This is a genomic window from Streptomyces sp. NPDC058052 (genome assembly GCF_042885515.1).
GTDB lineage: Bacteria > Actinomycetota > Actinomycetes > Streptomycetales > Streptomycetaceae > Streptomyces.
Map to the genome: position 1 here is coordinate 11,604 of NZ_JBHVRX010000044.1, position 42,973 is coordinate 54,576.

Below are 42,973 nucleotides of genomic sequence, written 5' to 3' on the forward strand. Positions count from 1 at the left end.
AGGTCGAAGAGGTCCTCGTCCGGTGTGAGGTCGTCGAGTTCCAGCACCTCGCGCCAGATGGCCAGCACGGCGGCGCCGATCGGATCGAGCGCCTCCTCGCGCAGGGCACGGACGACGTCGGCGACGTCGCGTGCGGTGGGTGTGTCGAAGAAGACGTCCAGCGGGACGACGGCGCCGAGGCGCTCGTGGATCCGGGCGGCGATGGCCGTGATGATCAGCGAGTGGCCGCCCAGGTCGAAGAGGTCCTCGTCCGGTGTGAGGTCGTCGAGTTCCAGCACCTCGCGCCAGATGGCCAGCACGGCGGCGCCGATCGGATCGAGCGCCTCGTCCGCCGGTGGTGCGGCGACCGGCTCGGGGCGGACGGTCTCCGGCTCCGGCAGGGCGGCGCGGTCCAGCTTGCCGTTGGGCGTCAGCGGGAAGGCGTCGAGGACGACGTACGCCGCCGGGAGCACGGCCGCGGGGAGGGAGCCGGCGAGGAAGGCACGCAGCGCGTCGGCGTGCGGTACGGCGCCGGACGGGACGACGTAGGCGGTCAGGCGGCGGTCGGTCTCCGGGCCGTGCAGGACCGCGGCCGCCTGGGCGACCGCGGGATGCCGGGCCAGCCGGGCCTCGATCTCGCCCAGCTCGATCCGGTGGCCCCGCAGCTTCACCTGGCTGTCCGAGCGGCCGAGGAACTCCAGGGCTCCGCCGGCGCCGCGCCGGACCAGATCGCCGGTGCGGTACATGCGGCTGCCGGGAGGTCCGTACGGGTCGGGCAGGAAGCGGGTGGCGGTGAGGCCCGGCCGCCCCCGGTAGCCGTGCGCGACCCCGGCACCGCCCAGGTACAGCTCGCCGACGACCCCGTAGGGCACCGGCCTGGCGCCGGAGTCGAGCACCTGCACACGGGTGTTGGCGAGCGGGGAGCCGAGGGAGACGGATCCCTCCGGGGTGAGGGCGGGCTCCGCGAGCGTGGACCAGATGGTGGTCTCGGTGGGGCCGTAGACGTTGACCAGCCGCTCGGCCGCGGCGGTCAGCCGGGCGGCGAGCGGCGCGGGCAGCGCCTCGCCGCCGGTGAGCGCGGTGCGGACGGGGAGGGTGCCGTCGAGACCGGCGTCGAGGAGCAGCCGCCAGCCGCTGGGCGTGGCCTGCACGTGGGTGACGCCCTCGCGGCGGATCAGATCGAGCAGCGCGGGCCCGTCGCGGTGGGCGTTCTCGGGGACGAGGACGACGCGTCCGCCGGTCGTCAGGGGCAGCAGCAGCTCGACGGCGGAGATGTCGAACGACAGTGAGGTCAGGCCCAGCCAGCGGTCCTCCGGCCGGGAGCCGAGGCGCTCGGCGAGGCTGCCGAGGACGTTGGCGAGGGCGGAGTGCGGCACCTCGACGCCCTTGGGCAGGCCGGTGGAGCCCGAGGTGTAGAGCACGTAAGCGGGAAGGGACGGATCGGGGAGCGGGAGGGACGGCACGGCGGCGCCGGCCGGCGGGGCGAGGTCCGCCGGGGTGAGGTCGCCGGCGTCCTCCGGGGCGTGGGTGACGCGGAGGGAGAGGGCGGCGTCCGCACGGACGAAGGCGAGCCGCTCCGCCGGGTAGGCGGGGTCGAGCGGCAGGTGGGCGGCCCCGGCGGCCAGCGTGCCGAGGACGGCGACGAGTTGGTCGAGGCCCCGCGGCAGCCCGATGCCCACGAGGGTGCCGGGTCCGGCGCCGTGCCGGGCGAGCGCGGCCGCCGCGTGTGCGACCCGGCGGGCCAGTTCGGCATACGTGACGTGCTCGCCGTCCGCGACGACGGCGACCTCGTCCGGCCGCTTCTCCGCCTGGGCGGCGAGCAGCGCCGGCACGGTGCGCGCGGCCAGATCCGGGCGTGGCGCGGCAGCGGCGAGCTGATCGCGCAGTTCGTCCTCGTCGAGCAGGGGCAGGTCCCCGAGCGGGGTGGTGAGGTCGGCGAGGGCCCCGTCGAGCAGCCGCGTCCAGTGGCCGACGATCCGGCGGACCACGTCGGCGGTCAGGCACCCGGCACGGCCCGCACCGGGGCCGGCCGCGGCGGTGCGGTCCGGGTCCGTGCCGCCCTCCCCGGGCGCGTGCCCGAACGGCGGCGCGGTCCGGTACTGCGCGCTGCCGTGGATCTCGTCGCCGCCGTCCACGAGCTGGAGGTGGAGGAGGTTGCGGACCGCGCCGGGGAAGCCGATCCAGCGCACCCCGGCGGTCACGGCCCCGAAGTCCGGAGCGGGCGCGGCGGGGCGGCGCCGGTAGCTGACCGACAGCGGGGTGAGCGCCGTCCGGGGGGCGAGGCCGCGGACGGTCTGCCCGAGGGGGACGGACCGGTGCGGGTACAGCGCGCGCAGCTCGGCCCGTACCGAGCGCACCCAGTCCTCGAACGGCAGACGGAGCGGATCCCGGCCCTCGACGGTGGCGACGCGCAGCGGGAGTTCGTTGACGGCGAGCCCGATGCCCACCGGCGCGCCCGGCATCCGCAGGGACAGCTCGACCGCCGTCGCGGGGGCGGGATCCCCGTACCGGACGAGGAGCGCGTGCCAGGCGGAGAGGAGGAGTTCGAAGCGGGTGACGCCGAGCTTCCGGGCGGCCTCCGCGAGCGCGGCGCAGCGCCCGGCGTCGAGCCGGAACGGCACCTCGGCGCCGGGCGCGGCCACCAGACCGCCGTCCGCCGGCGGCACGAGACCGGGCAGGACGGGCGTGCCCGGCGCGTACCCGCGTTCCTCCCAGTACACGCGGGCGGCGGCGAGCGCCTCCGGCGCGGGCGCGCCCGCCGGGGCCCCGGCCGTGGGCGGCAGGGGATCGCTTCGATAGGCGGCGGCGAGGTCGGCGACCAGCCGGTCCTTGGACTCCCCGTCGAGGACGAGGTGATGGGCGGTCACCAGGAGGACGTGGCGCTCGGGAGCCGTGCGGAACAGCGTGAAGCGGCACAGAGGGCCGTCCTCGGCGTCGAACGGCGCCGCGCGCTCCCGGGCCAGGACCGCGTCCAGTTCCTCGGGCGCGCAGTCGGCACGGCGCGGGGCCGGGACCTCGCAGGGGTGGACGGAGCCGTCCGGTCCGGGCCGGCTCGTGAGCGCCGGGTGGTGGGCCGTCACCGTCCGGCAGGCGCGGTCGAGGGCCTCGCCGTCGAGCGGGCCGGCGAGGTCGAGCGTGACGGCCAGGTGGTAGGCGCCGCCGGTGTCGAGCGTGCGCTCGGTGAGCCAGATGCCGTGCTGGGCCGGGCTGAGCTGGGTCATGGGGTGGCCTCGCGGGGGTCGTGGGTGAGGATCCGGCGCAGCTCCCGCTTGAGGACCTTGCCGCCCTCGTTGCGGGGGAGCGAGTCGAGGAAGAGGACGGTGGCGGGGAGCTCATGGACGGACAGCAGGTCGAGGAGGAAGCCCCGCAGGGCGGTGGCGTTCAGACCGTCGCGGTCTCCGCCGCTGCCCACCGGGTCCGTGCCGCGGGGGACGACGGCGGCGGCCACGACGCTTCCGAGGACGGGGTGCGGGACGCCGACGGCGGCGGCGTCCACGACGTCCGGGTGGGCGTGCAGGGCGTTCTCGACCTGAAGGGTGGAGACCTTGTGGGCGCCGGACTTGACGACGTCGCGTTCACGGTCGAGGAGGTGCAGGAAGCCGTCGCCGTCGATCCGGCCGAGGTCGCCCATCCGGGTCCAGCCGCCGTGGAACACGCCGTCGTCTCCGTCCCCCAGATAGGCGCGCGGGGCGGCGGGGGAGCGGAGCCACAGCTCGCCGGGCTCGCCGGCCGGCAGCGGGCGGCCCGCGCCGTCGGTGACGCGCAGGTCGGCCAGGGACGCCGGCCGGCCGGGCGACTGGGGTCGGGCCGGGTCGAACAGCAGCGTGACCTGGGCGGGGGCGGCCTCCGTCGACGTGTAGTAGTTGACGATCTGGGCCGGGGCGAAGGCCCGGCTCAGACCGAGCGCCACCTGCTGCGGCAGGGCCGCCGCCGTCGAGCCGACGAGACGGACGGTGCCGAGGCCGCCGGCCTCGGCGGCCGCCGTGAGGGCGGGCGACCCGAGGAGCTCGATCGCCATGGCGGGGACCACGAAGACGCTGCCGGCGCCGTGCTCGGTGATCGCCCGCAGGAAGCGTGCCGGAGTGAACTGCGGTGCGGTGACGCAGGCCGCGTGCGCGTTCAGCGCGTTGACGAGCATCGTCTGGCCCGCGTTGCTGCCGACGGGGAAGGCGTGCAGGAAGGTACGGGAGTGGCGGAGCGGCCGGCGCCGTTCGTCGCGCGTGCAGCCGTGCACCAGGTTCGCGTGCGCGGCCACGACGCCCTTGGGGGCCCCGGTCGTGCCGGAGGTGTACAGGATCTGTGCCGGGGCGTCCGGGTCGGGCTCGGGCAGGCCCGGGTCGGCAGGGTGTCCGGCCGCGTCCGCCTCGGTGAGTCCCCGCACGCCCGGCGGCGTACCCGGCGGCAGTCCGGGGCCCGCGTGGACGAGGAGGCGCGCCCCCGAGTCCGCCAGAGCGTGTCCCAGACCGGCCGGCGACGTCCGGTCGGAGAGTGGTACGGCGACGCCGCCGGCCCGCAGGACGGCGAGGAACGCCACCGCGTACTCCGTCCACCGCTCCGTGCCGAACCACAGTCCGACCCGGTCCCCGTCGGTGAGCCCGGCCGCGCGCAGGGCGGAGGCCAGGGCACCGCTGCGGTCCTGCCAGGCGGCGAAGCCGAGCCGGGCGGGCCCGTTGACGACGGCCGTACGGTCCCCGTGCGCGGCGGCCCGGTGGGCGAGAAGCGCCGGCAGGGTCGCGGGCGGGGCCGGGGGAGGGGCCACGGGGGAGCGGCCGGGCCCGGGACGGCGGCCGGTCACGGGGCACCCGCCTTCGCCCGTCGGCCGGCGGGGACGCGCTCTCCGGCATCGGTCCGCGCGCGGCGGTCCGCGGCGGCCCGGGCCCGCTCCCGCAGGCCCACCAGGTCGTCCGGCTCCGCGTCGGGGACGTCACGGTCGAAGCGGGCCAGCGAGGGGAGCCTGAGCCCGAGGGCGACCAGGCCCGCCATCGCCAGCCCGAACAGCACGTACATCAGGGCGATGCCGCGGCCGGGACCGGTGCCGATGAGCGGCCCGAAGACCGGGGCGAGGGCGCCGCCCGGCTCCATCAGCGGCCCGAAGAACGCGGAGCCGAGCGGGGCGACGACGCCGTGGCCCAGTGGCAGCGTGGACCAGGCGACCAGCGTGTTGAGAGCGAACACCCGCCCGTGGAACCGCTGCGCCACCTTGGTCTGGACGATCGTCGCGTAGATCCCGTTGACGAGGGCGAGGGCGAAGGACATGCCGAAGGCGCCGAGGGCGACCACCCACAGGTTCGCGCGCAGCCCCGTGACGGCGCCGGCCAGGGCCAGGAGCCCGGCGAGGGCGAGCATGCCGCGCAGCCGGTGGCGGCGCGGCCCGCCCCAGAAGCCCATGGCCACACCGCCCAGGAGCGCGCCGGCGCCGCCCGCGACCGCGACCCGGGCCGCTCCGCCGAGGTCGTCGAAGGCGAGGACCAGCGGGGTGGTGAGGAGGAAGAGCGGCGAGAGGAAGACGTTGAGCCCGGCGAACCAGAGGAGCATGGAGCGGAAGCCGCGGTGCCGCCACGCGTGGGCGAAGCCGTTGCGGATCTCCGCGACGAGGGACTCGCGCCGGGTCCAGGGCAGGGTGCGCGGGAAGCGGACCATGAGCAGGACACCGATGGCCACGGCGTAACTGATCACGTCGATGACGAGGATGCCGCGCAGTCCGATCGCCGCCATCAGCGCGACGGCGGCCAGCGGCACGACGAACTGCGCCGTGCCGAAGGCGAGCTGGACGATGCCGTTGGCGTGGCCCAGGTAGCGCTTGGGTACGAGCTGCGGCACGGCCGAGGCGTAGGCGAGCCGCTGGAAGGTCAGGGAGACAGAGAGCACGCCGAGCAGGACGTACACCTCCCACGACCGCAGCTGGCCGGTCAGGAGCAGAACGAGCAGCCCGGCCTGGGTGGCGCCGGCCGCGACGTCGCCCATGAGCATGACCTTGCGCCGGTCCATCCGGTCGACGAGCGCTCCGGCGAGCGGGCCGACGAGGATGCCGGGGAGCATGGCGACGACGGCGTACAGCGCGTACCGGGCCATGGACCCGGTCTCCAGCAGGATCCAGATCGGCAGGGCGAACTCGGTGAGCGCGGAGCCGATGATGGACGCGAGCTGGCCGCCCGCCACCAGCAGGAAACGCCCCATCCCGGGTTGCGGTCCGTCGTCCGGCGCGAGGCCGTGGGCCGGGTCGCCGCCGGTTCCGGCGGGCGGGGCGCTCTCGGGCCCGGGAACGGTGGTGCCAGGGGCGGCTTCCGTGGCGCCGGGCCCGGCGGCCGCCGGTGCGGTGCCGGCGACGACGGGTCCGGTCTCGCCGTGGAACCACCAGGAGTTCTCCGGATCCGCCGCGGGCAGCGCGCCGGTCGTGCCGTCCAGGACGGCACGGTGGACGCTCGTGACGGCCTGCGCGACCTCGGCGGCCCGGTAGGTGATGAAGAAGTGCCCGCCCTCGTCCAGCACGGCCACGGCGGACCGTTCGGCCAGCAGCAGCCACTCCCGGTAACGCTCCTGGTAGAAGTCGGCGGCCGGGTCCCGGTCGCCGACGAGGGAGACGAGCGGTGCGCGCAGCCGGGGCGCGCCGTCGGCCACCTCCGCGATGACCCGGGTGAACCAGTCCTCCGCGGCCCGCGTGTCGCGGCGCATGTTGCCGATGACGAACCGCACCTGCTCCTCGTCCAGCTCGGACGTGTCGACGCCCATGCCGGTCAGCCAGTTGGCGTACGTGCGGTCGCCGACGAGGGGTTCGAGCGAGGCGATCTTCCCGAGGGCGGTGAGGACGCGGCTGCGAGGCTTCGCGAAGGGGTACTGGGCCCCGGCGTACACGCCCTCCAGCTCCCGGCCGGACGCCTCCAGGGACCGCGCGACGGCGACGGCCAGGGCCGTGCCCACGGCGCAGTGCCCGTAGACCACGACGGGGCCCTCCACCCGTTCCCGGACCTCCGACGCGATGCCCTCGGCGAGGTCGTCGAAGGAGAGCCGCTCCTCGGTCACGCCGAGGTCGTGCCCGGGGATGGCGACGGCCCACAGCTCGGTGTCGGCCGGCAGCGCGTCGGCGACGGGCTGGTACACGACGGCGCTGCCGCCCCCGTACGGGACGCAGACGAGGGTGAGCCGCCGCCGCTCGGCGGGGACCGCCCGGGTGAGCCGGTGGAGCAGGGACCGCGGGCCGAGCTCCCGCTCGTCCCGAGCGGCGACGGCGGCGAGTTCGCGGACCGTGCGGTGGGTGAACAGGTCCATCACGCTGATCGGCCGGGCCCCGGCCTCCGTGAGCCGCTTGCGGGCTCTGGCCACGACCTGAGTGGCGAGCAGGGAGTGGCCGCCGAGGTCGAAGAAGCTCTCGTCGGCGCCCACCCGGGGCAGTCCCAGGACGTCCGCCCAGATCTCGGCGAGGACGACCTCGGCCGGCGTCTCCGGCTCGGCGGCACCGGCCGCGCGGTGGACGGTCGGCACCGGCAGGGCCCGCCGGTCCAGCTTGCCGTTGGGCGTGAGCGGCAGCGCGGGAACGACGGTGAACGCGGTCGGCACCTGGTGGTCGGGCAGGCTCCTGCGCAGCGTGGCGCGCAGGGCGGAGGGATCCGGTTCGCCGGCGCCGGCGGTGGCCACGAGGTAGCCGACGAGGCGCTTGTCGCCGGGCCGGTCCTCGCGCAGCACGACGGCGGCTTCGGCGATGCCGGGCAGGGAACGCAGCGCGGCCTCGGTCTCGCCGGGCTCGATCCGCAGGCCGCGGAGCTTGATCTGCTGGTCGATCCTGCCGAGGTGTTCGAGCGTGCCGTCCGGGCGCCGCCGTGCCAGATCCCCGGTGCGGTACAGCCGCGACCCGGGCGGGCCGTAGGGGTCGGGGACGAAGCGGGAGGCGGTCAGGCCCGGGCGCCTGTGGTAGCCGAGGGCGACGGCGGTCCCGCCGATGTGGAGCTCCCCGGGAGCACCCGGCGGCACCGGGCGCAGCCGCTCGTCGAGCACGTACAGCCGCGTGTTGTCGATGGGGAGGCCGATCGGGACGGTCTCCATGGGCCCGGCGCACTCCCAGGCGGAGACGTCCACCGCGGCCTCGGTGGGTCCGTACAGATTGGCCAGGGCCAGGCCGGGAAGCCGCGCGGTCAGCTCCCGGGCGGTGTCGGGAGGCAGCGCCTCCCCGCTGCACACCACGCGCCGCAGGCCGGTGCAGCGCTCCACCCCCTCCTCGGTCAGGAAGGTGGTGAGCATCGCCGGCACGAAGTGGGCGACGGTGACGCCGGCGGAGACGATGAGGTCGCGCAGGTAGCCGCTGTCCTTCTGTCCGCCGGGCTTGGCGAGCACGATCCGGGCGCCGGTGACGAGGGGCCAGAAGAACTCCCAGACCGAGACGTCGAAGCCGGCCGGGGTCTTCTGGAGGACGGCGTCCTCGGGCTCCAGCCGGTAGGCGTCCTGCATCCACTGGAGGCGGTTGGCGATGGCCCGGTGGGTGTTGGGCACGCCCTTGGGGCGGCCGGTCGAGCCGGACGTGTAGATGAGGTACGCGATGTCGTCCGGCCGCGGACCGGCGGGCACGGTGCGGGCTCGCGGCCACTCGGAGGGATCGTCGAGGAGCAGGACGCGGGCGGTGCAGCCGTCGGGGGTGGCGAGCCCGCGCTGGGTGAGCAGCACCGGGGCGTCGCTGTCGGCGAGCAGGAAGGCCAGGCGCTCGGCCGGGTAGTCCGGTTCGAGGGGGGTGTACGCGGCACCGGTGCGCAGCACCCCGAGGAGCCCGGCGACGAGCTCCGGGGAGCGCTCGGCGCTGACGGCGACCAGGTCGCCGGGGCCGACGCCCTCCGAGGCGAGGCGGGCCGCGATCCGCTCGGCCAGGGCGTCCAGGGCGCGGTACGTCAGGGCCGGCCCTTCCTCGACGGCCACCGCCACGGCGTCCGGCGTGCGGGCTGCCTGCTCGGTGAACAGGTCGGTCAGGGTGGTGGCGGGTCGGTCGACCGCGGTGTCGTTGAACCGCTCGGTCTCGAACGTCCGCTCCTCGTCGGTGAGGGTGTCGAGGCCGGAGAGGGGCACGTCGGGTTCGGCGGCCGCGGCGTCGAGCAGCCGGCCGAGGTGGCCGGCGAGGCGGGCGATGTCCTCCTCGGCGAACAGGTCCGTGTTGTAGTTGAAGGAGCCGTACAGGCCGTCCGGCCACTCCTGGAGGAAGAGTTCGAGGTCGAACCGGGTGCCGCTCGCCCGGATGCCGAACGGTTCGACCTCCACAGGCAGTTGGAGGCCGGTGTCGTCGCGTTGGACGGCGTAGTTCTGCACGGCGAGGACGGCCTGGAAGACCGGGGGCCGCGAGACGTCCCGGGGCACGTTCAACTCGCTGACCAGCTGGGCGAAGGGCAGCTCCTGATGGGCGTACGCGTCGAGACACGTCTCACGGGTGCGGCGGACGAGCTCGGAGAAGGAAGGATCGCCGTCGAGACGCGCGGACAGCGCGAGCACGTTGACGAACATGCCCACCAGAGGCTCCAGTTCGGGCTCGGGTCGGCCGGCGACGGGTGAGCCGACCGCGAAGTCACGGCGCCCGCCGTACCGGGACAGCAGGACCTGGAAGGCGGCCAGGAGAACCATGTGGGTGGTGGCGTCGTGCCGGTCGCCGAGGGCGGCCAGCCGGTCGAGGAGAGGCCGGTCCACGGAGAAGGCGTATCCGGCGCCCTCGAAGGACTGCCGGGGTGGCCGGGGCCGCGAGAACGCCAGCTCCAGCGGCTCGACCGCGCCGAGCTCGCGCCCCCAGTGCGCGAGTTCGGCGGCGAGCCGCTCACCGCTCAGGCGCTCGCGCTGCCACAGCGCGAAGTCGCCGTACTGCACCACGAGCTCCGGGAGGGGATCCGGTACGCCGGCCACCCGCGCGGCGTAGCTCCGCAGCACCTCCCCGAGGAGCACCTCGCTCGACCAGCCGTCGCTCACGCTGTGATGGACGAGCAGCAGCAGGACGTGGTCGTCGTCGGCGAGCCGCACCAGCAGCGACCGGAACAGCGGCCCCTGCTCCAGGTCGAAGGGGACCGCGGCGGCCTCGTCCACGATCCGCTCGGCGTCCGCCTCGCCTGCCGCCTCCACCAGGGTGAAGGCGGCCGGCCCCGGCGGGTCGACGACGAGCAGCGGACGCCCGTCCTCGGTCGCCGGGTAGCGGGAGCGCAGCGTCTCGTGGCGGGCGACGCTCGCGTCGAGCGCGGCCCGGAGGGCATCGGTGTCCAGAGCGCCGCGCAGCCGCCGCACGACGGGGATGTTGTACGCGGAGGTCCCGGGCGCGAACTGCTCCATGAACCACAGGCGCTCCTGCGCGAAGGAGAGCGGGACGGGCGTTCCCGGTGTCCGGCGGGGGATGACCGCCCGGGGCTTCGCCCGTGCCGCCAGCCGCCGCCGGAGCAGCTCGCGCTTGGCGTCGGAGAGGGCGGGCGGGGCGGGGTCGGCCGCCGGGGGCGGCCCGGCCGGAGCCGTGGTGCCGGCGGACGGGGCGGGCGCCGGCACGGGGTCGGCGACGCGGGCGGTCGCGGGTCCGGCCCCGGGGTGCGGGGGCGGGGCGGCCGGGGTGGTGGTGTCGGCGGTGCTCATGACGTCGGTCGGCTTCCTTCCAGGGCGTCCTGGGCAGCCAGGAGTTCGACGGCGGCGGCCTCGGACAGGGTGTCGATCTCGGCGGCCAGGGCGGCTTCGACGGCCTCGGCGAAGGCGGCCACCGTGCGATGGGTGAAGAGCGCGCGGAGGGGGACGGCGAGGTCGACAGCGGCGCGTACGCGGGCGACGACCCGGGTGGCGAGCAGGGAGTGCCCGCCCAGGGCGAAGAAGTCGTCGTGCGCGCCGACCGCGTCGACCCCGAGGACCTCCCCCCAGACGTCGGCGACGAGCCGCTCGGCGTCCGTGCGCGGCGGCACGTGTGTGGATCGGGGCGCGGTCCCGGTGCCGGGTGCGGGCAGCGCGGCGCGGTCGAGCTTTCCGTTCGGGGTGAGCGGCAGCGCGTCGAGGAGGACGAAGGCGTGGGGGACCGCGTGCGGCGGCAGCACCGCGGCGAGTCCGCGGCGCAGGGACTCCGTGTCGGGCGCGGGAGAGCCCTGCGGGGGGACGACGTGGGCGACGAGGACGTCCCCGCGCGCGGTCACCGCGGCCCGGGCGACGCCCGGCAGGGCGAGGAGCGCGGCCTCCACCTCCCCGGGCTCCACCCGGTAGCCCCGCACCTTGACCTGGTCGTCGATGCGCCCGAGGAACTCCAGCGCACCGTCTGTCCGCCGCCGCACGAGGTCGCCGGTCCGGTAGCGGCGGGCGCCCGGCGGTCCGTCCGGGTCGGGGACGAAGGCACGGGCGGTCGCGCCGGGCCGGCCCAGGTAGCCGTCGGTGACTCCGGCACCGCCGATGACGAGCTCCCCCGGGGTCCCGGGAGGCACCGGTCCGCCGTGCCGGTCGAGGACCGCGACGGTGGTCGCGCCGATCGGACGCCCGATCGGCGGACGCGCGGCACCGTCCGCGTCGCCGAGGACGGCCGTGGTCGCGATGATCGTCGTCTCGGTGGGGCCGTACGAGTTGATCAGCCGCACCCGGTCGCCGAACCGGGCCCGCCAGGCGGCCACGGCGTGCGGCTGGACCTGGTCGGCGCCCAGGATCAGGAGGCGCAGCCGGTCCGGCCAGGGCGTCTCGTCCAGGTCGGCGACGAGGTGGTGCCAGTAGGGCGTGGGCAGATCGAGCACGGTGACGCCGGCGGCGTAGGGCTCGGCCAGTTCGTCGGGGAGCGTGGCGTCGGGCCGGGCGGTGACGAGGACGGCACCCGCCGCCAGCGCGGGGAACAGCTCCTCGGCGCTGGTGTCGAAGGAGAGCGTCGCGTACTGCAGGACGCGGTCGTCGCCGGTCAGGCCGTACCCCTCGCGCATCCAGGCGACCCGTGCGGCGAGCGCCCGGTGCGGCACGAGCACGCCCTTGGGCGTCCCCGTCGACCCCGAGGTGTAGATGAGGTACGCCGGGTCGTCGGGGCCGGCTTCGGCGGGCGGCTCCGCCGGCGCGCCGGCTGCCGGCTCCGCCGGGTCGGGAAGCAGGGACAGGAGCGGGAGCCCGCCGGGGAGGCCCTCGGGCAGGGTCCCGTCGGGGGTGACGAGCAGCGCGGCGCCGCTGTCGGCGAGCATGAAAGCGATCCGGGAGGCGGGGTACGAGGGGTCGAGCGGGAGGTATCCCGCGCCGAGGCGCCAGGCGGCGAGCATGGCGACGACGGCCCCCGGTCCCCGGGGGAGGCAGAGCGCGACCAGGTCGCCGCGGGTGACGCCGCGCGCGGCCATCCGGGCGGCGAGCGCCCGGGAGGCGCCGGCGAGCGCGCCGCGGGTCAAGCTCTCCTCGGGCCCGACGACGGCGAGGGCCTCGGGCCGCTCCCTCGCCGCCAGATCGACCGCCCGGAGCACGGTCGAGGCCGCCGGCGCGGTGAGGCCGGGGCCGCGGGACCCGTCCGCGAGGAGCCGGAGTTCGTCCGCGTCGAGGAGCGGCAAGAGGTGAACCGGTGTGTCCGGGGCAGCGAGCGCGGCCCGGAGCAGGGTCTCGAAGCGGGACGCGAAAGCGGCGGCGGTACGCGCGTGCAACAGGTCGGTGCGGTAGCCGAAGACGGCGTGGAGATCGGCCCCGTCCGGCCGCACGTCCAGCCCGAGTTCGAACTTGGCCGCGGTGTGCCCGCCGTCCGTCTCCGTGCACGCCAGATCGGCGAAGGCATGCTCGCCGAGTCCGCCGCCTTCGTGGGTGTGGACGGCGAGGAGGGTCTGGAAGACGGGCGTGCGGCCCGCGTCCCGCTCGGTGCCCAGTTCCTCGGCGAGGCGCTCGAAGGGGATGCGCCGGTGGGTGAGCGCCCGCATCCAGTCGGAGCGGGTCCTGCGCAGCGCCGCGGCGAAGGTGGGGGCCCCCGCGAAGTCGGCGCGCAGGACGAGGGCTGAGGAGAAGTAGCCGATCGTCCGCTCGCTGTCGACGGTGTCGCGCGCGGCCGTGGGGACGCCGACGCAGAAGTCGTCCTGGCCGGTGCTCCGGTGGAGCACGCTCGCGTAAGTGGTCGCAAGGATCATGAACGGTGTGACGCGGTGCGCGCGTGCGAAGGCGTCGAGCAACGGTCCGATCCCGCGCATCACCCGGGTGTGGTAAGCGCCGGAACTGCTCGGCGCGGCGGCCCGGGGAAGGTCGAGGGGCAACTCCAACAGGGGCGCGCCGCTGAGGCGTTCACGCCAGTAAGACAGCGCGTCGGCGGCCTCGGGACCTTCCAGCCAGGCCCGTTCGGCGGCGGCGTGCGCACGGTAGGAGGGCACGGAGGGCAGGGCGGGCGCGGAACCCTCCTTGAAAGCCGCGTAGTGGTCCGCGAGTTCGGCCCGGATCAGCCCGAGCGACCAGCCGTCCGCGACGATGTGGTGCAGCACGAGACAGAGCAGGTGCTCGTCGTCGCCGGTGCGAAGCAGCGCTGCCCTCAGGAGGGGACCGGCGGCCAGGTCGAAGCCCGCGTTGGTGAGCGAGGCCAGCGCCTCGGCGGTTTCTCGCGCGGTGCCGCCGCGCAGGTCGCGCCGGTCGAGGGGGACGGGCCCAGGAGCGTCCACGACCGCCGACGGCCGTCCGTCCTCGGCGGGGAACCGGCTGCGCAGCGCATCGTGCCGAGCGACGACACCGTCGAGCGCCCGGGCCAGCGCCCCGGCGTCGAGCGCACCCCTGAGCCGCAGCACGTACGGAATGTTGTACGCCGGATCTCCCGGCTCCAACTGGTCGAGGAACCAGAGTCGTTCCTGTCCCACGGACAGCATCCCGGCGTTCCCGTCGCCGGAACCGGCCGGCTTCTCGATGCCCGAGATCACCACATGGACTCCTGTTCGATGCGCCGTGCGGCGAACCCCGAGGGCGCCACACGGAAAGGAAGCGCGTACCTGAAAGGAACGGTTCCGGACATGGGGGAGAGAGGTGTCCGGGGGAACAGGAGCCCTCGTGGGGCGGCCGCCGTGACGGCACCGATGCTAGGGAGAGGATCGCCGCGAGGTCAATGGTCTGGACCAGTAGATCGTGCCGGACTCCATGACCGGAACGGGGTCGTCGCAGTTGAGAGCCCCAGCCGCGCCCGCCGGACGCGACCACCGACCCTCGGACACGACCTACCTCCCGCCGTCACCCCCTCGGAGCCGGCTCCTCCCGTCGGATACGAGGCGCCGGCGGCGGGCGGTGGACGACCCGGCGCACCTCATGGCCGGAACCGAGCGACGGTGAGGGTGCAGGCGCGAGACGCCGTCCGACCGGCGACGACGGCGCCGAGACCGGACGCAAGGGCTCTTCGAGCGCGTAGGCGAGAGCTGCGTGACGCCGCATGGGGAACCGGGGCGACTCCGGAGAACGGGGCGGCACAAAATTGGTTTGCGTGCCCGTGCCGATGTGGCACGGTCGCGAGATGAGTTCTGTGCGACGTGAACTGCTGCGCAGGCAGTTCGACCTGACCTGGTCTCTGTTCGAGTACCACCTCGAGCGTCTGGAGCCGGAGGACTTCTTGTGGGAGCCGCCGGGCACCCATTGCTGGACCGTGCGCCAAGCACCCGGTGGGGAGTGGGTTCCGGACTGGGCCGACGTGGAGCCCGAACCCGTACCCGTTCCGACCATCGGCTGGCTCCACTGGCACATCGGATGGTGGTGGGACGCCGCGGTCGACCACGCCAACGGCCGCACCCCGCGCCCTCGGACCGACGTGACGTGGAGCGGCGACGCCCAGAGCGGCGTCGCGTGGCTGCGAGAGCTCCGGGAGCAGTGGCTGGCCGTCCTGGAGGACCTCACCGATGCCGATCTCGACGCCACAGCCCGATTCCCGTGGCAGGACGATCCCACGCGCACCGTGGCCGACATGTCGGCCTGGGTGAACGCCGAACTGATGAAGAACGCGGCCGAGGTCGGCCAACTGAGACTGCTGCGTGCTGCGCGACGCGAGGAATAGCCTCCGGCCCTCCAGCCGCCCGCCAGTCGCCTTCCCGCCCCGCCGAACCTGCCCACCGCTCGCCGGCCGTACCGATTCCGGCGGCGGAGGGGTCCCGAGCCACGCGTACAGGCCAAGACGATCCTGCGGGCGTTCCCCTGTCCGCACGGCGCTCGTCTCAGGCGGTCATGAGGCGGCGTGGTGACAGCGGGACATCGGCCGCGACCCGGAAGCCGGTATGGCCGGTAGAGGAGTCCGGGGTGTTGGCCGTCCTGGCCGAGCAGCGGTAGCGGTTGCAGTACGACGCGTGGCACAGGTGAGAGCCGCCCCGCAGGGCCCGGGCGGAAGAGCCGGGCCCGAAGAGGTCGGCCGTCCATTCCCACACGTTGCCGACGGCGTGGTGGAGCCCGTAGCCGTTGGGCGCGAGCGAGCGCACGGGGGCGGTGCCCACCCGAAGGGGGGCCCGGCCGAGGAGCCAGCCGATCAGGCTCTCGGACGCTCCCACGGCGGACTGACCAACGAGGATCCACCTCGCCGCGGACAGCCGCTGCCGAACGCTCGCGTTCGGCCCCATGCCCAGCCAGGCCGGTGGCGTTCCCGCGTTCCTGGAAGTCATGAACCAATTGCAGGTGCCTCGGTAGATCGGCTGGCTCAGGACCACACCGGATGTGGTCTTGGCCGACGAGACATACTCCTACCGCGCGATCCGAATTCACTTTCCGTTGGCGCGAGACTCGGTCCGTGATCCCTCAGCCCGCAGACCAGGCCACGAACCGCGCTGCGACTCGGCCAGTATGAAAGGAATGGTCTAGCAGCCCTCGTCGAACTTCACGGCATGCAGTGTCACGGGCTGGCCGTTGAGTGTGGTGCCGGAGGCTGGTTCCTGGGAGCAGACCTGCCAGTTCGACTCGACGAGGATCATGCGATCTGCGCCGGAGACATCCGTGACGGTAAGGCTGGTGGAAGGGTCGAGTGCCTCGCGCGCGACCTTGACCGACTTGCCCCTGAAGTTCGGCATCGTGGAAGAGGCGTCCGCGACATCGCCTCCTGAGTCCTCGGCAGGACAGGTCTCCTCCAGCTTGACTGTGCCAAAGTCGATCTTGGTGGTGTGGGGGTGTCGGCCGGGCTGAGGGGACTGCGAGCAGACTTTCCAGTTCCGGTCGAGGACCTGGTTGCGTCCGCGGCCGAGCGCGTCATGGGAGGAGAGGTAGTAGTAGCCGAGTTCTTGCGCCTTGTCCTGCGCGGACTGCAGGCCCATGCCGACGAAGCTGGGCAGCTGGGCGGCGGCAGGCTGTACGGGTGCACTGCTGGGAGCGGACGTCGTGGCCGGAGGATCGGCCGAGGGAGTGGTCGGCAGAGTGGTCGGCTCGGGATCGCGTGATACAGCGGGCGTGCTCTTCGCGACCGGGGCCGAGGACTTGCCGGCCTTGTCGTCCTCTGGCTTCTCGGGGCCGGCTATCGCGCCGAGCAGGATGAGGAAGAGGAACAAGCCACCCGCCACCATGGCGACGACGGTCCCAGTGGAACGCTTCTTCTTCGAGGGGCCGTACGGTCCTGGGGCTGGCGAGTAGGACGGCGGTTGCTGCCCCGGAAATTGCTGGCTCACTGTTCCTCGCTTTGTGTATCTCTTGTGATGAACGAGTGACCATATCGTGTGAGCTGCGTACGGTGAACAGGTGGCTCATCTCCGGCATTCGACAGGCCGCCAGGTCCGCCCGGCCCGTCCGGACGCTCGCCAGGATCGACCCGCAGTGTGAAGGTGCACCCCCCCCGTGTCCACGGTGCGAGCGCGGGGCGGTCGCGGTGGGGGAATGGGGCGTGGGGTGGCAGGGAATGGGCTCGGGGCGCGTACCAGTCGGTGCAGAATTGCTTGCGGCTCGGACGTCCTGACGAATCCCGCCCCGACACCCGGCGTCTTCCTGGCCTTGCGGGCAGGGGGCGGCGGCCGAGAGAGTGCCGGGAGCATCGCTAGGAGGGGCTGGCGGTGCCGGACTTTGCCACCCCGGCCCGCTCAGCCGACCGTTCACCAGCTGATCGCCCAGCGCGAGGTGCACCCGCAGGAGAGGCGCTCTGGCGGGTGCTCTACGCGACCTCGGGGCGCCACCGCGCGCCCGGCCCTGGCGGTCAGCCCACGCGACGTCCGCCCGAACACCGGGCTCGCACGATTTTGTAGGGGCAGGCCCGTGCCCCCGCTCGACAGGCACATGCCTGCTCGCGGATTCGGAAATGGCCGGGACATCTGCACGAGTACCGCGTCCTGACGGGGCCGAAGGCACCGAGGTAACCGTTCGACATGCATCCGGACGGAGGGACAGCGGCTGTGAGCGACGATGAACATGTGTGACGGGGTGTCGGCAAGATCGCTGTCACCAGCCGCAAACGACGGACGTCACGCGACGTGCCAGGCGACCGCGTCGACTCCGGGACGGGCGGACCGCTCCAGGGAACGGACAGACGCGTGGCGGGATCGGGACAGCAACATGGGGGCACCGTCCTCGGCATCGCGCTTCTGCCGGCGGATGAAAGGCTGAGCCGGCGGAGCCCAAGACGGCTTCTGCGACCCCACGCCGTCACCCGACCGCAGCACCTGTACGCTGCACGGCGAAAAGGCTTGGGAAGCCAACACCCTGGGGCGGGACATGGAAGATCGTGAGCAGTTCACTCTGCTTCGGATCACTGGCAAGTATGGCGGCAGCGTGGCCATTGAACTCGACGAATCCGGAGCGTCCGGCATCCCGGACACCAGCGGCGAGCTGATGGTGCACAACGACTTCGTGGCCGGGGTCACTCGCACCTACGTCGAACCGTACGACCTCGCAGCCTGGGAACACGTGCTGGACGAGGTCGAGGCCGGCCGGGACGCAGTGTGGCGTGAGCACGCCCGAGTGGCCGAGATCGGCATCCAGCTCGTGGACAGGGAAGACGACCAGGACCAGATCTCTGTCACGGTCGCCGACCAGCAGACAACACGAGTGACCATCAGCCTGGAAGTGAACCGCGGTTGGATCGAAGAGCAACGTGAGCTGCTCCATGAAATCCGCGAGGCTTGGAAGCACGTGCACCCAACCGCACTGCGGTAACTGCCTGCCCCTCTGATCGGCGCAGCAGTCGACAGCCGGCGCTGCTCGTGACCCGCGCCTGACGTGGCCGTTCAGGCGGATTTACGCCGCCGGGACGCGGTCCTCTTTGCAGGACCTTCTTCGTGGGCGCCTCGCCGGGTCTTCCTTTCCAGGCCAGAGGTCGGCCGGGACGAAAGTGCCACGTCGGCCACGTGACAGCTGTCGTGCCCAAACTGTTGGTGTTGGCCTGTCCGAGCCGGCGGCCACCGCCACGACGTGCCACCCGTGCATGCAGGGCCGAGCGCGCTGTCAGGTGCCGGTGCCGGCCCTGGCGGACTGGCCGATGACGTCCCGAATCCGGGCATGCTCAGATCGACCATGCGGCCGCGGTGTTCGTGGTCGTCGAGCTGGCTCCGCTTGTGCTCGGCGCCGGCCAGGCCGGCGCGCCCCTGCTGGACCGCGAGGTGGATCTTGCTGGTCGGCCCGCCCCGGAAGCGTCCGAGTCCGTGGTCGGCAGGCTCGACGAAGACCCCGCCGGGCGATTGCTTCTGAGGATTCCCCTTTTCGCCGCCCCGGAGGGGTGCTGATGGGCCCGGCAGACGGTGGAGCCGGCGTTCACGTCCCAGACGATCAGGCCCTTGGTATCGACCTCGACCTGGCGCTGGGCGTTGTTTCACCATGTCATGGCGGCGTTGCGCATGGCAGCGACGGCCTGGACCCCGCGTGGTGGAGGCCGTCTCCTTTCCGGCGGCAGTCGCGAAGTATCTTCCAGTTCTTCATCAGGGCGAAGGTGTGCTCGACGCCGGCACGGCGCGTCGGTGCCCAGCGTTGCCTACTTCCTGCCTGCGCAGGAGGGGACGGCCGGATCTCCTGCGGTGCCGGACGATCAGGCCGGTGCCGAGGCAGGCGCCGTCCGCGATGACCGTCGTGCTCGCCGCCAGGGCGGGCAGGTCCGACTCCCGTCACACGTGGGCGTCGGCCATATGGTCTCGCGCCGGCCGGGCCGCCGCGATCACCAGGCGAGTGTCCGCGTCGATGATGACCTGTACGTTCGCCGAGAAGCGGTAGTTGCGGGACGAGGCCGCCGATCTTCCGGTCGCGGACCGGGATCAGGGTGCCGTCCACGATCCACAACCGTTCGGTGTCGGCCACCGGCCACCGGCCACCGGCCGCGCAGCCCGCTCGAGTGCCGGCAGCGGACGGAGCCGTTGGATGACCCGGCAGACCGGGGCGGGCGAGATCCCGAACGGCGGTGCGAGCTGCCGCATGGTGAGGTTGGTGCGGTAATACACGGCCAACAGCCGCACCGGCCCGGCAGGGGCAGACACCACGGCCTTCCGCCACCGGAGTCGTTCCCGCCCCGCTCCTTCACTGCCTTCACCAGCTTCGCGAACCGATCCACCCGCAAGCCCGTGAACGTCTCCACCCACACCGGCTCAGCCCGCAACACTCCACCCGGATAGGGAGAATGACCAGATCTGAGCCCTCTGCAACACCCTTGAGGGGAGCCCCGACGGCCCGGGTCCCAAATCGATTGCCTCGGTACCCGGCACGGTGTGACATGTGGGCATGAGCAGAATGGCGCAGGTCATCGTGTTGGCGCGACACGAGGACGAGGTGATGGAGCCGCTGACGCGGCTGGACGAGGCCCGCACGTGGCACGGCTGTTTCGTGCAGATCCCCTGGTTTGTGGGGGGTTGGCACATCGAGTTCGAGCGGTGGAACCGGCGCCGCGGGGTACTCAAGGACCTGGAGTCCCTGCCGTGGAACGAGCCCGCCTGCGTGCAGGTCATGCTCCACGACGAGGACGACGACCTGTTCGGCCTGTGGATGTTCCGCGACGGGGTCCTCGTCGAGGTGGGTATCCCCGGTACCCAGAGGGTGCACATTGCTGCCCCGCCGTGGGAAGCGGACCCAGGCTTCCTGGTCCGGACCGGCCTGGGCAGGGGCGAGGACCGGCACTCACCAGCGCACGTACAAGACCCGCGGTCGTGCTGGTGACCGGGTCCCGACCGGGGCCGGGCAGGTGCTGAAGTGTGCCGCATGCGGCTGGTCCCCTGCCTGGGGGCAGCGGACCAGCCGGAGGCATCAGGTTTTCAGCGTTGCCTTGCCAGGGTGACGACGGCTGCGGCGATCGACGTCATGCGGTTGAGGTTCGGACGGGACCGACGAAAGGTGCGCCAGGACTTCATCCGCGTCATCCCGCGTTCGACGGGTGCCCGGACCTGGGTCAGTGCTCGGCTGACCGTGCAGATGCGAGCCGACCTCCACCTCGCACTGCTCCAACTCGCCCGCAGCGTCATGTGTTGGTGACGCCTGCGAACCTCATTCTGAATTGATCAGGTAGAGCCAAGAACGTCCAGCACTTACGATCACGCCCATGTCTCTCACCTCACCCATACCCGTCCTGCGTGGTTCGGGCGGAGCCGTCCTCCGATCCGAAGGCGACGACCTGGTACTGAGCCGGACGGACGTGGAGACGCGGATTCCGCTCCGGGCCGTTCGGCGGATCCGCGCAGAGGGGAGCACGGTCGCCGTGGAGCTGACCGCCCCGGCCGGGACGACCCCGGCCGTTCACCGCGTCGACGGCGTGAGCGAGGCGGCGGCCTCGTTCTTCGCCGAAGCGGTCAACGCGACCCTGCCCGAGTGCGCCGACGAGGCCGGGGAGACCGCCGACGGTTCGGCCCTCGTCACCGTCCGTTCCTTGAGCGATTCCCAGCAGGCCATCGAGTCCCAGCAGGACAGGGGGACGCGTGTGCTCAGGCGCTGGGTCGGGGCTGTCGCCCTCCTGACCGTCGTGCTCACGGTGGCCGTCTGGATCGCGGCGCCGGCGATCATCGCGCTCCCGATACTGGTCATCCTCCCCTTGGGCGCGACCGCCACCACGCTCGGCATCATGGGGCTGAAGATCGCACGCGACGAGTGGTACCTGCCCCGGAAGGGCATCACCGTCGAGGCGGTACGGCACGAGAACATGACCGACCTGTTCGGCACGACGGGGAACTACGCGTACACGGACATGCACGGCCAGAGTCGTGCCGTGTACGCCCAGAAGCACGCCGAGGTCATCCAGGTCGCCTACCACCCGCAGAATCCCGGCAACGTGGTGGCCTGCCAGTCGTTGCTGCACAGGTCGGTCTGGAGCGTCGTCTGCGCGGGCATTTTCCTCTTTGGCCTCGCCGTCGACCTCCTCGTCGTCGGCCTTGCCATCGCCGCCTTCCTGGGCTACTACGACCATTACGGGGTCACGGCCGACTGACCCGCGCTCCACCCGGTCCGGTGATCCGCTGCGAGCGGCACGGTACGGTCGCCCGAGCGGGCGGCGCGCCCGCACCCGGCAGTCGGCCGCGCCGAGCCCCAGAGCCGTGACCACCATGACCAGGCGCTTCAGCAGCGAGCTCTTTCGGCATGGCTGGCGCCGGGCGCAGCCCACCGGTCGAGCTCGCCACCGGGCTGTCGCCTCTCAGGATCCGCTGTGCCGTCGTGCGGTCGGACTTGTCATCACCCGTACTCCCTGGTCAGGGTGGACCTGCATGGGCGTGGCGGTCATGCGCGGGCCTTCTGCGCGATGGGGGCGATCTTGCGGAGCCGCTCGGACGCGGCCTCAAGGCGGGTGATCTCGACGTGGATGGCGGTGTGGGCGTCGTGGTCGTCCGGGATGAACTCGGCGCCCTCGCCGAGCAGGCCGGCGATCTGGTGAACGGAGTCGGCTGCGTCCCGGATGCCGTCGTCCAGGTCTCCGTTCGGCAGTCGGTGCTCGGCGCGGGCCAGCGATTCGACGGGGAGCAGGGGGTGCTGTCCGAGTTCTTCGCCGGCGTCCTGGCCCCGGGTGACGTACACCGTGGTGAGGTTCAGGGCAGGCATCATCCGGTGGATCCTGTCCCCGTTGTCGTGGTCGGTCGGATCGGCGCTCGGAATGACGAAGGCGACCACCGTCGGGACGGTGTCGGGTCCGTAGGCGAGGTCGGGCCGGGCGATGACGTGTTCCCCGAGGAAGAGCGGGGTGTCCGCCGGGAGGGCGGCGAGGACGGCGGCCAGCTCTCCGGTGGTGGTCACCTCGCGGGCGGGCGGCATGCCTTCCTTGAACCGTGCGGCGGCGGCCGCGGACTGCGCAAGCTCTTCGTCACGGCTCGGCTGGTCGGTCATGGGAGCGCTCCGTTCTGTGTGGTGGTGGGGTCCTCGGAGCCGAGTCGGGTCCGGCGGAGGCTGTCTTCGGCGATGGTGCGCAGTTGTGCCGCGCGGTGGGGGCGGTCGGCGGCGGGCTCCTCGATGGCGGCGAGCCGCTCGAAGGTCTTGGCGCGGGCGAATTGCTTCGCGGCCCAGATCGCGTTCTTCTCCTGGGCCGCGTCCGTGCCGGCGGCTTCCCTCACCGCGGCGTACGCCGCGTCGCACTCCAGGCGCATTATCCCTGTCCGCTGCTCAAACTGCTTCACCTTGTCGCGGCGCTCGTTGGCCTCCTGGCGGGCGGGCGCGTCACGAAGCGAGGGCTGCAGGCGGCTGATGCCGCCGGAGGCATCGCCGCTGCGAGTGGCCATCAACTGGTCGGGATTGCGGGCGTGCTCGCACGTGTCGGCAGGTCCGTGGCCGACGCGCATCTCTTGAGACAGGCATGACATATCTGTGGGTGGGGTGGCTTGAAGGACGAGGGCGTTGTGGCACGGATCTCCGTGCGGCCGCTTAGCCTGCGATCCATGGATCTGGATACTGAACTGAGCGCGCTGGCGGCCCAAGAGGACCTCCCCTCCGACTTGGTGTGGCGTCTGCTCCGGCATCCGGTGGCCCGCCGCTCGATGGCGCTGAGGCGTCGGGACCTGACCGAGCAGCTGATCGAAGAGATCATCAAACTCGGCTCCGCACGTTCTCTCGCGGCCAATACCTTCGTGCCCGCAGACGTCAGGGCCCGCCTGGCGGAGCACCCGGAGCCGTCGGTCCGGTGCGGGGTCGCCGCGAGCGCCGCGGACGAGCCGCCAGGGCTTCTGGCCCGGTTGGCAGACGATCCAGACCCCTCCGTACGGTCGTTTCTCGCGATGAACGACCACCTGTCGCCGGAACTTCTGGCCCGCCTGGCCTCAGACCCAGAGCCCAGTGTGCGGTCGTCGATCGTTCAGCACTGGCGCGACGCCCCGGACTGGGTGCGTAGGGCTCTGCTGACGGATGCCGATCCCAACGTCCGCAGGGACAGCGCCTCGGCCTACTCCCTGCCGGCAGACCTGCTGCCAGGTCTGCTCGCCGACCCTGTCACCCGTGCCGCCGCTGTCCCCTACGCAGCCCCGTCGCGGGACCTGGCCACCGACCCAGATTCCGCCGTGCGCGAGGTCACCGCTGCCCATCCGGATCTGCCTGCTGGTCTGCGTGAACTGCTGGCAGAAGACCCGGACGTCTTCGTCCGCAACGCGATCGCAGCCCGCCCGGACACCTCGCTGGCTCTGCGTGAGCGGATCGTGGCCGGCGTGGAGACCGACAACCCCCTCGCGGAGTGGATCCTGTCGTCCCGCCACAACCCACACACGTGTCCCGCACCAGCACCGGCCCCGCCGAATCTCACCCGAGAACAGGCGGAAGTGCTCCTTGCCAAGGCTGGCTTGTAGGCGTGACTGCCAGGTAGCTGAAGAGGGCCGGGATCCATCGCTGATGTCTGCGGGCCTTTGCCGGGTCGCGTAGGCGAGGTAGTCGGTTCCGGCTCGTTCGGCGAAGCGCATCGCGGTCTTGGGGCTGATGCCGAGGGCCTTGGCGAGGACGGAGGAGACGTTCACGGTTCTGCGGATACGCCAGTTCGAGCGGTTGCTGAAAGTGGTCCGGGAACGGGGCGGGGACGGCCCTGGTGATGGCCGTCTACTACCGCACGAACCTCACGATGCGGCAGCTCGCGCCGCTGTTCGGCGTCTCGCCGGCAACGGTGTGCCGGGTGACGGCTGCGGCCACCCTGTTGCGGAGCGACCTGTCGTTGCCGCCGCCCGTCGCCGATCACGGGTGGCCTCATCCGTGCCGCTGCGCCGGGCGGACTGGAAGGCTGAGCTCATGGCTTCGAGCATCGTCTCCAGTACACCGAGTGTCTGCGGACTGGTACGAGCGCCCTCTGGCTTCGGTTGCGGGAGCTCCTTCAGGACCAGGGGCTTGACCCTGAGGCGACGGTCGTCGTTGGCCTCTCGCAGGAGGGCTCCGATCACGAGGATGGTCAAGTCTCCGGCGATGGCAGGGTCTACAGGTCCAGCCTCTTCCATTGATCAGAAACGGCTCGGGTTCTCATCAACATGAGGGGTCTTCACCGGGGCCGCCTGATCCGCCTCGATGGTCCTGGCCGCCTCGGCTGCTTCCCGGAAGCTGACGACCGCCTCGCCGTTCTCCCGCGCCCATGCGGTGAGCATCCTGATGGGCTCCTCCAGGGTTCGCCCGAGATCGGTCAGGCTGTACTCCACGCGCGGCGGCGCCTCGGCGTACGCGTGCCGCTCGACGAGCCCATTGGCTTGGAGCCGGCGCAACGTCTGGGTCAGTACCTTGCGCGAAATGCCACCGCTCAGCTCGACCAGCTCGCCGTGGCGCAACGGGCCGTCGGTCAGCGCGAAGAGCGTGACCATGGACCACTTGCTGGCGATGATCTCCATGGCCAGGAGAGCGGGACAGTCGGCGAGGAAGGCAATTCCGGGTCGCAGGCTCATGCCCCCGAAGGTTACCTGGAGGTACCTGGTGGCCGCCTATCGTCGTCGAGGTGCGCACGCCCCCTTACTCGCATCTCGCATGATTGAGGTTTCAGCCATGCTCGTCTCCCTTGCCGTCGTCACCGTGTTCATGTCGGCGCTTCTCCTGGTATCGGCCGGGGCGAAGTCTCTGCGGACGCGGCACATCACCGAGCAGATGTCCACCCTCGGAGTGCCGCAGGGCATGATGGCCTTCCTGATCGGCGCTCAGATCGCGGGCGCGGCCGGTGTGTTCGCCGGACTCTGGTGGGGACCTGTCGGAATCGCCGCCGCGATCGGTCTGACGCTCTATTTCGCTGGGGCGGTCGCCTTCCACCTGCGCGTCGGCGACCGCAAGGGCGCGTCTCCGGCGGTGGTCCTCACCATGGCCTCCGTCGCCCTGATCGTGCTGCGTGCTGCCACCCTCTGACAGCGGACAGTCGTCTGACGCTGGCCTTGATCGTGCTGAGCGAGGTTGGTCTCCGATGAGGACGGCCATCGTTGATCATCGGGAGTTGTGTCGACAAACGAAGATCAGCCGGTGGCCGTGGGCCACAGCGTAGATCCTGCTCGATGGCAATCGGCATTCGAGGGCCTGATGGGCAAGGTGGCGGGCCGGTTCGCCCGGTGGGAACGAGGTGTCGTCACCGTCGTTGGACGGTGGCTTCGTCCTCGATCCACCGCGCGGAGCTCGGCGGGGCGCGATCTCCCGCAACGCGACCGGCACGAACCGATGGCACGCACCCTTCCCCCATGACGGCTTCAACGACCGCCCCCACAGGACGCGTTTAAGGGAACGCGCTGCCAGAACAACGACACTAGGCTGCTGCGGAGTTGTCCAGACGGAGGAGATCACTGTGCGAGCGACGCACCGGCACGTCATGCACCTGGCTCTCATGGCTGTGCTGACGGGCTTGGCGGGCTGTTCCGACGGCGCGTCCGGGACGGACGCGGACGCCGGGGCCCCAGGTGCATCCTCCGCCGCCAAGCCTACGGGCGCGACGAAGGCGAAGGCGTTCGATCCTCCGGCGAAGTTCGGCAAGGAGATCACGCTGCCTGTGGACGAGGACATCAAAGCCTGGGGGTTCGCCCTGCGCGGGCCCACGCTGTACCACCGCACCTCCGAGGCCCTCGACGCCTACGACACCCACTCCGGGCAGAAGCTCTGGTCGTCCCCCCTCGGCCGCAAGGACTGGTACACCGGCAAGGAGGGCCAGCCGAGCGACGACCAGACCATCCCCCCGGTCTTCGCCCAGCAGGACGGGCACACGGGCGCCCTCTTCGCGTACGCCGACTACACGAAGGGCTCGGGCACCGAGCGCGACCGGACGGACGTCTATCTGCGGTCCGTCGATGCCGACAGCGGCAAGGTGTCCTGGACGGTCCGGCTGCCCGCACCGAAGGGGGCGACCGTCAGCGACCTGGAGCCGGCGGTGATCGGCGCCGAAGGCGGAACCGCGGCCGTCAGGGTCCTCACCAACCTGGATGATTCCGGCAGTGACGGCGGCCAGAGTGCCACCACCTACGCTGTCGACCTGAAGAGCCACCAGGTGACCTGGCAGAAGGACGGCTTCGCGGGTGGCGCGCTGGACAGCGGCGTCGTCATCGGTGCCCAGTTCAGCGAGGAGGCGACCTTCCAGGTGATCGACGGCTGGCACTCCCCGCAGGAGGACCTCGCCCTCGCGGGGCTGGCGCTCACGGACGGCTCCCCGCGCTGGAAGCAGGAGGGCCGCGCCGGTGTAGAGGTCGAGCAGGTGGGCGGCGGCTTCTTCGTCGCGGGCTCGCTGCGCGACAGTCGTACGGGCGAGACCGTCCCCAGCACGCCCGACGGCAGCTTCATCCACTGCTTCCACGACCAGCGGTCCGTGGTCGTCTGCGACACCAAGGAGACCGCACGGGGCATCGACGCCCAGAGCCGCAAAGTGCTCTGGACCATCGCCGAGGACGACCCCGCGCGGAAGAAGCCCGAGGTCCACAACGCCTTTCACGGCGCCGTCTACGCCACCGCCGGCGCCGACGGCGTCATCCTGGACGCCCGCACGGGCAAGGACCACGGCCTCTACGACCGCGCGAGCACGTACGTGATCAACGAGTACGCCGCGGTGGGCAGCGACATGAAGGTGTACCCCGCGACGGGTTGAGCTGGGGACTCGGTCGATCTACGGTCTCAGGACGGTCGGGGCAGGGCCGACGGATCCCTCCTCGTGCCCCGCCGTCGTAGGGGGCGCTCTCCGGTCATTCGTAGACGTCCTCTGTGGTGGTGCAGCGCAGCCTGAGGCCGGGGCCCTCCCAGCGGGCTCCCTGGCGGGGCCGCGGTGCCGGCGTCGACAGCATCAGCCAGGCGCTCGAAGGACAAGTTGTGGTCGTCCATGTGAGCCCAGCCGCTGGCCGCTTGCCCGCGGACCAGCGGGCGGAGCTCCAGCAGTAGACGCTCGAGGACGTGTCGTCCGACTCGGACGTATCGGTCTACCAGTCGTAGCCGTGCGGGCTGGTGGGGCTGATGTTCTTGGGCGTCGTGCTCCTCGTCCAGATGCCGGGGTGGCTTCGCTTTCTTCAAGCGACAGCGTTTGGCGATGACTTCCGGGGGCAGTGGGCGATCAACGGCTGTGCAGACGCCGACCAGTTTCGACGGCACTGCCGACGGTCGTGGCCGTCCGGGCGCGAGAGCTCCGGGACAAGGCGTGGGATACTTGATCATGCCTGTGACCAATCCGTGGCTGGCCGGCCCGTCACCGAAGCAGCGGCTCGATCGCGAGCGGCTGGAAGAGCGAATACTCAATCTGCTGTCGTCGCAGAACATGTGCGTGATCGCGACGACGGGACCGGAGGGGCCGCTCGCGACGCCGGTGCGGTACTTCCACCTCGACTTCGCGGTGATGTTCTCCACGGCCGCTGGCTCGCCGAAGATGAGGAACCTCGCCGCGGACCCCCGGGTGTCGGTGGGAATCTTCGCTCCGCTGGTCGGGCAGGCCAGCAGCCGAGGTGCCCAGCTCTTCGGCCAGGCTCGCGTACTGTCCGAAGACGACCCGGACTTCGAGCACTATTGGCCGGCATTCCGCTGGCAGTCCGACCATGTCGAGCGGTCGCGCTCTCTCGACGAACCGCCGTCGGGGCCGATCGTCGTGATCGAGGCCGAGCGGATCGTCTATACCGAGCACTGGCTGCGGCGCGAGGGGTTCGCGCCGCGTCAGTTCTGGACCCGCGCCGACACGTAGCCGGAATCCTCCGGGCGGCTGTCGGCCCTCTCGGTGATCCAGGCCAGCCCCGCGGGGTGCAGGCCGTCCAAGACGTCGGCAACGGCGGCGTGCGGTGCGTGAGGGTTGGCGGCGAGGGCTGCCAGGGCCTGGACGCGGCAGTGCTCACCGGCGGGGCCGTGACCTCTCTGTACTTCACCACCGCCGGCAGTGTTCCCATCGCCTTCGGCGACTCCGTCCAGCGCGGCGTCGACACCTGGGCCTGGGACATGGGAAACAACCTGAAGGCCAAAGCGGACACCATCGCCAACGCAGGCTTCGCCGACCACTACCTCAACGCCAGCAACCAGATGAACTCATGGTCGACTTGTGGGCCGACGGCCGCCAGCACATCGACGCCGGCGAAAGGGTTGGGCTCAAGGGCGAGATCCTCGACGGACATGACCGGGGGACCAACACGACACAGAAGTACCGGACCGACACCACCAACTGACCCGACCGCCCACGGAGGAACCCGACCATGCCGAAGGAAGCAGCCCACCGCCCCCGATCGGCCACAGCAGTGATCGTGCTCGGCATGTGCCTGGCGCTGCTCGGCGGTCTCGGGGCATGGTTGCTGCTCGGCCGGGAGTCGGCTCCACCATGCGGTGACCTGACGGAGGACCCCCGGATCCGGAAGTCGGTCGGCGAGGCCGTCCGGCCGGGAATGAGCTGCCAGGCACTCGGCGAGGCCATCGTCAACGCTTCGGCCGGCGACGACCGGGGCAACCACGCCCTCGCCCAGGCCCAGGCCCTCAATGACGTCCTCACCACACTGGGAGACCAGGAGGCCGGCGCAGTCACCGTCGCCCCGGCGCTCCGCCGCCCCCTGGCCGTGGCCCTGTCCGGCTACGCGGCCGACCTGCACGCCATGCTCGGCGGCATCGCCGTCGAGGACTTCGTGACCAAAGCGGCCCCGAGCGAACCGCCGTGGAATCCGGACGGCACCAACCACCTGACTGTCCTGACCGACACCCTCCGCAACGTCCTTCGCGCGATCGCCCAGGACCCCGATGCCTACGCGACACTCCGTCTGGCCGAGACCCGGACCATCGGAAAGCGCCTTGCCGCCGTACCCGCCGACGCCAAGGGGTACAGCCTCAGCGTGCCCCCGACCGAGAGCGCCCGCGCACTCGGCGTTCTCGACGGCATCGCCGACTCGGTCACCCACGACCTGGACGAGAACCAGTCACGGCAATGGCGTGACGCCGTCGTCCACCGGCTTGACGCCGGCCGCGCATCGACAGAAGGGGCCCTCGCGGCCACCTGGCTGGACGGACTGGCCGGCACCCCGCAGGCTCAGCGGTACGAACTCCTTCGCACCCAAGGAGTCGACATGACCCGCCTGTGGACGGAGCAGCGGAACATGGACAACCCCACACGCCAGGGGCTCCTGGCCCAGGTGGAACGCAGCTCACTCACTGCCTACCACGAAGTCAAAGCCTGACGTCGGTCAGCCCTGCGATCCTGCTGGCGTGGTAGACCGAGAGCCGGCCCTCGCAGTCCGGCGGCAGGCTCGGCCAGCGGACCGGGGATCCGGCCAGGTCCTCGGCGGCCGCGGCGGAGGAGACTGTCACCACTCCTTCGGGACTGTATGGAAGAACGTCCAGCACAGATCTCCCGTAGCGTTTGACTGCGCAGGTGAACCGAAGAAGTCGCAGCGCGGATACGAGCGGTGAGCGGCCCGGGCGACAACGCCAAGAAGCTGCCCTTAGAACTCCGCGGTCTGCAGGCCGGGCTCGATGTGGAAGCGGATGCGGGCGATCGCTCGCCGACGTGCGGCGGGAGAGGAAGCTGGGCTGACGCTGTTGGTGATCATCCGCCGCTCCCGGTGGAGCGGCGGGCGAGACGGGTGAGGCCGTGCTGGGGTCAGCGGACTCGTTGGACGTCGGTGGGCTTGTGGGGCGTGATGTTCCCCCGCTGCGGAATGAGATGGCCTCCGTCGGGCGAGGTGCTGGCTCGCCGTCGACCAGCGCGCCTTCCGCAAGAAGCCCGGGACAACGGGCGAGCATGCCACCGACGGTCAGCCTCTGCATACGCAGCGCAGCACCAATCCATGGCTGCCATGGCAAGAACCGTACTTTCGTCGTCCCAGTATTGGCCTTAGCCTGCCCTTCCGTGGCCACACGTCAGTGTTGCCGGCAGGCGGGGGTGTTCGTGGACGTCGTTGCTGAGACGGTCAAGATCCTTGTGGCGATGGCGGTAGGTGCCGCCACGGAGGTTGGTGCTGAATCTGCCCGTCAGGTCACAGACCTGGCACGGCGTCGGCTTGCCGTCACCGAGGGAGGCCGGACAGCGCTGGACGGCTTGGACAGCCAGCCCGCGGCCCCCGAGTCCGCGTCGGCCCTGGACGGTGAACTACGCCGCGAGACCGCGGCGGATCCTGACTTCGAAGCCCAGCTCAGAAACGCGATGACGGGTGACGGGGGGTCTCAGCCTTCGCTCGTGACCCACAGCGTCCAGATCGGCGGCCGTGCGCGGCTGAAGAACAGCCCGATCTCCCTGGGGCCTATCACGATCACCAATTCACCGGTCGGCTGGGCCACCGTGGTCATCGTCGTGGTTGCGGTGGCTGTTCTTCTTGTACTGGCCGTCGACGGCCGCACCCGCCTCCTCGACTCCGGAGCCCCCTCGCAGCCTAGCCAGCCGCCAGGCGGGCCGGCGATGTCTCAGACGGCTGTCCCTTCAGCAGTGTCCAGCGCCTCCGACGACACCGGCGCTGGCTCCGATCCCGTCGCCTCATCCGACGCCGGGGGAGTGGACGGCCCGACACGCGACGACCTTGCACCCCTTGTCAGTGAGGCTTCAGTCCTCACAGCACTTCCCGGCATCGACGACCTGCCAGCCGGATGGGTCGAGATCGAGGCGCCCTGGGCACAACAGGCCGAACCCCAGGATTCGGACCGGTTGAACGCGTCGTTCGTCGCGCGGGCCAAGTACTCGAACGGGAGCACCGCCCTCACCCGCTTCCTCGTATACGCCTACTCCGATCAGGCAGCAGCCGAAGCCGGCTACTCGCTCATCCGGTCAAGGGTCGGGAAGAGCGCGAGGGCCGCCAGTATGGCGAGTGTCGGCGACGAGTCGTTCGCATACAAGTTTCCGAATGGCCCGCTGGTCAGCGTGATGCGCTCGGCGACTGTGGTCGTCGAGGTGAGCGGCAGCGGAAGCAACGGCGTGCCCTACGCGGCTGAGGACATGGAAGCCATGGCACAACTCATGCAGGCACTGGTGCTATCGGCCCAGCTGGGTCTTTCTCACTGAAGGTGAGCAAGCTGGGAAGACCGGTTCGGCGCGCTGCCCGATGTCTGTCCCCACCCCCAGCAAGCAGTACGGACCGCCCGGGCCTCCTGCTCAGGGTAGACAGGCTCCCGCAGTCGGAGCCCCTGCCCGGGTTCGGCCCTCGGACTCGCCGTTGTCACTCCGATGAACAGGGTCGATAGCGTCGCCTGCGGGACTGGACCGAGGCGGGTTGTCTGGCCCCGCCTGCACGAAGTCCTCCTGGCCGAAGTACGCATGGCCAGCCTGCTCGACATGAACGACGCCGCGATCGACGCCTCCCATGCCAGAGCGCTGAAAGGGGGCTCACGCCGGACCTTCGCCGGTCGACCGCACCCGGTCGGGCAGCAAGCACCACCTGATCGTCGACTGGCACAGCACACCCCTCGCCGTCACCCTGACCGGCGGAAACAGGCACGACGTCACCCGGCTGACACCGCTGCTGGACGCAATCTCCCACATCCGCGGACTCCAAGGGAGACCGAGACATCGACCGGGCCGGCTGTTCGCCGACCGCGGCTACGACTACGACAAGTACCGGCGCGTCCTCCGGGCCCGCGGCATCACAGTCAAGATCGCCCGACGCGGTGTCCCACACGGCTCCGGCCTGGGCAACACCCGGTGTGTCGTCGAGCGGACCTTTCGCCTGACTCCACCGGTCCAAACGACTGCGGATCCGCCACGAGACATGCGCCGCCCTCCACCTCGGCCTGCTCCAACTCGCTTGCAGCATTGATGACGTACCCGTGAAGCGGGCACCTCGAGCTCGTCCACCGAGAGGTCTGGCAGACGTCCACGCTGCGGAGGGTGGGGCCGAGGCGTGGGCGGAGTACGGCTGGCAGAGCAAGGCGATCCAGCGGCACCGGTACAAGGTCCCGGCGGCGTCTGGGTTCCGGGCCAGCCACAGAGGAGGTTCAAGAAGTTCCTGACCAAGCTCGACAAGGAAGTCCCGGCCGGCCTCCAGGTTCACCTGATCCCGGACAACTACGCGACGCACAAGACGCCCGACATCAAGAAGTGGCTGCTGGCCCATCCGCGGTTCCACCTGCACTCCACACCCACCAGCGCGGCCTGGCTGAACCTGGTCGAGCGGTGGTTCGCCGAACTCACGCAGAAGAAGCTCAAGCGCGGCGTCCACCGCTCCGTCCAGGCTCTCGAACGCGACATCCGCGCCTGGCTCGCCGACTGGAACGAACAACCCAGACCGTCCGTCCGGACCAAGACAGCCGACGAGATCCTGGAGAAGGTCGCCGCCTGCTGCCGACGAATCTCCGACTCAGATCACTAGGCTGGGACGGAAATCGATCAAGGAGCAGAGCAGTGCGAATAGAGCGTCACCAGGTGGGTCAGGCCGCCCTGTCGGCAACCCGCGAGGACTTCACGAACCGCATCGGCGGCCGAGTGCACTCCATGTCGAGGGCCGGCCGGATGGCCACCTATGAATGGCAGTCGATCGCGGAGGAGTTCCTCGACTACCTGGGCGCCCTCTCCCTTGAGACACCCGACCTCGACACCCCGGAGGCCAAAGCCGTTCTCAAGGACGCCTCCGAAGCCGCGGCCGGTGCCGTCGCCTACGCCGCGTACCACCCGCACTGCACGTTCAATGTCTTCCTGGAGTACGTGAACTTCGGCATGAGCTACGACCCGGGTGACGACTCCCCCGAGGAGATGGTCACGCCGGGGGACTGGATCGACGCGCTGTGCCTGGCGGTGCTCCGGGACAAGGCGAAGTGGCACGGCGAGGCATTCCACTTCGCCCGGCAGAAGTTCGCCGAGCAAGCCAAGGGAACGCCGCTGGGTGAACTCGCCACAGGCATGACGGCCGTGGCCTTGGACTACACGGGCGACGACGAGGAGTACCCGCCGAGCGCGCAGGCCAAGCTCGCCGCCGTCGACGCCGCCCTGGACCGGATCCGGGCCCGCAGCAAGGAGACGGGTGAGCCTCTGCTGGACCAGCGCAACAGCGCAGCGTTGCGGACTCTGCGCGCCTTGGCCGCCGAGGACAAGGAGGCGTTCGACAGTGCTCTGGCCGACCTGCTGAGCCGGGAGTCCACCCTGCATGGGCCCAAGGCTTCCCCGAGCAGCCTTCTCCCGCTCGTCCCCATCGCCTTCGCGGCGCTCGCGTACCGGACGCTGGGCTGGGCGCCGGCCGTCCGCAGCGACTACCTCCCGCACGCGCTGGTCACCGCCTTCGAGACGCGAGGACCGCGGGTCGCGGGGTTCGGCCGGGACCGGCGGCCGGACGCTGTCGCCGCGCTCGCCGCGGGCCCGCTGGTGGTGGAGCGGCCGACCTGCGCCCGGGAGGGAATCCAGGGGATCGAGGCCATGTACGAGGAACACCTCCAGGAGTCATTCACTCCGGTCGACGGCAAACCCCTTCCTGTCTGGCGCCTGAGCAGCGTCCTGGAGGACCAGCAGCGCCTGTTCCGGTGGCGGTCGGGGAACCCCGGCGACATCGCGGACGCGCAGCTCGCCACGCTCCGGCTGGCCTCACAGACAGGGGCGGCCCTGTTCCGCATCGCACTGGCCGAGCCGGACACCGAGGTCGAGGTGTCCATCGGCGGCCGCACCCTGCGCTACCCGGCCAGCCGGGGGAGGGAAGCAGGCCCCGGGTACTGGCACATGGCCGTCGCCTTCGCCCTGATCACCGGCGTGCGCGAGGACCTCGCCCCGCTGGTGCTCACCGGCCCCACCTTCGCCGGCCCGGACGGCTCCGCGTTCACCGCGTACCGCGAAGCCCTCCACGCCTACCTCAAGGGTGCCGAGCCCGAAGCAGCCGCACAACGGGCACTGCACGAGGCGGAGAAGGCTAAGGACTGGGGTTTCGCGATGCCGCCGGCCGTGCTGCTGTCGCAGCTCGTGGAAGGTGACGAGGAGAGCTTCAATCTGGCCTTGGCTGACGCGCTCGAAGCCCACCGCGCCTACTACGAGGTCGCCGACCGCGCCGACGGCCCCGAGGTTTCTGTCAGCCTCGACGTCCTCGCGCTGGCCTGCCATGCTCGCCGCCGCGGCTGGACCATCCGCGTCGAGTCCCCTTACCTGCCGCAGTACCTCCTGGCGGCCGCCGAACCCTTCTAACGAAATCGTGCACGGTAGGCGGTGAGACGTCGGGGCCCCAGCGAGGGTTGGTTTTCACATCTGTCGTGCAGGCGTCAGGTCTGCGGTCTGATGGTGTGGGAGCAGACGGCCTGGACGGTGTCGCTCATATGCTCGCGGTGGCCGAGGTGGCGGGTGAGAACTCGCCAGTTCTTCAGAGGAGCGATCCCGTGCCCGACGTGGATCCGCCTGCAGGGATGGGCTTTGTGCTGCCGCTCGTGCATCTCCTCGTACCAGGCCGGGGCGTTCTTCTTGAACGTGCGATGTGGTTGCGTCACCACGCGCCCGCTGGTCTGGGCATCGAGACCTTGGTAGCCGGCGTCCGCGAGGATTTCCACCGCTGGACCGTTCGCCAGGAGCTTGACCAGCCCTTAGAGGTCGTTTTCACCTGAACTGCCACCTATAAGGTGTTTCTTGGGGTGCTGGATGGCGGTGCTGGTGAGACTGTCGATGCTGTCGCTCTTCGCCGGACAGGTGAGGTTGCGGATGGGGCTGGATTCGACGTGATCCTGTTTCATCCCAGGATGCCCGGTCTCCGCGGTGGCGTGCTTCCAGCGCCGCTGCTGTGCGCCTGGGCGCATGTGGTTCGTAGCGGTAGGCCGGAAGCATGGCGAAGCGACGTCCGTATCCGAGTGATCTGTCCGATGCCCGCTGGGAGTTGATCGAGCCGGTTCTGACCGCCTGGCGTCTCGAGCGCCGGCGCACGGCTCTGCACTTCGGCCGGCCACCCGAGCACGACCTGCGCGACATCATGGACGCGATCTTGTATGTCGACCGCACCGGGGTTCAGTGGCGCTATCTCCCGCACGACTTCCCGCCCTGGAACACCGTCTACGGCTACTTCGCCAAATGGGCCGACGAGGGCGTGTTCGTGCAGCTCAACGGCCTCCTGCGGCAACTGCTGCGCGAGAAGGAGGGCCGGAACGGCGAGCCTTCGGCGTGTGTGATCGACGCGCAGAGCGTCAAGACCTCCACTAGCGTTCCGGCCTCGAGCCAGGGCATCGATGCCGGCAAGAAGATCGTCGGCCGGAAGCGGAGCATCGTCACCGACACGCTCGGACTCCTCCTCGCCGTACTGGTCACCGCGGCAGGCGTGCAGGACTCGGTGGCCGGTACCACGCTGCTCGACCAGGTCGCCGCCGACCACCCGCGTGTCTGCAAGGTGTGGGTCGACGGCGGCTACCGACAGCACCTCGTCGAGCATGCCGCCGTTCTCGGCATCGACATGGAGATCACCGCCCGCAAGCCCGGGACCAGGGGTTTCACTCCGATCCCGAAGCGGTGGGCGGTGGAGCGGACCTACGGATGGCTCATGCTCCACCGGCGCCTGGCCCGCGACTACGAAACCCTGCCCACCCGCTCCGAAGCCATGATCCACCTCGCGATGGCCGGCCTCATGGCCCGCCGCCTCACCAGCGAGAACACCATTTCCTGGCGCGACCCGAAGAACACCACAGAACACCCCATCAAGGGATGAAACATCGGGCGAAAACGACCTCTAAAGCAGTGGCGCGGGATCGCCACCCGCTACGACAAGACCGCCCAGTCCTACGAAGCAGCCGTCACCCTCGCATCACTCCTGATGTGGGCGTGACATTTGACGACAGAACCTAGAGCGCCGATCAGCTTGTGCGCTGCCGCTTCGAGGCGTGGTGGTCCACTCCAGCCAGTCGCATCCGAGGTAGGCGCCGGGGTTCTGCAACGAAACTGTCCCGGTGTGCGCGCTGTCTACCCACTGCCCCGTCACGGGTGGCAGCTTGGGCAAGTCAGTGCAGCAGCGCAGCTGCCATCGGACGGAACTCAGGAGGGGCTGTGTGGAGCCGAGTTACAGCTTGGTTGGGTCGCAGATGGTGGGCTGGCGTCGCCGCGCTGCTCGCTGTCATCGCAATCGCTGTCTCCATCTGGTTGGCCCAGTCGAACGATGACTCAGGGCCGCAGAGGAACGGCGGTGGCAACTCCATCGTGGGGAACGACAATAAGTGCAATAACCTAGGGCATGAAGGCAACGTCAATTGCCAAGAAGGTGGGCGGTGAAGGTTGATAGATACCCTGTCAGGCTCGCCATCGCCTGCACACTTATGATCGCCGTACTACCGGCTTGCGCACCGCAAGAGCCTTCCAATGGTCAGCCGTCGACGAAGGGCCAAGAAACCCCTCAGCGTCAGCCGTCGGCGGAAGCAAGGGAGAGTGTCGGGATCCACGGGGACGACAATGACTGCAATGCTTTAGGAGAGCGCAGTAACGTCACATGCGTTCTACAGGATCCGCCACCTTCAGTTGCAGACGTCACCGTTTCCTGGCCTACGGCAAGCTTGTATCTCGCCGTAGGGGATCCAGCGACCTTCGATGCGCCGCCAGACCTAGGATCTGACGAAAATTACAATCGCTGCCTGAAGTGGAACGGATGGCTATCCAAGAAGCGTGAACTCTTCGCAGTTACCCCGGAGGTCCCGGTGGCCATGACAGTCGGAACGAACGACGTGGCGGCCATCACCGAGATCGAGGGGAGGGTGTTCACGAAGAGGGCCCTACCGAAGCAACACTTCCTCCTTAAGTGCCTGCATGGGGCTGGAGACCCGCTTCCGTTCCTGGCAGTAGCCGACACGGTTAAGCAGGAGGTCTCCGTCTACCGAAGCGAATTCGGAGTGCTCGAATTTGAAGGAAAGATGCCTCCAACGTCTATCAGCCTCGCAGGCAAGGCGGATGTGACCGGAAGAATCGCACTTCACTCTGAGTACGGATACGCTTATGAGGGTGCGATCATCGTGAAGCTAAGAAGGAACGGCAAGGAGGAGGTCAAGGTTATCGGGAGCCCTGAGAACCCGATTCGCTGGGTCGACAATCCATGCCCTCCCGTCACGGCGAAATGCCCGAACGCTTGGGGAGGCAAGCCTGCGTACGGATGGAATGGATCCAACTGGGAGAAGGGTTTTTCCCCTTTCCCGAGCGAGTGGGGTGATAATCCGTCGGACCCTCCAATGGGCCCGATGGATTAGCTAACGGGTGGGAGGACAGGCCCGTGACGGTCCGCTCCAGTCTGCCTCCTCCGGCTCCGGGCCCTCGTCCTCGTACAGCGGCTCGTACACGAGACGGTCGCCGTAGTATTTCGTATCCCGCGCGAATCCCGACACCGCCGCAGTGAGCCGTTTTCATCCTGTCTCTGTGGAGTGAAATGGCAGGTCAGCAGGGGTGTGTGACGAGACGAGGCTCCTGGTCGTTGCGATGGTGTTCTCTACGCACCACGCATCGTCCGAGGAGCCTCGCTTGGTCCCGTATCGTGCCACTATAGATGTCCCGCATGAGCTGGTTGAGCATGTTTCCTGGCTCATCTACGCACGAAGGTGTGAACGCGGTTCGCGATGGCGGAAGCTGGGCTGCTTCCGGCAGGCCCTGCTCGCGCTGGTCCATCTGCGGAAGAACGAACCGCTGCCCGCCCTGGCGGCCGGCTTCGGCGTCTCGACAGCCACAGCCTGGCGCTACGTCAGCGAGACTCTCGACGTCCTCGCGGCGTGGGCACCGGGCTTGCACGAGGCCCTGACCGGCCTGGGCGAGGGTGACCACGTGATCGTCGACAGCCGCCCTGATCCCCATCGACCGCATCGCCGCCGACGAGCCGTACTACTCCATGAAACATCGGAAGCACGGGATGAACGTACAGGTCATCGCCCGTCCCGACGGAACACCGTCGTGGTTCTCCCGAGCGACACCGGGCCGCACCCACGACCTGACCGCGGCCCGATCCCACGGCATCGTCCATGCCTGCCTGACCCGGCAGGTCCTCGTTCTCGCAGACCGCGCCTACCAGGGTGTCGGCGCCACCTTCCGCACCCCGTACTACCACCACCGCGAACAGCCCGATCACTACCAGCAGTTCAACCGCGACCACGCCCGGCTCAGAGCTCCCGGGGAACGGGCCTTCGCGCAGATGAAGTCCTGGCGGATCCTCCGCCGGGCCCGATGCTCCACCCGCCGCATCGGCACCCTCGTCCAAGCCGTCCACACCCTGCTGACCTGCAGCTATTCAGGATGAAAGAGGCTCAGTGAGCTTCTTCAGAACGGCCACGATCGGGTGACGGCTGTATCTGCCAAGGTCGGCCACTGCCGCAGCTCGAAAACCGAGTCAACCGAGAAGAGCCGTTCAATCCCTGGTGTGACGGCTGAAGAAGCTCGGTGGCTCGACGCCGAGTGCACGGTCCGCGGATGGTGGCGGCACCTCGTGCTGGCTGGCCGCTCCGCCCTTGAAAGCTGAGGCCGGTTAACGGACCTGGGTCGAGACCGGGTCCAGGAAGAAGAGGCACTGCGTCGCGTTGAACTCGCCCACCTCAGCGACGAAGCGGAACTTATCGCCCGCCCGGACGGTCTCGGGAGTGCTTCGGCCAGTCAGCTGGAGGTCGCGGGTGTTGACGTCCTCGTACTTGAAGGCAGGGCCGCCCTCCGTCTTCGGACCCTGGTCGCCCGGGCCCAGGAGGAAGTCGTAGCGGGTGTCGTAGTCGCCGTGGGCAGGCATGTGCACGATCGAGCCGTCGAAGGCGACCGTCTTGCCCACGTACTTGGTCGCGAAGTCCGAGATCGAGCCGTCGCAGCTGTCCGGAGTCTTCAGCAGCGCCGCGAACTCCGCATTGGTCTCGGTCGTGATCACCTCAGCGGGAGCTGACCCGGCCGCGGCCGGAGTCGGCGTGGCGGAGGGTTCTGCGCTCGCGGTGGCCGTCGTCGGATTGTTCGACTCCTTCTCGCCTTCATCCTCAAGGGCCGAGGCCACGCCGATGATGATGGCCAAGACCACGAAGCCGCCGACAGCAGCACCGATCAAGAGCCGCGGCACCGGTTTCTTCGGCCGGCGGAAGTCGAGGGTGGAACGCAGCATGCCCTGCGTCTGTCCCACCAGCTCCCAGCCGTCCTTCTGCATCTTCGAGATCACCAAGCCGTCGGTACCGCGAACTGCCTGCACAGTCTTGTGCTCGTACCTGATCACGTCGGCCACGCGGCTCCGGCCCCCTCAAAGAACTGCTCGTACCAACTGCCCCGTGAGCATAAGCGCCGTACACGGCCAGGCGCTCCCCCTGTCTGGCGTCGAGGCGCGTGGCCCGGGTTCAGTAGGGCGGTTCCAATCCGTAGCCGTTTGTGTTCTTCGCCCGTGCCGAGCGGGGCGCCTGGGGGTCGGTGAGCGCGTTGAGAGTGGCGCGGGCCGCGCTGCGCACTGCTTCCGGGGGAGCGTCGGTCAAGGGCTGAACGAAGGCGTGGGCGGGATGTGCGTCAGGGCCGAAGGAGGCGAGGGCGTCGAGGGCGTCGGTGACCATGCCCCAGCTCTGGTGTCGGACGGCGCGTGTGAGGGCGTCGGTGAGCACGGGTATGGCGATGGGGTCCTTCAGTTCGGCCAGGCAGGACAGGTAGAGGCCGGCGGGGATGGGCGCGGACGGGCGTGCGGGGTTGATGTGCCGCAGGCCGTCGGCGAGGAGGGGGACGAGACGGCTCGCGGCCTGAGGATAGCCGCTGACGCCGTAGAGGGCTCGCCAGTCGTCCACCCCGCTTTCGAGGGAGCGGAGTAGGTCGGGGAGCGCGCGGGGGTCGCGGTGGTCGGCCAGGGTCATGACCGCCTCCTGGTACGCCTCGCGGACGACAGCGTTGCCGGTTGCCCAGACATCAGGGCCGTGGGCGGTGCGCAGGGTGGCCGTGTGGTCGGCGAGGGCGTCGAGGAGGAGTTCGGTGTCCTCGGGGGCGATCTGGAATCGGCCGCCGAGCCACCCGCTGAATCCGCCCTGGATGATGCGGGCTGCGGCCCAGTCGTCTGGGAGCAGGTCGAGCAGGGAGGTCAGCACGGGGCGGGGCAAGGCGCCGGGAAGGTGCTTGGTCATGGGGATGGCGTCGTACCGGATGGCGACATCGGGGCTGGTCAGCTGCGCGACAAGAAGGTCCGTGCGCTCCGTGATCCGGTCGCCCAGAACGGTGTGGAGGGTCCGCAGGACGCTGCTCACCGGGGAGTGCTCCTCCCAGAGGTGGTCGGGATCGAAGCGGTCGGTGGCCAGGTGAGCGGGACGCGTGGTGGGGGCGACGACGCGACCGCGGACGTGCAACGGCCACGTGCACGTCCCGCATCCGTCGCACAGCTTCTCGGTGGTCGGGGCCTTGGCGATGTCTTGCAGAAGGGCGATCGCGTCAGACACCAGGCCGACGCTGCCGGTGGCCCGCTCCGGGGCGATGAGGGCCAGGTGGGCGAGGGCCGAGAGCCGGACGGAGGCGTCGATGTGAGGGCGTTCGGGGCCGTCGATCAGCCCCTCCAGCAAGGACACCACGATCGCCCTCGTCTGCGGCAGCCGCAGGGTCAGCCGCGCCAGCGTGCGGACGACCAGCAGCCGCTCCACGATCCCGCCCTCGGCTGGCAGACGCCCGGCCAGGATGCGGGCGGCGCGCCTGCCGTCGGCGAGGAAGAGGCCGACGGCTTCGATCGCCGGGCGGCGCACCGACGGATCGGGGTCCGCGGCGTAGTGGACGAAGTGCTCCGCCCGCTCAGGAATCTCTGCGGTGATGGCGACGTGCGCGGTCGACTCGACCCCGTTGACCGTGTAGCAGTCCACCTCCGGGTCGCGGTTCATGCTCTCGCGTCCGATGCCGAGGAGCAGCCTGACGATTTTGGCCCGGTCCGGGGTGGCCGGGTCGTCCGCCATGGCGAACAGGAACGGCAGGCTCAGCGCCGTGCACGGATCGACGGCCCCATGGTCATGGGCTTCCGCGTAGAACCCCTCGAACGCCTCGGCCCGTACCTCTGGGGCCGGGGAGAGCATGTTCAAGAGGTGGTCAGGGACCCCGCAGACCTGTCCGGGCAGGTGGCCGGTCGTCCAGTCGACATCGTGCACGTTGATCATGAACGACAGTCTGCAAGGACCCACTGACATCGATCGCACCGGCCGAGCGCCTGGGAGCTCTGCGGCGCACGGGCGACGTCCCGCGTCACCCTGACCCCGTCGTCCGAGCAGCACCAGGGCGGGAGTCTCCTGGGGCTCGTAGCCGCCGAAGACGAACTCGCGCACCTGCTCCTCGAAGTGGGTGCGTAACTGCTCCTCGGTGAGGAAGTAGACGCTGGGGTCGCTCACCGGCCCGCCTTCAGGGTCTCGGTCTCCGTCTTCCAGAGGGAGATCTGGTCGAGTAGGGCCTGGCGGTCCAGCGGGTCCACGGCCCGGCGGGCGTCGCGGACCGCGAGGACGCGCTGCCACCATGCCTCGCGGGTGGCCGGGTCGGCGGCCGTGTTGGACCGGTGGGCCAGCAGGCCGATCAGCTCGTTGGCATTCTCGACCGCGATGTCGTAGACGATGGTGGTCGGGGTGTGCTCGTCGAGGGAGCGGGGCGTCTCGGACATGAGAGGTCTCCTGTTCTTAGAGGTGGTTGTGATCCGTCGGCTGGGCGCCAGGAACGGGGAGGGGGCCTGGATGTCCGACGGACGCACCTTCTGCTACGCCGGGATCCGGGAAGGCCATAGTTCGCTCGGCTGTGGCCGGCTTCCCGGGGAGGCACCGGCGTCCGGAGTGCTCTTCACGGTCTGGGGCGAGCCTGACCGGGTGACCAGCGAGGACAGTCTCGGCGAGGTCCGTGTCGTGGGGTTCGTGATCGCTGAGGGTGGTCCGGCACGGTTCGACCACGTCAAGCGGAGCTAGGGGATGGGGCCGGTGCATCAGGCGGTCGCGAGGTTCCCTTCCGGTCGCATGGTCACTTTCCTGACGATCGACCGTGCCTACGGGCTCATCGACCCGGAGGCGGAGATCTGCCGGAGCGACCGGAAGATCTGCTTCCCGTCCGGGGACCTGCCGCACTGACCTGGCGGCGGTGCGCGGCCTTCAGCCGCGTACCGCTCCGCCGGAGCTGCCGGAGCGGCTGGAAGGTCTGTTTCCCGTCCGGGGACCTGCCGCACTGTCCCGCAAAGAGATCTGCCGGAGCGGCTGGAAGGTCTGCTTCTCGTCCGAGGACCTGCCGCGCTGACCTGGCGGTGGTGCGCGGCTTTCAGCCGTGTGCCGTCCCGCGAGGGTTTGCGGTCCGGGTCGGTCCCATCAGAGCGACCGGATCGTCGAGCGGGCCGTCGTGTCACCGGTCTTCACCGCGTCGTCCATGGTGTGTGTTCTTGTGTGTCATGTGCGGGAGCCGGGTGCGGAGGTTCGTGGTGACTGGTCCTGTCTGGTGATGGCCCATGTGACCTGTTGGATGGTGTGGGTGGAGGAGGTCGCTGTAGGGATTTTGGGGTAGGGCGGTGGCGTGTGTCTGGGTCGCGTTGTTGTGTTCGGTGGCGGCTTGGAAGGTGCCGGGGCGGCGGTAGTTGTCGGCGAGGTTGAGCTGCAGTGAGGGATGGAAGCCGGTGGTGTGGAGGTCGGCGTGGTGGTTCTGGGTGCGTTGTTCGGTTATGGCGTCGGCAGCGTCCAGGGCGCGGATGTTCCAGGCGAGGGCTTGGGCGGGGTCTTTGTAGAGGTCTGCCGGGTGGTGGGCGAGCGTGCGGCGGTGCAGTGGGTCACCGGTGACACCGATTGTGGACCGTAGGTTCAGCAGTTTTTGCGGGCGGAGGCGCGGTTACCGGTTCGTCCTTCGGTGACGCGTGGCTTGTTGCTTCCATGGTCGGGTCGGGGCCGGCGGGTGTGGTGGTCATGGAGTGTTCCTTTTCGTCTTTCTCAGGCCGGGTGGCCGGGTGGCCGGGTGGCCGGGTGGCCGGGTGGCGGGGTGTGGTGGGTGTGGCCTGGGTGGTGAGATCGCCGCGGTCGGTGGAGCGGATTGTGA

Annotated in this window: 30 protein-coding genes and 7 pseudogenes; 21 read left to right on the forward strand and 16 right to left on the reverse strand. The window is 70.5% G+C overall.

The genetic code is table 11. The annotated features are described in order from the left end of the window. From ACFVU3_RS36180 to ACFVU3_RS36195, 4 genes are all read right to left on the reverse strand, one after another. Positions 1 to 3,200, reverse strand: a 3,200-nt coding sequence (locus ACFVU3_RS36180) for an amino acid adenylation domain-containing protein (RefSeq protein ID WP_390073030.1), incomplete at its 3' end; no start/stop codon positions are given. Beyond that, complete coding sequence (locus ACFVU3_RS36185; RefSeq protein WP_390073031.1) at positions 3,197 to 4,774, reverse strand: class I adenylate-forming enzyme family protein; 1,578 nt, start codon at positions 4,772 to 4,774, stop codon at positions 3,197 to 3,199. The genes ACFVU3_RS36180 and ACFVU3_RS36185, both read right to left, overlap by 4 nt. Next, positions 4,771 to 10,551, reverse strand: a complete 5,781-nt coding sequence (locus tag ACFVU3_RS36190) for an amino acid adenylation domain-containing protein (RefSeq protein ID WP_390073032.1) — start codon at positions 10,549 to 10,551, stop codon at positions 4,771 to 4,773. The genes ACFVU3_RS36185 and ACFVU3_RS36190 overlap by 4 nt, the downstream gene beginning before the upstream one ends. Further along, the gene (locus tag ACFVU3_RS36195; RefSeq protein WP_390073059.1) at positions 10,548 to 13,739 is read right to left on the reverse strand and encodes an amino acid adenylation domain-containing protein; all 3,192 of its coding nucleotides are present in this window, start codon (positions 13,737 to 13,739) and stop codon (positions 10,548 to 10,550) included. Before ACFVU3_RS36195 ends, ACFVU3_RS36190 begins: the two co-directional genes overlap by 4 nt. Positions 13,740 to 14,371: 632 nt before the next feature. Between ACFVU3_RS36195 and ACFVU3_RS36200 the strand changes: the two genes are divergently transcribed. Next, the gene (locus ACFVU3_RS36200; protein WP_390073033.1) at positions 14,372 to 14,905 is read left to right on the forward strand and encodes a DinB family protein; all 534 of its coding nucleotides are present in this window, start codon (positions 14,372 to 14,374) and stop codon (positions 14,903 to 14,905) included. A 157-nt stretch (positions 14,906 to 15,062) separates the two neighbouring features. Here the strand turns inward: ACFVU3_RS36200 and ACFVU3_RS36205 are convergent, their stop codons facing one another. Both ACFVU3_RS36205 and ACFVU3_RS36210 read right to left on the reverse strand, forming a co-directional pair. Beyond that, a complete protein-coding gene (locus tag ACFVU3_RS36205) occupies positions 15,063 to 15,500 on the reverse strand; it encodes a formylglycine-generating enzyme family protein (protein ID WP_390073034.1) in 438 nt (145 codons plus the stop codon). Positions 15,501 to 15,692: 192 nt separating this feature from the next. After that, entirely contained in the window at positions 15,693 to 16,373 is a 681-nt protein-coding gene (locus ACFVU3_RS36210) for a hypothetical protein (protein WP_390073035.1), read from the reverse strand. Positions 16,374 to 17,523: 1,150 nt separating this feature from the next. Here ACFVU3_RS36210 and ACFVU3_RS36215 point away from each other — a divergent pair. After that, a complete protein-coding gene (locus ACFVU3_RS36215) occupies positions 17,524 to 17,964 on the forward strand; it encodes a DUF5959 family protein (RefSeq protein WP_390073036.1) in 441 nt (146 codons plus the stop codon). 368 nt (positions 17,965 to 18,332) lie between these two features. After that, positions 18,333 to 18,530 carry a hypothetical protein gene (locus tag ACFVU3_RS36220; protein ID WP_390073037.1) on the forward strand — a complete coding sequence of 66 codons (198 nt, stop codon included), beginning with the start codon at positions 18,333 to 18,335 and terminating at the stop codon, positions 18,528 to 18,530. 86 nt (positions 18,531 to 18,616) lie between these two features. Here ACFVU3_RS36220 and ACFVU3_RS36225 read toward each other — a convergent pair. After that, a pseudogene (locus tag ACFVU3_RS36225) lies at positions 18,617 to 19,393 on the reverse strand (transposase). Between the two features lie 119 nt (positions 19,394 to 19,512). On the opposite strand from ACFVU3_RS36225, the gene ACFVU3_RS36230 reads away from it, so the two are divergent. Continuing rightward, positions 19,513 to 19,944 carry a hypothetical protein gene (locus ACFVU3_RS36230; protein ID WP_390073038.1) on the forward strand — a complete coding sequence of 144 codons (432 nt, stop codon included), beginning with the start codon at positions 19,513 to 19,515 and terminating at the stop codon, positions 19,942 to 19,944. A 95-nt stretch (positions 19,945 to 20,039) separates the two neighbouring features. Here the strand turns inward: ACFVU3_RS36230 and ACFVU3_RS36235 are convergent. Next, positions 20,040 to 20,192: pseudogene (locus tag ACFVU3_RS36235) on the reverse strand (IS5/IS1182 family transposase); the annotation flags it as partial. 131 nt (positions 20,193 to 20,323) lie between these two features. Between ACFVU3_RS36235 and ACFVU3_RS36240 the strand changes: the two are divergent. Then, positions 20,324 to 21,202 (forward strand): hypothetical protein, encoded by an 879-nt coding sequence (locus tag ACFVU3_RS36240; protein ID WP_390073039.1) that lies wholly within the window; start codon positions 20,324 to 20,326, stop codon positions 21,200 to 21,202. Between the two features lie 287 nt (positions 21,203 to 21,489). On the opposite strand, the gene ACFVU3_RS36245 is transcribed toward ACFVU3_RS36240, so the two are convergent. Further along, a complete protein-coding gene (locus ACFVU3_RS36245) occupies positions 21,490 to 22,089 on the reverse strand; it encodes a hypothetical protein (RefSeq protein ID WP_390073040.1) in 600 nt (199 codons plus the stop codon). Further along, entirely contained in the window at positions 22,086 to 22,478 is a 393-nt protein-coding gene (locus ACFVU3_RS36250; RefSeq protein WP_390073041.1) for a hypothetical protein, read from the reverse strand. The genes ACFVU3_RS36245 and ACFVU3_RS36250 overlap by 4 nt, the downstream gene beginning before the upstream one ends. Positions 22,479 to 22,634: 156 nt before the next feature. On the opposite strand from ACFVU3_RS36250, the gene ACFVU3_RS36255 reads away from it, so the two are divergent. Both ACFVU3_RS36255 and ACFVU3_RS36260 read left to right on the forward strand, forming a co-directional pair. After that, entirely contained in the window at positions 22,635 to 23,531 is an 897-nt protein-coding gene (locus ACFVU3_RS36255) for a hypothetical protein (RefSeq protein ID WP_390073042.1), read from the forward strand. A 127-nt stretch (positions 23,532 to 23,658) separates the two neighbouring features. Next, a pseudogene (locus ACFVU3_RS36260) lies at positions 23,659 to 23,851 on the forward strand (transposase family protein); the annotation flags it as partial. Between the two features lie 316 nt (positions 23,852 to 24,167). On the opposite strand, the gene ACFVU3_RS36265 reads toward ACFVU3_RS36260, so the two are convergent. Next, positions 24,168 to 24,599 (reverse strand): winged helix-turn-helix transcriptional regulator, encoded by a 432-nt coding sequence (locus ACFVU3_RS36265; protein ID WP_390073043.1) that lies wholly within the window; start codon positions 24,597 to 24,599, stop codon positions 24,168 to 24,170. 97 nt (positions 24,600 to 24,696) lie between these two features. Here ACFVU3_RS36265 and ACFVU3_RS36270 point away from each other — a divergent pair, with 97 nt between their 5' ends. From ACFVU3_RS36270 to ACFVU3_RS36290, 5 genes are all read left to right on the forward strand, one after another. Continuing rightward, positions 24,697 to 25,047, forward strand: coding sequence for a DoxX family protein (locus tag ACFVU3_RS36270; protein WP_390073044.1), 351 nt, complete (start codon positions 24,697 to 24,699; stop codon positions 25,045 to 25,047). 427 nt (positions 25,048 to 25,474) lie between these two features. Next, a complete protein-coding gene (locus tag ACFVU3_RS36275; RefSeq protein ID WP_390073045.1) occupies positions 25,475 to 26,758 on the forward strand; it encodes a hypothetical protein in 1,284 nt (427 codons plus the stop codon). A 555-nt stretch (positions 26,759 to 27,313) separates the two neighbouring features. Next, positions 27,314 to 27,832, forward strand: coding sequence for a pyridoxamine 5'-phosphate oxidase family protein (locus ACFVU3_RS36280; protein WP_390073046.1), 519 nt, complete (start codon positions 27,314 to 27,316; stop codon positions 27,830 to 27,832). Positions 27,833 to 28,169: 337 nt separating this feature from the next. Then, positions 28,170 to 28,304 (forward strand): hypothetical protein, encoded by a 135-nt coding sequence (locus ACFVU3_RS36285; protein ID WP_390073047.1) that lies wholly within the window; start codon positions 28,170 to 28,172, stop codon positions 28,302 to 28,304. A gap of 27 nt (positions 28,305 to 28,331) precedes the next feature. Beyond that, entirely contained in the window at positions 28,332 to 29,297 is a 966-nt protein-coding gene (locus ACFVU3_RS36290) for a hypothetical protein (RefSeq protein ID WP_390073048.1), read from the forward strand. Here the strand turns inward: ACFVU3_RS36290 and ACFVU3_RS36295 are convergent. Next, positions 29,287 to 29,427, reverse strand: coding sequence for a hypothetical protein (locus ACFVU3_RS36295; RefSeq protein ID WP_390073049.1), 141 nt, complete (start codon positions 29,425 to 29,427; stop codon positions 29,287 to 29,289). The genes ACFVU3_RS36290 and ACFVU3_RS36295 overlap by 11 nt on opposite strands. A 541-nt stretch (positions 29,428 to 29,968) precedes the next feature. Here ACFVU3_RS36295 and ACFVU3_RS36300 point away from each other — a divergent pair. The 4 genes and pseudogenes from ACFVU3_RS36300 (at position 29,969) to ACFVU3_RS36315 (ending at position 34,204) form a co-directional block, all read left to right on the forward strand. Beyond that, positions 29,969 to 31,111, forward strand: coding sequence for a hypothetical protein (locus ACFVU3_RS36300; protein WP_390073050.1), 1,143 nt, complete (start codon positions 29,969 to 29,971; stop codon positions 31,109 to 31,111). A 179-nt stretch (positions 31,112 to 31,290) separates the two neighbouring features. After that, a pseudogene (locus ACFVU3_RS36305) lies at positions 31,291 to 31,860 on the forward strand (IS5 family transposase); the annotation flags it as partial. Positions 31,861 to 32,039: 179 nt separating this feature from the next. Further along, positions 32,040 to 32,414: pseudogene (locus tag ACFVU3_RS36310) on the forward strand (transposase); the annotation flags it as partial. A gap of 32 nt (positions 32,415 to 32,446) precedes the next feature. Further along, complete coding sequence (locus ACFVU3_RS36315; RefSeq protein WP_390073051.1) at positions 32,447 to 34,204, forward strand: immunity 49 family protein; 1,758 nt, start codon at positions 32,447 to 32,449, stop codon at positions 34,202 to 34,204. Positions 34,205 to 34,278: 74 nt separating this feature from the next. On the opposite strand, the gene ACFVU3_RS36320 is transcribed toward ACFVU3_RS36315, so the two are convergent. Further along, positions 34,279 to 34,560 (reverse strand): transposase family protein, encoded by a 282-nt coding sequence (locus ACFVU3_RS36320; protein ID WP_390073052.1) that lies wholly within the window; start codon positions 34,558 to 34,560, stop codon positions 34,279 to 34,281. A gap of 269 nt (positions 34,561 to 34,829) precedes the next feature. On the opposite strand from ACFVU3_RS36320, the gene ACFVU3_RS36325 reads away from it, so the two are divergent. The 4 genes and pseudogenes from ACFVU3_RS36325 to ACFVU3_RS36340 all read left to right on the forward strand — a co-directional run bounded on the left by ACFVU3_RS36325 (position 34,830) and on the right by ACFVU3_RS36340 (position 38,252). Further along, positions 34,830 to 35,699: an IS5 family transposase gene (locus tag ACFVU3_RS36325; RefSeq protein ID WP_390073053.1), complete on the forward strand. Its 870-nt coding sequence runs from the start codon at positions 34,830 to 34,832 to the stop codon at positions 35,697 to 35,699. 21 nt (positions 35,700 to 35,720) lie between these two features. Next, positions 35,721 to 35,816 (forward strand): annotated as a pseudogene (locus ACFVU3_RS36330) (IS5/IS1182 family transposase); the annotation flags it as partial. 718 nt (positions 35,817 to 36,534) lie between these two features. Continuing rightward, positions 36,535 to 37,218 carry a hypothetical protein gene (locus ACFVU3_RS36335; RefSeq protein ID WP_390073054.1) on the forward strand — a complete coding sequence of 228 codons (684 nt, stop codon included), beginning with the start codon at positions 36,535 to 36,537 and terminating at the stop codon, positions 37,216 to 37,218. A 226-nt stretch (positions 37,219 to 37,444) separates the two neighbouring features. Further along, a pseudogene (locus ACFVU3_RS36340) lies at positions 37,445 to 38,252 on the forward strand (transposase family protein). 225 nt (positions 38,253 to 38,477) lie between these two features. On the opposite strand, the gene ACFVU3_RS36345 reads toward ACFVU3_RS36340, so the two are convergent. The 3 genes from ACFVU3_RS36345 to ACFVU3_RS36355 form a co-directional block, all read right to left on the reverse strand. Continuing rightward, positions 38,478 to 39,203, reverse strand: coding sequence for a DUF4839 domain-containing protein (locus ACFVU3_RS36345; RefSeq protein WP_390073055.1), 726 nt, complete (start codon positions 39,201 to 39,203; stop codon positions 38,478 to 38,480). A gap of 109 nt (positions 39,204 to 39,312) precedes the next feature. After that, positions 39,313 to 41,310, reverse strand: a complete 1,998-nt coding sequence (locus tag ACFVU3_RS36350; RefSeq protein ID WP_390073056.1) for a HEAT repeat domain-containing protein — start codon at positions 41,308 to 41,310, stop codon at positions 39,313 to 39,315. Beyond that, positions 41,307 to 41,573: a hypothetical protein gene (locus ACFVU3_RS36355; RefSeq protein WP_390073057.1), complete on the reverse strand. Its 267-nt coding sequence runs from the start codon at positions 41,571 to 41,573 to the stop codon at positions 41,307 to 41,309. Before ACFVU3_RS36355 ends, ACFVU3_RS36350 begins: the two co-directional genes overlap by 4 nt. A gap of 70 nt (positions 41,574 to 41,643) precedes the next feature. Here ACFVU3_RS36355 and ACFVU3_RS36360 point away from each other — a divergent pair, with 70 nt between their 5' ends. Continuing rightward, positions 41,644 to 41,868 carry a hypothetical protein gene (locus ACFVU3_RS36360; RefSeq protein WP_390073058.1) on the forward strand — a complete coding sequence of 75 codons (225 nt, stop codon included), beginning with the start codon at positions 41,644 to 41,646 and terminating at the stop codon, positions 41,866 to 41,868. Positions 41,869 to 42,973: the final 1,105 nt, after the last annotated feature.

Coding starts and splice junctions, on each gene's coding strand:
- ACFVU3_RS36190 (WP_390073032.1), bottom strand. CDS start 10,551: ATGAGCACCGCCGACACCACCACCCCGGCCGCCCCGCCCCCGCACCCC.
- ACFVU3_RS36195 (WP_390073059.1), bottom strand. CDS start 13,739: ATGCTGTCCGTGGGACAGGAACGACTCTGGTTCCTCGACCAGTTGGAG.
- ACFVU3_RS36200 (WP_390073033.1), top strand. CDS start 14,372: ATGAGTTCTGTGCGACGTGAACTGCTGCGCAGGCAGTTCGACCTGACC.
- ACFVU3_RS36205 (WP_390073034.1), bottom strand. CDS start 15,500: ATGACTTCCAGGAACGCGGGAACGCCACCGGCCTGGCTGGGCATGGGG.
- ACFVU3_RS36215 (WP_390073036.1), top strand. CDS start 17,524: ATGGAAGATCGTGAGCAGTTCACTCTGCTTCGGATCACTGGCAAGTAT.
- ACFVU3_RS36230 (WP_390073038.1), top strand. CDS start 19,513: ATGAGCAGAATGGCGCAGGTCATCGTGTTGGCGCGACACGAGGACGAG.
- ACFVU3_RS36240 (WP_390073039.1), top strand. CDS start 20,324: ATGTCTCTCACCTCACCCATACCCGTCCTGCGTGGTTCGGGCGGAGCC.
- ACFVU3_RS36245 (WP_390073040.1), bottom strand. CDS start 22,089: ATGACCGACCAGCCGAGCCGTGACGAAGAGCTTGCGCAGTCCGCGGCC.
- ACFVU3_RS36250 (WP_390073041.1), bottom strand. CDS start 22,478: ATGGCCACTCGCAGCGGCGATGCCTCCGGCGGCATCAGCCGCCTGCAG.
- ACFVU3_RS36255 (WP_390073042.1), top strand. CDS start 22,635: ATGGATCTGGATACTGAACTGAGCGCGCTGGCGGCCCAAGAGGACCTC.
- ACFVU3_RS36265 (WP_390073043.1), bottom strand. CDS start 24,599: ATGAGCCTGCGACCCGGAATTGCCTTCCTCGCCGACTGTCCCGCTCTC.
- ACFVU3_RS36270 (WP_390073044.1), top strand. CDS start 24,697: ATGCTCGTCTCCCTTGCCGTCGTCACCGTGTTCATGTCGGCGCTTCTC.
- ACFVU3_RS36280 (WP_390073046.1), top strand. CDS start 27,314: ATGCCTGTGACCAATCCGTGGCTGGCCGGCCCGTCACCGAAGCAGCGG.
- ACFVU3_RS36285 (WP_390073047.1), top strand. CDS start 28,170: ATGGTCGACTTGTGGGCCGACGGCCGCCAGCACATCGACGCCGGCGAA.
- ACFVU3_RS36290 (WP_390073048.1), top strand. CDS start 28,332: ATGCCGAAGGAAGCAGCCCACCGCCCCCGATCGGCCACAGCAGTGATC.
- ACFVU3_RS36325 (WP_390073053.1), top strand. CDS start 34,830: ATGGCGAAGCGACGTCCGTATCCGAGTGATCTGTCCGATGCCCGCTGG.
- ACFVU3_RS36355 (WP_390073057.1), bottom strand. CDS start 41,573: ATGTCCGAGACGCCCCGCTCCCTCGACGAGCACACCCCGACCACCATC.
- ACFVU3_RS36360 (WP_390073058.1), top strand. CDS start 41,644: ATGTCCGACGGACGCACCTTCTGCTACGCCGGGATCCGGGAAGGCCAT.